General features: G+C 64.3%; 48 protein-coding genes and 2 pseudogenes. 26 read left to right on the top strand and 24 right to left on the bottom strand.

Annotation, left to right across the window (positions count from 1 at the left end):
- Positions 1-3,200: hybrid sensor histidine kinase/response regulator (locus tag JaAD80_RS09370; RefSeq protein WP_146012327.1), on the top strand; the 3,200-nt coding region annotated here is incomplete at its 5' end.
- A gap of 101 nt (positions 3,201-3,301) precedes the next feature.
- On the opposite strand, the pseudogene JaAD80_RS31970 reads toward JaAD80_RS09370, so the two are convergent.
- Positions 3,302-4,767, bottom strand: a pseudogene (locus JaAD80_RS31970) (deoxyribodipyrimidine photo-lyase).
- Between the two features lie 453 nt (positions 4,768-5,220).
- On the opposite strand from JaAD80_RS31970, the gene JaAD80_RS09360 reads away from it, so the two are divergent.
- The 6 genes from JaAD80_RS09360 (at position 5,221) to JaAD80_RS09335 (ending at position 9,954) form a co-directional block, all read left to right on the top strand.
- Complete coding sequence (locus tag JaAD80_RS09360) at positions 5,221-5,823, top strand: YqgE/AlgH family protein (protein WP_102293929.1); 603 nt, start codon at positions 5,221-5,223, stop codon at positions 5,821-5,823.
- Positions 5,824-5,834: 11 nt separating this feature from the next.
- Positions 5,835-6,218, top strand: coding sequence for a Holliday junction resolvase RuvX (ruvX, locus tag JaAD80_RS09355; RefSeq protein WP_077409280.1), 384 nt, complete (start codon positions 5,835-5,837; stop codon positions 6,216-6,218).
- 39 nt (positions 6,219-6,257) lie between these two features.
- Positions 6,258-6,782: a bifunctional pyr operon transcriptional regulator/uracil phosphoribosyltransferase PyrR gene (gene pyrR / locus JaAD80_RS09350; RefSeq protein WP_102293928.1), complete on the top strand. Its 525-nt coding sequence runs from the start codon at positions 6,258-6,260 to the stop codon at positions 6,780-6,782.
- Positions 6,775-7,740: an aspartate carbamoyltransferase catalytic subunit gene (locus JaAD80_RS09345; protein ID WP_102293927.1), complete on the top strand. Its 966-nt coding sequence runs from the start codon at positions 6,775-6,777 to the stop codon at positions 7,738-7,740. The genes pyrR and JaAD80_RS09345 overlap by 8 nt, the downstream gene beginning before the upstream one ends.
- A gap of 25 nt (positions 7,741-7,765) precedes the next feature.
- On the top strand, positions 7,766-9,067 hold the full coding sequence (locus JaAD80_RS09340) for a dihydroorotase (protein WP_102293926.1): 1,302 nt from the start codon (positions 7,766-7,768) through the stop codon (positions 9,065-9,067).
- Positions 9,068-9,207: 140 nt separating this feature from the next.
- Positions 9,208-9,954 carry a 1-acyl-sn-glycerol-3-phosphate acyltransferase gene (locus JaAD80_RS09335; RefSeq protein WP_102293925.1) on the top strand — a complete coding sequence of 249 codons (747 nt, stop codon included), beginning with the start codon at positions 9,208-9,210 and terminating at the stop codon, positions 9,952-9,954.
- On the opposite strand, the gene JaAD80_RS09330 is transcribed toward JaAD80_RS09335, so the two are convergent.
- The 7 genes from JaAD80_RS09330 to JaAD80_RS09300 form a co-directional block, all read right to left on the bottom strand.
- Complete coding sequence (locus JaAD80_RS09330; RefSeq protein ID WP_102293924.1) at positions 9,951-10,715, bottom strand: ABC transporter permease; 765 nt, start codon at positions 10,713-10,715, stop codon at positions 9,951-9,953. The two genes, JaAD80_RS09335 and JaAD80_RS09330, sit on opposite strands and share 4 nt — an antisense overlap.
- Before the next feature lie 2 nt (positions 10,716-10,717).
- Entirely contained in the window at positions 10,718-11,962 is a 1,245-nt protein-coding gene (locus JaAD80_RS09325; protein ID WP_102293923.1) for an ABC transporter substrate-binding protein, read from the bottom strand.
- A gap of 17 nt (positions 11,963-11,979) precedes the next feature.
- A complete protein-coding gene (locus JaAD80_RS09320) occupies positions 11,980-12,774 on the bottom strand; it encodes an ABC transporter ATP-binding protein (protein WP_102293922.1) in 795 nt (264 codons plus the stop codon).
- Positions 12,771-13,856: an acyl-CoA dehydrogenase family protein gene (locus JaAD80_RS09315; RefSeq protein ID WP_102293921.1), complete on the bottom strand. Its 1,086-nt coding sequence runs from the start codon at positions 13,854-13,856 to the stop codon at positions 12,771-12,773. The genes JaAD80_RS09320 and JaAD80_RS09315 overlap by 4 nt, the downstream gene beginning before the upstream one ends.
- A 1-nt stretch (position 13,857) precedes the next feature.
- Positions 13,858-14,412: a carboxymuconolactone decarboxylase family protein gene (locus JaAD80_RS09310; RefSeq protein ID WP_102293920.1), complete on the bottom strand. Its 555-nt coding sequence runs from the start codon at positions 14,410-14,412 to the stop codon at positions 13,858-13,860.
- A 129-nt stretch (positions 14,413-14,541) separates the two neighbouring features.
- Positions 14,542-15,462, bottom strand: coding sequence for an AraC family transcriptional regulator (locus tag JaAD80_RS09305; RefSeq protein WP_102293919.1), 921 nt, complete (start codon positions 15,460-15,462; stop codon positions 14,542-14,544).
- 92 nt (positions 15,463-15,554) lie between these two features.
- A complete protein-coding gene (locus tag JaAD80_RS09300) occupies positions 15,555-16,394 on the bottom strand; it encodes a symmetrical bis(5'-nucleosyl)-tetraphosphatase (RefSeq protein ID WP_102293918.1) in 840 nt (279 codons plus the stop codon).
- 443 nt (positions 16,395-16,837) lie between these two features.
- Between JaAD80_RS09300 and JaAD80_RS09295 the strand changes: the two genes are divergently transcribed.
- The 4 genes from JaAD80_RS09295 to waaA all read left to right on the top strand — a co-directional run bounded on the left by JaAD80_RS09295 (position 16,838) and on the right by waaA (position 20,929).
- Positions 16,838-17,146, top strand: a complete 309-nt coding sequence (locus JaAD80_RS09295; protein ID WP_102293931.1) for an H-NS family nucleoid-associated regulatory protein — start codon at positions 16,838-16,840, stop codon at positions 17,144-17,146.
- 80 nt (positions 17,147-17,226) lie between these two features.
- On the top strand, positions 17,227-18,609 hold the full coding sequence (locus JaAD80_RS09290) for a phosphomannomutase/phosphoglucomutase (protein WP_102293917.1): 1,383 nt from the start codon (positions 17,227-17,229) through the stop codon (positions 18,607-18,609).
- Positions 18,610-18,613: 4 nt separating this feature from the next.
- Positions 18,614-19,636 (top strand): lipopolysaccharide heptosyltransferase I, encoded by a 1,023-nt coding sequence (gene waaC / locus JaAD80_RS09285; RefSeq protein ID WP_102293916.1) that lies wholly within the window; start codon positions 18,614-18,616, stop codon positions 19,634-19,636.
- Positions 19,637-19,654: 18 nt separating this feature from the next.
- A complete protein-coding gene (gene waaA, locus JaAD80_RS09280; protein WP_102293915.1) occupies positions 19,655-20,929 on the top strand; it encodes a lipid IV(A) 3-deoxy-D-manno-octulosonic acid transferase in 1,275 nt (424 codons plus the stop codon).
- A 101-nt stretch (positions 20,930-21,030) separates the two neighbouring features.
- On the opposite strand, the gene JaAD80_RS09275 is transcribed toward waaA, so the two are convergent.
- From JaAD80_RS09275 to miaB, 11 genes are all read right to left on the bottom strand, one after another.
- A complete protein-coding gene (locus JaAD80_RS09275; protein WP_102293914.1) occupies positions 21,031-21,966 on the bottom strand; it encodes a M48 family metallopeptidase in 936 nt (311 codons plus the stop codon).
- Between the two features lie 44 nt (positions 21,967-22,010).
- Positions 22,011-22,751, bottom strand: a complete 741-nt coding sequence (locus JaAD80_RS09270; protein ID WP_100874414.1) for a 1-acyl-sn-glycerol-3-phosphate acyltransferase — start codon at positions 22,749-22,751, stop codon at positions 22,011-22,013.
- A 16-nt stretch (positions 22,752-22,767) separates the two neighbouring features.
- Positions 22,768-23,355, bottom strand: coding sequence for a D-glycero-beta-D-manno-heptose 1,7-bisphosphate 7-phosphatase (gene gmhB / locus JaAD80_RS09265; RefSeq protein WP_102293913.1), 588 nt, complete (start codon positions 23,353-23,355; stop codon positions 22,768-22,770).
- A complete protein-coding gene (gene glyS / locus JaAD80_RS09260) occupies positions 23,355-25,457 on the bottom strand; it encodes a glycine--tRNA ligase subunit beta (RefSeq protein ID WP_102293912.1) in 2,103 nt (700 codons plus the stop codon). Before glyS ends, gmhB begins: the two co-directional genes overlap by 1 nt.
- Positions 25,458-25,494: 37 nt before the next feature.
- On the bottom strand, positions 25,495-26,409 hold the full coding sequence (glyQ, locus tag JaAD80_RS09255) for a glycine--tRNA ligase subunit alpha (protein WP_102293911.1): 915 nt from the start codon (positions 26,407-26,409) through the stop codon (positions 25,495-25,497).
- Between the two features lie 148 nt (positions 26,410-26,557).
- Positions 26,558-28,075, bottom strand: a complete 1,518-nt coding sequence (gene lnt, locus JaAD80_RS09250; protein ID WP_102293910.1) for an apolipoprotein N-acyltransferase — start codon at positions 28,073-28,075, stop codon at positions 26,558-26,560.
- Positions 28,076-28,151: 76 nt separating this feature from the next.
- Entirely contained in the window at positions 28,152-29,030 is an 879-nt protein-coding gene (locus tag JaAD80_RS09245) for an HlyC/CorC family transporter (protein WP_071075558.1), read from the bottom strand.
- Positions 29,031-29,147: 117 nt separating this feature from the next.
- Entirely contained in the window at positions 29,148-29,567 is a 420-nt protein-coding gene (locus JaAD80_RS09240) for a DUF4259 domain-containing protein (RefSeq protein ID WP_102293909.1), read from the bottom strand.
- Positions 29,568-29,750: 183 nt separating this feature from the next.
- Complete coding sequence (ybeY, locus tag JaAD80_RS09235) at positions 29,751-30,221, bottom strand: rRNA maturation RNase YbeY (protein ID WP_102293908.1); 471 nt, start codon at positions 30,219-30,221, stop codon at positions 29,751-29,753.
- Positions 30,205-31,269, bottom strand: coding sequence for a PhoH family protein (locus JaAD80_RS09230; RefSeq protein ID WP_102293907.1), 1,065 nt, complete (start codon positions 31,267-31,269; stop codon positions 30,205-30,207). Before JaAD80_RS09230 ends, ybeY begins: the two co-directional genes overlap by 17 nt.
- Positions 31,266-32,633 carry a tRNA (N6-isopentenyl adenosine(37)-C2)-methylthiotransferase MiaB gene (miaB, locus tag JaAD80_RS09225; protein WP_102293906.1) on the bottom strand — a complete coding sequence of 456 codons (1,368 nt, stop codon included), beginning with the start codon at positions 32,631-32,633 and terminating at the stop codon, positions 31,266-31,268. Before miaB ends, JaAD80_RS09230 begins: the two co-directional genes overlap by 4 nt.
- Positions 32,634-33,295: 662 nt before the next feature.
- Between miaB and JaAD80_RS09220 the strand changes: the two genes are divergently transcribed.
- Positions 33,296-33,622 (top strand): hypothetical protein, encoded by a 327-nt coding sequence (locus JaAD80_RS09220; RefSeq protein ID WP_034746769.1) that lies wholly within the window; start codon positions 33,296-33,298, stop codon positions 33,620-33,622.
- Between the two features lie 174 nt (positions 33,623-33,796).
- Here the strand turns inward: JaAD80_RS09220 and JaAD80_RS09215 are convergent, their stop codons facing one another.
- Both JaAD80_RS09215 and JaAD80_RS09210 read right to left on the bottom strand, forming a co-directional pair.
- Positions 33,797-34,642: an HDOD domain-containing protein gene (locus JaAD80_RS09215; protein ID WP_102293905.1), complete on the bottom strand. Its 846-nt coding sequence runs from the start codon at positions 34,640-34,642 to the stop codon at positions 33,797-33,799.
- The gene (locus tag JaAD80_RS09210; protein WP_258002890.1) at positions 34,639-34,977 is read right to left on the bottom strand and encodes a hypothetical protein; all 339 of its coding nucleotides are present in this window, start codon (positions 34,975-34,977) and stop codon (positions 34,639-34,641) included. Before JaAD80_RS09210 ends, JaAD80_RS09215 begins: the two co-directional genes overlap by 4 nt.
- 205 nt (positions 34,978-35,182) lie before the next feature.
- On the opposite strand from JaAD80_RS09210, the gene JaAD80_RS09205 reads away from it, so the two are divergent.
- The 4 genes from JaAD80_RS09205 to JaAD80_RS09190 are packed head-to-tail and all read left to right on the top strand — an operon-like array spanning position 35,183 to position 37,929.
- Positions 35,183-36,748 (top strand): sensor histidine kinase, encoded by a 1,566-nt coding sequence (locus tag JaAD80_RS09205; protein WP_102293903.1) that lies wholly within the window; start codon positions 35,183-35,185, stop codon positions 36,746-36,748.
- Positions 36,749-36,762: 14 nt separating this feature from the next.
- Positions 36,763-37,332 (top strand): DUF1697 domain-containing protein, encoded by a 570-nt coding sequence (locus JaAD80_RS09200; RefSeq protein WP_102293902.1) that lies wholly within the window; start codon positions 36,763-36,765, stop codon positions 37,330-37,332.
- A 19-nt stretch (positions 37,333-37,351) separates the two neighbouring features.
- Entirely contained in the window at positions 37,352-37,753 is a 402-nt protein-coding gene (locus tag JaAD80_RS09195) for a DUF3224 domain-containing protein (RefSeq protein WP_102293901.1), read from the top strand.
- Positions 37,750-37,929: a hypothetical protein gene (locus tag JaAD80_RS09190; protein WP_034746783.1), complete on the top strand. Its 180-nt coding sequence runs from the start codon at positions 37,750-37,752 to the stop codon at positions 37,927-37,929. Before JaAD80_RS09195 ends, JaAD80_RS09190 begins: the two co-directional genes overlap by 4 nt.
- A gap of 69 nt (positions 37,930-37,998) precedes the next feature.
- On the opposite strand, the gene JaAD80_RS09185 is transcribed toward JaAD80_RS09190, so the two are convergent.
- Positions 37,999-38,406 (bottom strand): PEP-CTERM sorting domain-containing protein, encoded by a 408-nt coding sequence (locus JaAD80_RS09185; RefSeq protein ID WP_146012326.1) that lies wholly within the window; start codon positions 38,404-38,406, stop codon positions 37,999-38,001.
- Positions 38,407-38,740: 334 nt separating this feature from the next.
- On the opposite strand from JaAD80_RS09185, the gene JaAD80_RS09180 reads away from it, so the two are divergent.
- From JaAD80_RS09180 to JaAD80_RS09165, 4 genes are read left to right on the top strand one after another with little or no spacing between them, the layout of a single operon-like run.
- The gene (locus JaAD80_RS09180; protein WP_102293899.1) at positions 38,741-39,094 is read left to right on the top strand and encodes a helix-turn-helix transcriptional regulator; all 354 of its coding nucleotides are present in this window, start codon (positions 38,741-38,743) and stop codon (positions 39,092-39,094) included.
- 8 nt (positions 39,095-39,102) lie between these two features.
- Positions 39,103-39,528, top strand: coding sequence for a YeeE/YedE family protein (locus tag JaAD80_RS09175; protein WP_102293898.1), 426 nt, complete (start codon positions 39,103-39,105; stop codon positions 39,526-39,528).
- Positions 39,525-39,968, top strand: coding sequence for a YeeE/YedE family protein (locus JaAD80_RS09170; RefSeq protein ID WP_102293897.1), 444 nt, complete (start codon positions 39,525-39,527; stop codon positions 39,966-39,968). Before JaAD80_RS09175 ends, JaAD80_RS09170 begins: the two co-directional genes overlap by 4 nt.
- A gap of 45 nt (positions 39,969-40,013) precedes the next feature.
- On the top strand, positions 40,014-40,931 hold the full coding sequence (locus tag JaAD80_RS09165) for a ChaN family lipoprotein (protein ID WP_102293896.1): 918 nt from the start codon (positions 40,014-40,016) through the stop codon (positions 40,929-40,931).
- Here the strand turns inward: JaAD80_RS09165 and JaAD80_RS09160 are convergent, their stop codons facing one another.
- The gene (locus JaAD80_RS09160) at positions 40,932-41,783 is read right to left on the bottom strand and encodes an IclR family transcriptional regulator C-terminal domain-containing protein (protein WP_102293895.1); all 852 of its coding nucleotides are present in this window, start codon (positions 41,781-41,783) and stop codon (positions 40,932-40,934) included. It lies immediately after the preceding gene.
- A gap of 162 nt (positions 41,784-41,945) precedes the next feature.
- On the opposite strand from JaAD80_RS09160, the gene JaAD80_RS09155 reads away from it, so the two are divergent.
- From JaAD80_RS09155 to JaAD80_RS09130, 6 genes are all read left to right on the top strand, one after another.
- The gene (locus tag JaAD80_RS09155) at positions 41,946-42,644 is read left to right on the top strand and encodes a 3-oxoacid CoA-transferase subunit A (RefSeq protein ID WP_102293894.1); all 699 of its coding nucleotides are present in this window, start codon (positions 41,946-41,948) and stop codon (positions 42,642-42,644) included.
- A gap of 10 nt (positions 42,645-42,654) precedes the next feature.
- Positions 42,655-43,311 (top strand): 3-oxoacid CoA-transferase subunit B, encoded by a 657-nt coding sequence (locus JaAD80_RS09150; RefSeq protein WP_102293893.1) that lies wholly within the window; start codon positions 42,655-42,657, stop codon positions 43,309-43,311.
- 233 nt (positions 43,312-43,544) lie between these two features.
- Entirely contained in the window at positions 43,545-44,747 is a 1,203-nt protein-coding gene (gene pcaF / locus JaAD80_RS09145; RefSeq protein WP_102293930.1) for a 3-oxoadipyl-CoA thiolase, read from the top strand.
- Between the two features lie 247 nt (positions 44,748-44,994).
- Positions 44,995-46,290 (top strand): MFS family transporter, encoded by a 1,296-nt coding sequence (locus JaAD80_RS09140; protein ID WP_102293892.1) that lies wholly within the window; start codon positions 44,995-44,997, stop codon positions 46,288-46,290.
- 76 nt (positions 46,291-46,366) lie between these two features.
- Positions 46,367-47,062 (top strand): fumarylacetoacetate hydrolase family protein, encoded by a 696-nt coding sequence (locus JaAD80_RS09135; RefSeq protein WP_102293891.1) that lies wholly within the window; start codon positions 46,367-46,369, stop codon positions 47,060-47,062.
- An 84-nt stretch (positions 47,063-47,146) separates the two neighbouring features.
- Positions 47,147-47,491 (top strand): thioredoxin family protein, encoded by a 345-nt coding sequence (locus tag JaAD80_RS09130; RefSeq protein WP_374755235.1) that lies wholly within the window; start codon positions 47,147-47,149, stop codon positions 47,489-47,491.
- Between the two features lie 153 nt (positions 47,492-47,644).
- On the opposite strand, the pseudogene JaAD80_RS09125 reads toward JaAD80_RS09130, so the two are convergent.
- Positions 47,645-47,880, bottom strand: a pseudogene (locus JaAD80_RS09125) (IS481 family transposase); the annotation flags it as partial.

The following is a 47,880-nucleotide window of genomic DNA, read 5'->3' as shown; positions in this document are numbered from 1 at the left end:
TGGAGGGCGGCGCGGGGCGCGAGCGCGAGGCCGGCATGCTGCTGGCGGCGGCCGAACGCGTGCGCGAAGGCGGACCGTTCGAGCTGCGCAAGCCGCGCCCGGCCGTGCCGCCAGTCAGCAACGGCAATGTGATCGGCTTTCCTTCCGCCACGGCGCCCGCCGCGCACGAGGCGCCCGACGATCACCTCAAGCACGTGGGCGAGTTGCGCATCAGTCTGCCCCTGTACAACATTTACCTGGCCGAGACGGATGAACTGCTGCGCGTGCTCACGCGCGACTTCGGCGAGTGGCGCCACGAGCAGCGCGCCGTCAGCGGCGAGGCACTGCAAGCCGTGCATACCCTGGCGGGGACGTCGGGCACGGTGGGCTTCCAGTCGCTGCGCGACCTGGCGCACGCGCTGGAGACAACCATAGAAACCGTGGTGCCGCCACTGGCCGGCTTGAGCGATGCCCAGCACGATGTGCTGGAACACGCCACGCAGCGCATCGGGCAAATGCTGCAGGCGTTCGCGCTGGGCGACCTGGCGCCCGCGCAGCCGGACATGATCGAGTCGCTCAATACGCTGTGGCGCGCCCTGACGGCACTGCCGGGCGAGAGCGGGGAAGCGCAACTCGACGCCCTGTTCGCCGCCACCTACGCCAGCATTGTCGGCACGCCGGTGGCGCCTGCCGAAGCGCTGGCGGAAGAGCCGGCTGAAGATCCGGTCGACGCGGTGCCGAGCGAATCGGCAGAGCAATTGGCGGCGGTGCCGATGCCGCAGCTCGAAACCCTGTTCGCGGCCACGTATGCCAGCATCGTCGCCGACGCGCTGCAGCCGGACCTTCCTGCCGCCGCTGCGGAAGCGCCAGTGCCGGACCTGGGCGCCAGCGATGACCTGTTCGACGCCGGCTTCGAGCACGCGCCGCTGCTGGAGCACGCGCTGCCGGAAGCGCTGGTGCCGGCCATCATGCCGGCCGACGCGGCCGCGCTGCTGGCGGCCAGCGCCGGCATCAGCGATGAACTCGATCTGGATCTGCTGTCCGTTTTCCTGGAGGAGGGCGCCGACCTGCTGCCGCAGATCGGCGAAGCGCTGCGCAGCTGGCAGCAGCAGCCGCACGACAGCGGCCAGGCGCAGATGCTGCTGCGCACCCTGCATACGGTGAAGGGCAGCGCGCGCATGGCCGGCGCCATGCGCCTGGGCCAGCATGCGCATGAAATCGAGACGCATATCGAGAATATGCTGCATGCGGGCACCGCCACGCCGCAGGCGTTCGAGGAATTGCTGGCCCATTACGACCATGCGCTGCACCTGTTCGAGCAGTTGCAGCAGCCCCTGCTGCCCTTGCCGGGCATGGAAGACACGCCTGCCGCCGAGCCGAAGGCGGCGCTGGTGCGCGTGCGTGCCGATATCCTCGACCGCCTGGTGAACCAGGCGGGGGAGGTGTCGATCACGCGCTCGAAAATGGAAAACGAGGTGGGCGTGCTGGGCGCTTCGCTGGGCGAGTTTTCCGACAATCTGCAGCGCCTGCGGCGCCAGTTGCGCGAAGTGGAAATGCAGGCCGAATCGCAGATCGCCTCGCGCATGGCCGTGGGCAGCGAACGCGATTTCGATCCGCTCGAATTCGACCGTTTTACGCGCCTGCAGGAACTCACGCGCATGATGGCCGAAAGCGTCAACGACGTGGCGTCCTTCCATGAAAACCTCAGCCACAGCGTGAATGCCGTCGGCGACGACCTGGTGCTGCAGGCGCGCCTGACGCGCGAACTGCAGCGCGACCTGATGCAGATCCGCATGGTGCCGTTTGCCAGCATTGCCGAACGCCTGTTCCGCGTGGCGCGGCAAAGCGCCAAGGAAGTCGACAAGCGCGTCAACCTGGATATTCGCGGCGGTGGCGTGGAAATCGACCGCAGCGTACTGGAACGCATGGCGGCGCCATTCGAACACTTGCTGCGCAATGCCATCGTGCACGGCATCGAACCGCGCGCGGCGCGCCTGGCGGCAAGCAAGAGCGAAACGGGCGAGCTGCTGGTGCAGGTCAGCCAGCAGGGCAATGAGGTGGCGATCGCCTTTTCCGACGACGGCGCGGGCCTGGACCTGGAACGCATCCGCAGCAAGGCGCACAGCGCCGGCCTGCTGTCGCCGGACGCGCCATTGAGCGATGCGCAGGCGGCCGAGCTGATTTTCGCGCCGGGCTTTTCCACCGCCGACAGCCTGACGGAACTGGCGGGCAGGGGCTTCGGCATGGATATCGTGCGCTCCGAGGCGCTGGCCCTGGGCGGGCGCGTGGAAACGCTGACGCAGGCGGGCCAGGGCATGCGTTTCACCATTCATTTGCCGCTGACCCTGGCCGTCACGCAAGTGGTGCTGCTGGCGGCGAACGGCAAGACCTATGCCTTGCCCTCGGTGCTGGTGGAGCAGGTGCTGCACCTGAAAGGCGAGCAGCTGGAGCAGGCGCAGGCGGCCGGGCATATCGAGTCGCACGGCCACGCCCTGGCGCTGCACCATTTGTCGTCCATGCTGGGCGAGGCGCCGGCGGCGCAAGCGGTACAGCGCCATGCGCCCGTACTGCTGCTGAGGAATGGCAATGACCGTCTGGCGCTGCAAGTGGACGATGTGCTGGGCAACCGCGAGGTGGTGGTCAAGCACGTGGGCCCGCAGCTGGCGCGCATGCCCGGCATCGCCGGCGCCACCGTGCTGGGCACGGGCGACATCGTGCTGATCCTCAATCCGGTGGCGCTGGCGCAGCACCTCGAACACCATCCGGAACTGCTGTCGCAATACGCGCTGGCGTCGGGAGAGCAGCGCGCCGCTTCCAGCACGCTGGCCGCGCCGCGCGCCTGCGTCATGGTGGTCGACGATTCACTGACCGTGCGGCGCGTGATGCAGCGCCTGTTCGAGCGCGAAGGCTACCTGGTGCTGCTGGCCAAGGACGGCGTCGAGGCGCTGGAGCAGTTGCATGCGCTGGAGCCAGCGGCCATGCCGGCCTTGCTGCTGGTCGATGTGGAAATGCCGCGCATGGATGGTTTTGACTTGACGCGCAACGTGCGCAGGGACGACAAGACGCGTGCCATCCCCGTCATCATGATCACCTCGCGCAGCGCCGACAAGCACCGCACGCATGCGTTCGAGCTGGGCGTGAACGCGTATTTCGGCAAGCCGTTCCAGGAGGAGGAATTGCTGGCGGAAGTGGGGCGTCTGCTGGGCGCTGGCGTGGCGTAACCGACGCCGACGCCGACGCCAACAATGTTGTCGGATTACGCGCGGCTTTGCCCCGCTAATCCCACCTACGTTATTGTGCGACGGGGCCACCGGCTACCCGATTACCCCACCACCTTCACCACCGCATAGCGCTCCAGCGTTTCCTTGCGCGCCTCGTCGTGCTGCACCAGCGGTTCAGGATAGTCGCGCCCCAGCACAATGTTTTTCTGTTCCAGCAGCATGCGCGGCACCAGCCAGGGCGCGTGGATTTCCTTGTCGCCCAGCGCCTTCAGCTGCGGCAGGTAGCGGCGGATGAAGCGCCCGTTCGCATCGAATTTTTCCGACTGCGTGATGGGGTTGAAGATGCGGAAATACGGCTGCGCGTCGCAGCCAGAGGACGATGCCCATTGCCAGCCGCCGTTGTTCGACGCCAGGTCAAAGTCGTTCAGGTGCAGCGCGAAATACGCTTCGCCACGGCGCCAGTCGATGCCCAGATCCTTGATCAGGAAGCAGGCCGTGACCATGCGCAGGCGGTTGTGCATGTAGCCGGTCTGGTTCAGCTGCGCCATCGCCGCGTCCACCAGCGGATAGCCGGTGCGCCCTTCGCACCAGGCGGCAAAGGCGGCGTCCGCCTCGGGTCCCGTTTCCCAGGCGATGGCGTCGTAGGCGGGCTTGAAGGCGCCGCCTTCCACGTGCGGGTTCTGGTACAAAATCATGGCGTAGAAGTCGCGCCAGATCAGTTCCGCCAGCCACACGGGCGCGCCGTCGCCGCCGCCGCCTCGGTCCATCAGGTCGACGATGGTGCGCACCAGGTAGCGCAGCGAGACGGTGCCGAAGCGCAGGTGCATGGACAGGTACGATGGCCCTTTCAGCGCGGGAAAGTCGCGCGCCACGTCGTAGCGGGCCGCGCGCGGCAGGAAATCCTCGAACAGTTTGCTGGCGCCCGACATGCCGGTCGGAATCGCCAGTTCGGCCAGGTTGCTGGGCTCGAAACCCAGTTCCTCCAGGGACGGCAACGCCGCCGGCGTGCCAGCGCGCGGCGGCGCCAGGCGGGGCCGCGTGCGGCTCGACGTCGAACGGCGCCAGGCAGCCTAGGTTCGGCGCGCATTTTCTTGAGCCATGCATTCTTGTATGGCGTGTAGACGGTGTAGGGTTTCTGCGAGAGGGTCAGCACTTCGTCTTTTTCAAAGATCACCTGATCCTTGAAACTGAACCACAGGCGCGCGTCCTGCGTCAGCGCGGCGGCCACCGTGGCGTCGCGGGCGATGGCTTGCGGTTCGTAGTCGTGGTTGGCAAAGACGGCGTCGGCCTGCAGTTCGGCCGCCAGGCGGGGAATGGCCTCGGCCGCATCGGCGTGCAGCACGATCAGGTCGCCGCCCAGTGCGCGCAGTTCGGCCGCCAGTTCGGCCACGCTGGCGTGGATGAAGTCGACGCGGCGGTCACGCCGCGGCAAGGTGGCCAGGATGGCGCTGTCATAGATAAATACACAATGCACGGCCTGGCTCTGGCGCAGGGCGTGGTGCAGCGCGGCATGATCAAAGGCGCGCAGGTCGCGCCGGAACCATACCAGGGAAGTCTTGATGCTCATTATTTTCGCGTGTTCCGGGTCAAAGATCAGCTATTTTTTGCCGTTCAGGGGGTGTTATGGCCGCTCGCGTCGCGCCTTTGGCGTCGCTGTGGCGGCAATTCAGTGTAAACTAGCAGCTACGTTCGCAGTGCTCATTATGTGCAACAGCGGTGCGACAGCGATTTTGGAATCGATTTTACAATTGATTCCAAAATGGGGCTGTCTGGGAGTGCAATTGCAGTGACATGTGATATTTCGCAATATGCAAGACCGGCATGCGCAGCGAATGTGTGATTGAATTTATAACATAACAAGAATGACGCCTGGCACACAACGGCCCTCCGCCCAAGATTCGCGGCGGGCGCTGGCAGGCGTACGACAGCGGGGTAAGCGAGACTTGCCAGCAAGCCCACAGAGAGAGCATCGCGTATGAAGAAGAGTAAAATCGACCAGACTCTACCAGGACATCGATTGATGCAGGGCGTCGGCGAACCGGCTGCGACCGGTTCCTCCACCCTGAATCTGGCCAACCATTTCCTGATTGCGATGCCGGCGATGCAAGATCCGATCTTCGGCGGTACGGTCGTGTATGTCTGCGAACACAATGAAAACGGCGTGCTGGGCGTCGTCATCAACAAACCCACCGACATGACCATGGAAGTGCTGTTCGAACGCATCGACCTGAAACTGGCGGCCGGCAGCGACACGCCCATCGTCAACGAGCCCATCATGTTTGGCGGCCCGGTGCAGGACGACCGCGGCTTCGTGCTGCATACGCCGGGCGCGCGCTATTCCTCGTCGCTGACGGTGACCGACGAGATCGCCTTTACCACCTCGATCGACGTGCTCGAAGCCGTCGCCAAGGGCGATGGCCCGGAACGCCTGCTGGTCTCGATCGGCTACTCGGGCTGGAGCCCGGGCCAGCTGGAAGAAGAAATCGGCCGCAACGGCTGGCTGACGGTCGGCGCCTCGGCCGACATCCTGTTCGATTTCCCCATCGAACAGCGCTACGTGGCGGCCATCAAATTGCTGGGCATCGACCCCCTGATGCTGGCAAGCGAGGCTGGCCACGCATGAGCGGGGACGCCATCGACACCATCCTCGCCTTCGATTTCGGCCTGAAACGCATCGGCGTGGCCATCGGCAATACCATGATTTGCCAGGCCAAGCCGCTCAGCGTGATCACGGCCACGGCGAACGAGCCGAAGTTTGCCGCCATCGACAGCCTGATCAGGGAGTGGGGCGCCAGCCGCATCGTGGTGGGCTTGCCCAGCCACCCCGATGGCACGGAACATGAAATGAGCGCGCGCTGCCGCCGCTTCGCCAACCAGGTCCACGGCCGCTTCAACCTGCCCGTGGAACTGGTCGACGAACGTTATTCCTCGGCCGTCATCGCCGCCAGGCGCGGTGAAGTCATCGACGACCGCGCCGCCGCCATCATCCTGCAGCAGTATTTTGACGCGAATTATTAATCTGAATTTTGACTCCATTCCTGAATGATTAAGAACTCTATGCCGCATCCTACGAATCCATCCCAACTCGACGCCGAGGCCCTGTACGCAGACTTGCTGCAACAGGTGCAAGGCGGCCTGGCGGGCATTCCCAACGTGGCCATCGTCGGCATCCACTCGGGCGGCGCCTGGCTGGCCGAACGCCTGGCGCGCGACCTGAACCTGCTGGACCGCCTGGGCGTGCTCGATGTCTCGTTCTACCGCGACGACTTCGCCGAGAAGGGCCTGCATGCGGACGTCAAGCCGACGAAGATCGCCTTCGACGTGGCCGGCGCCACCATCCTGCTGGTCGACGACGTGCTGTACACGGGCCGCACCACGCGCGCGGCCATCAACGAACTGTTCGACTATGGCCGTCCGGCGAAGATCATGCTGGCCGCCCTGGTCGACCGCGGCGAGCGCCAGCTGCCGGTGGCCGCCGATTTCGTCGCCGCCTACACTGCCGTGCCGGCGGGCCAGGCCCTGGTCCTGAAGCAAGCCGACGATGGAAAATTCACGCTCACCATAGATACCCACCATGCTTAATCCGCAACTGAATAAACACGGCGAACTGCAACATCTGCTGACGATCGAAGGCTTGCCGAAGTCTATCGTCAACCACATCCTCGACACGGCTTCCTCGTTCGTCGGCATTTCCGCGCGCGACGTGAAGAAGGTGCCGCTGATGCGCGGCAAAAGCGTTTTCAACCTGTTCTTTGAAAACTCCACGCGCACGCGCACCACCTTTGAAATCGCATCAAAAAGACTGTCGGCCGATGTCATCAACCTGAACATCCAGGCCTCGTCGGCCAGCAAGGGCGAGTCCCTGCTCGACACCATCGACAACCTGTCGGCCATGCATGCCGACATGTTCGTCGTGCGCCACGCGCAGTCGGGCGCGCCCTACCTGATCGCCAAGCACCTGATCGATACGAAGCAGCCGCACGTCCACGTCGTCAACGCGGGCGACGGGCGCCACGCGCACCCGACCCAGGGCTTGCTCGACATGTACACGATCCGCCACTACAAGAAGGATTTCACCAACCTGACGGTGGCCATCGTGGGCGATATCCTGCACAGCCGCGTGGCGCGTTCCGACATCCACGCGCTGACCACCCTGGGCGTGCCGGAAGTGCGCGCCATCGGCCCGCACACCCTGCTGCCGGGCGGCCTGGAACAGATGGGCGTGCGCACCTTCACCAACATGGATGAAGGCTTGAAGGGCGTCGACGTGATCATCATGCTGCGCCTGCAAAACGAGCGCATGAGCGGCGCGCTGCTGCCGTCGGCGCAGGAATATTTCAAGAGCTATGGCTTGACGCCCGAACGCCTGGCACTGGCCAAGCCGGACGCCATCGTCATGCATCCGGGCCCGATGAACCGCGGCGTGGAAATCGATTCGGCCGTGGCCGACGGTGCGCAGGCGGTCATCCTGCCGCAGGTGACGTTCGGTATCGCCGTGCGCATGGCGGTGATGAGTATTTTGGCTGGTAATCAGGGCTGATGGCCCAAGGACGAGTATAGCGAGCATGACGACACTACATATCAAGAACGGCCACCTGATCGACCCTGCCAACGGCATCGATGGCTTGCAAGACCTGTTCATCGCCGACGGCAAGGTGCTGGCCGTGGGCAGCGCCCCCGCCGGTTTCACCGCCGACACGACGTTCGACGCGGCCGGCCTGGTGGTTTCCCCCGGCCTGGTCGACCTGTCAGCGCGCCTGCGCGAGCCGGGCTACGAATACAAGGCGACCCTGGAATCGGAATTGCAGGCGGCCCTGCAAGGCGGCGTCACGAGCCTGATCTGCCCGCCTGACACCGACCCCGTGCTCGACGAGCCGGGCCTGGTGGAAATGCTGAAATACCGCGCCAAGACGCAGAACAAGGCGCATGTGCACCCGCTGGGCGCGCTGACCATGGGCTTGAAAGGCCAGTCGCTGACGGAAATGGCGGAACTGACGGAAGCGGGCTGCATCGGCTTCGCGCAGGCGGAAGAGCCGATCGAAGACACCACCGTGCTGCTGCGCGCCATGCAGTATGCGAACACTTTCGGCTACACCGTCTGGCTGCGCCCGCAAGACCCGCATATCGGCCGTGGCGGCATCGCCCACAGCGGCCCGCTGGCCTCGCGCCTGGGCCTGTCCGGCGTGCCGGTGATGTCCGAAACCATCGCGCTGCACACGATCTTTGAACTGATGCGCGCCAGCCGCGCGCGCGTGCACCTGTGCCGCATCTCGTCGGCGGCAGGCCTGGAACTGATCCGCGCCGCCAAGGCCGAAGGCTTGCCCGTCACCTGCGACGTGGGCGCGCACCATGTGCATTTGACGGATGCCGACATCGGCTTCTTCGACCCGAATGCGCGCGTGACGCCGCCGTTCCGCAGCCAGCGCGACCGCGATGCGATCCGCGCCGGCCTGCTCGACGGTACGGTGGACGCCATGTGTTCGGATCACACGCCCGTCGACGATGATGAAAAACTGCTGCCGTTCGGCGAAGCGTCGCCCGGCGCCACGGGCCTGGAACTGCTGCTGTCGCTGGCCCTGAAATGGGCCGACGACTACGCCTTGAACCAGCCGCAAGCGGGCGCCCGTCCGCTGGCGCGTGCCGTGGCCAAGGTCACGTCCGACGCGGCCCGCGTGGCCGGCATCCCGGCCGGCAGCCTGGCCGTGGGCGAAGCGGCCGACATCTGCGTCTTCGATCCCGCCGCGCGCTGGACCGTGTCGTCGGCCTCGCTGGCCAGCCAGGGCAAGCACACGCCTTTCCTCGGCTATGAGCTGAGCGGCATCGTCAAGGCGACCATCGTGGCCGGACAGGTGGCGTTTCAGCGCTGATTTTTTTGTACTGGAGTGAAACTCCAGCATACTGCCGGGGTCAGTCCTTTCAGGAGCGGAATTCGCCCCATTGGGGCGGATTCCCCCGCCGGGTCTGACCCCAGAATTTGCTGTGGGTTTGCTTCTTTATCTGGTGTCATTTGAAACTTCTGCTTACCTACCGCCTCGCGCGCATCGCCATCCACCTGAGCTGCGGCATGGCCAAGAGCGCGGTGCTGTTCCCCTGGCTGGACCTGGAGGGGCGCAACCGGCGCATCCGCCGCTGGTCCACGCAACTGCTCGATATCTGCGGCGTGCAGGTGCAGCAGCCGGCCTGCAGCGTGCCGGCCCTCGACCATGCGATGGTGGTGGCGAACCACGTCTCGTGGCTCGACATCTTTGTCATCAATGCCGTCCACCCTTGCCGTTTCGTCGCCAAGGCGGAAATCCGCGCCTGGCCGATCCTCGGCTGGCTGGCGGGGCGCGCCGGCACCATCTTCATTTCACGCGGCAGCAAGCGCGACCTGCGTTTGATCTTCCAGGGCCTGGTGGACAAGTTGACGGCGGGCGAGCGCATCGCCTTCTTCCCCGAGGGCACGACCGCCGCGCAAGGGCAGATCCTGCCGTTTCACGCCAATCTGTTCGAAGCGGCCATCGACGCGCAAGTGCCGGTGCAGCCGTTCGCGCTCGTGTATGTGGATGACAAGGGGGCCTTGCACCATGCCGTCGATTTCATCGGCGAGATGAGCTTTGCGCAAAGCATGGTGGCGATCCTGAGCGGGCCGCCGATCACGGCGCGTCTGACCTGTCTGGCGCCAGTGGCGACGCACGGCGCGCACCGGCGCGAGCTGGCGGCGGCAACGCAGGCGGAGGTAGCCGCCGCGCTGCCGCTGGACAAGGCAGCCTAATTTTTGACGTGCAGCCAGCGCGCATGCGCGGCGCGGGCCAGGTAGTCGAGGATGAAGCCGAGTATGCCGATCAGCACGATGGCGGCCATCAGTTCCGAGTACGCCAGGCGGTCGCGCGTGTCGAGGATGAAGTAGCCCAGGCCGGCCGAGACGCCCAGCATTTCCGCTGGCACCAGCACGATCCAGATGATGCCGATGGCCAGGCGCACGCCCGTCAAAATGTCGGCCGTGATGCCCGGCAAAATCACCTTGAAGACAATCTCGCTGCGCGTGGCCGACAGGCTGCGCGCCAGCAGCAGCCAGTTCGGGTCGAGCCGCGCCACGCCGGCCGCCGTATTGAGCAAAATCGGCCAGACGGCCGCAAACGCCAGCAGGAAGTACACGGGCGCGTCGCCGACACCGAGCACCATCACGGCTATCGGCATCCACGACAGCGGCGAAATCATGCGCAGCAGCTGGAACAGCGGCATGGCGGCGCCGGAAAAGCTTTTCGACATGGCCACCAGCACGCCCAGCGGCACGCCGATGACGATGGCCAGCCCCAGGCCCACGGCCACCCGCTGCAGGCTCACTACCACATGCAGCCAGATATCCGCGCCGCCCAGCATTTCCTTGAACGCCAGCGCCGTGGGCAGGGGCGCGAAGGCGGTGGCGATCGGCGTGGATTTCTCCAGCGCCGTCACGCCCACGGACCACAACAGCAAGGCACTGGCCAGCCCCACCAGGGGCAGGCCGAACTTCGTAAACAGCTTGCTCGTCATCGTCAAACCGCCACAGTTTCGCTGCGCAGCAGGTTGGCCGGCAAGCCGAAGGCGGCCGGGCCGCCGACTGCCGTAATGGCCTTGCGCACGAAGCGGTCATCGACCAGGTCGCGCGCGGCGAATTTCGGATCGAGGTTGGCCAGGAAGCGCGTGTCGCCTTCCACCTTGGTGCGGCCGATGGCGCGCACCAGTTCTTCCGTGTACGAGGCGAATGGATACGGCTGGAAGTCGATGCGGCGCTGCTGCCAGTTCTTGTGCACGATCAGGCCCTGCTTTTCGTAGCCGGCGTAGTCGCTGGTGGCCAGCACCTTGGTCAGCACTTGCAGCGGATGCGGCGTGTAGCGGTGCTCGCCCACGTTCGACAGCAGCTTGGCCGTGTCGACCTGGTTCGAGCGCGTCCACAGCTGGGCCTTGACGATGGCGTTGGTGACCTTTTGCGCCCATTCCGGACGCGTGTTGATGTCACGCTCGGACAGGAAGGTGACGCAGCACGCATGGTTTTTCCACACATCGCCCGAGAAGCGCAGGATCTTGCCGATGCCGGCGTTTTCCGCCGCCGCATTGAACGGTTCGGCCACGATGTAGCCGGCGATCGACTTGCTGGCCAGGGCGGAGACCATTTCGGCCGGCGCCAGCACGATCAGGTTCACTTCATTCGGCTTGATGGCAGCGTTGCGCGCGCGCGTGACCGGGGTCAAGCCGTTGGCGGACAGGATCTGCTGCAGCAGGATGTTGTGGATCGAGTACCAGAACGGGATGGCGACCGTGCGCCCGCCCAGGTCGGAGACCTTGCTGATCTCGTTGGCCACCGTCAGCGCGGAACCGTTGACGTGGTTCCAGGCGACGACTTTCGCCGGGAATTTGGCGCCGTAGCGCACCCACAGGGTGGCCGGCGACAGCAAATGGATCACGTTGACCTGGCCGGCGACGAAGGCTTCGATGATCTGCGCCCAGCTGCGGAACAGCCGCGGCGTTTCCGCCTGCAAGCCTTCCGCTTCAAACAGCTTGCGCGCATGCGCGACCAGCAGCGGCGTGGCGTCGGTGATCGGTAAATAGCCGATTTTCACCGGCTGATCGTCGCCTTTCGGGCCTTGCTGGGCCATGGCGTCGCCGGCGAACAGCAGGGGCGAGGCGACGCTGGCCGTGGCCAGGGCCGACATGCGCAGGAAGTCGCGCCGCGTCAGGCCGCAGTCGCAATCGGACGAGGCGCAGATGTGCAGGGGTTTGTTTGGGTCTTCGAATGTCATGGGAGAGTTCCGGTCGATTAATTGGAAGCAAAGGCAGGCGCTTGGTCCTGCTTTTGCAGCGCCTGCAGGGCGTCGAGGATGTCCATCTTCAGGGCGATCACATCGGCGCTGTGGCCGATGCGCGGCTGCGCGATGGCAACGGGCCATTCGCGCACGATGTTGCCCGGCTTGCCGCCCATCAGCAAGATGCGGTCGGCCACGAGAATCGCTTCATCGATATCGTGCGTCACGAGCAGCACGGCCGTGTGCCAGCGGTGCACCACGTCCACCAGCAGCGACTGCATCTCGGCGCGCGTGATGGCGTCGAGCGCGGAAAACGGTTCATCGGCGAACAGCAGTTCCGGTTCGCGCGCCAGCGCACGGGCCAGCGCCACGCGCTGCGCCATGCCGCCCGACAGCGCGGACGGATACAGTTTTTCGCGTCCCTTCAGGCCCACCGCTTCAATGGCTTGCGCCACGCGCGCCTGGTGCGCGTCGCGCGTCAGCCTGGGCTGGTGCTTGAAGTCCAGGCCGAAGCCGGCATTGCCCGTGACGTTCAGCCAGGGCAGCAAACTGGCCTGCTGGAAGACGAGGGCGCTGCGCGGGTCCGGCTCGCGCATGGGCGCGTCAAGGAATTGAATATCGCCTGTCGATGGCGGCTGCAAGCCGGCCAGCACGCGCAGCAGGCTGGATTTGCCGCAGCCGCTGCCACCCAGAAGGCAGACGATTTCGCGCTTGCGCACGCCCAGCGAGACGTGCTGGAACACGGGCGCGGCACCCGGATAGGAAAAGCTCAGGTCCTGCGCCTGCAAGGCCCAATCTGCAACGCTCATGCCGACGCTCCCGCCGCCTTGGCCGCTTGCTGGCTGTCGAACAGCTGCAAGGCCGCCTGCAATTGCGTCAGGCTGGGGGTGACGATGGGGATGAACGACGATTCGCGCCAGCGGCGGGCAAAGCCCTGCTGCTCCGCGTTCAGGTAGGCGCGTCCGCCCATGGCTTGCAGTTCCAGCATCAGCGCCTGCTGCAGAATGTCCGCCAGTTGTATGCGCAGGCGGAACATGGCCGGCGCCTGCGTCTTGAAGCGGCCATCGTGCACGCCGTCCAGCAGGGTCGCGACTGCCGCTTCCAGGGTCACTTGCAGCGCTTCGATGCGCGGCGACAGCTGGTTGCGCGAGCCGGCGGAGATCTGCGCCGCTTTGGCCAGGCTGGCGCGCGCCAGGCCGATCGACAGGCCGCATTGCATGCCCAGGAAAGAAGGGCGCACCTGCGGCAGCCAGGCTGGCGCATTGTCGCTGATGATGTCCGCGGCGGGAATGTGTACCTGCGCCAGCTTGACGGAGGCGGTATTGCTGCCGCGCAGGGCGATCAGGTCCAGGTCATCGCTGCGCTGCACGCCTTGCGCGCCGCTATCGAAGGCCACGATGACGGGTGGCGCGCCATCGTCCGGTGCCACGGCAGCCGCCGCCACAAAGCCCGCCTTGCGCAAATTCGTCACCCAGGCCAGGCCGCCGTCGACCAGCAAGCCGTCGGCATGGCGCGCACCCGTGATTTGCAGCTGTTCGATGCCGGACAAGAATTTCATGGCGTTCGACAGGCCGCTGGCGCCGGCCTGCGTGCCGGCCAGCAGGCCGGGCAAGCGGCGCTCGGCCAGCGCCCGATTCTCACTTTGCAGCAGGAATTCGATGAAGCAGCGCTGGCCCCAGAAGACAAAGGCGGCCGTCACGGATTCCTCGGCTACTCTGGCAATGGCGTGGATGGCGTCGCGCACGTCGCCGCCAGCGCCGCCCTGTTCCTGCGGCACGCCGATGCGCAGCAACTGGTCGCCCGCCAGCGCGGGCAGCACGGTTTCAGCCAGCTGCGGCGATTGGTCCAGCTGGTCGGCATGCATGTGCAGCCAGTGATTGAGATGGCCCATGTCAGACGGCGCCGGGCAAATAGGGCGTCAATTGCGGATTGACGGGCGTGCCGGCCAGGCTGTTGGAAAAATTGCACAGGGTGGCCAGGCTGATGCCCAGCACCACTTCCAGCGCCTGCTGTTCGTTGTAGCCGGCGCCCAGGAAGGCTTGATATTCGGCGTCATTGACGGCGCCGCGCGTGGCGATGACGGCCGTGGCGAAAGCGGCGACGGCGTCCAGTTTGACGTCATTCGTCGGCTGGCCATGCTGCAGGGCGCGCACCGTGTCCGGCGTCTGGCCGGCTTTTTTCAGCGAGATGGCGCTATGGCCGGCAATGCAGAAATCGCAGCCGTGGATGCGCGCGGCCGTGATCTGTACCACTTCGCGTTCCATTAACGTCAGGCTGGCGCGCGCATTGATGCCCGAGACAGTCAAATAGGTTTCCAGGGCCAGCGGCGCGTTGGCCAGCACGCCGATCAGGTTGGGCAGGAAGCCATTGTTGGCGATGGCTTTTTCCACGAAGGGGCGGCTGTCGGCCGGCGCGGTATCGAGAGTATGCAGAGTCAGACGGGACATGGGGCACCTTGCTAAGTTAGTAAGTCACTCAGCCATTATATCGGCCATATCGTGCAGGCAACAGACGTGAGCGTCGCCCTTTTGTGCTCGTTCGTCTGCGATTCGGTATTCCTTGATCCCGGCAGGCGATTAGCTGGCCAGCTGGCGCAGGCGCTGGTCGCGGCGATAGGCGCCCGGCTGCTCGCCCGTGACGCGCTTGAAGGCGCGCGTAAAGGCGGCGTGCGAGCGGTAGCCCACCAGTTCGGCCGCCCGCTCCACGGACGCGCCGTCGTGCAGGCGCCGCGCGGCGATCTTCATGCGCAGCAGGAGCAGGAACTGCGCTGGCGAATGGCCGCTGGCGCTGGCGAAATGCTTGCAGAAGCTGGCGCGCGACATGCACGCCGCCTTGGCCATGTTCTCGATCGACCAGTCATCGGCGGGCGCATCGAGCATGCGTTCGAGCAGCGGTGAAAATGCGGGCTGGTGCAGCAGCGACAGCAGGCCGGCCGCCACCTGCTCGCCCTGCGCCACGTGGCGTATCAGGTAAAAGAACAGCAGTTCGACCAGCCGCGAGGTCAAAGGCGACGGCTGTTCCGGATCGCCGCCGGCCTCCGCCAGGATCAGGTCGAACAGTCCGGTGGCGGCGCTGAAGGCGGGCGCGTCGCCGCGTATCAGCAGATACGGCGGGAAGGAATCGACGATCAGCGCGGCGAGGGCGCCGCGAAATTGAAAGAAGCCGCAGGCCAGCGCCGTTGCCGGGCTGCCCGTGGCTGGCTGCAACGGCTGCATGGCTTGCGCGCTCACGGCCTGCAGCGGGTCGCTGTAAGGGCTGAGAAAATGCGGCAGGTCGCGCAGCAGGAAGACGCCATCGCGCGGACCGAGGGCGATCGGCGCCGCGCCATCGAGATGCAGATAGCAATGGCCGTCGAGCACCAGGTGAAAGCTGCCCAGTTCCCGGCCCGCCGTGGAGGCGCGCCAGCGGCCGCAGTACTGGCCTACGTGCAGTACGGCGGTGTCGAGCTGCAGGCTGCCCAGCAGCCAGCGCGCCAGCCTGTCGGTATCAGGATGCATGGAGTGGAAAAGGCAAAAGCTGCATCATACGGTCCGCGCGCGCCAGGGCCAACGACCGATTTCGACTAAGCATATGCCGGCACTGCGGCAGCTTACTGCTTGCCACTGTGCTGCTGGAACGTGGGGCAGTCCACCTGCAGCAGCGAGCGGTCTTCCAGGCAGACGGCGGACAGCTTGCCACCCCAGACGCAGCCGCTATCGAGGCCGATCAGCTGCGGGCGCAGTTGCAGTCCCAGCGCCGACCAGTGGCCGAAGACGACGGTGTCGCTGGCGCTGTGCCGGCCGGGCACCTCGAACCATGGCAGCAGGCCGGAGCCGGGCGGCGCGCTGCCGCTTTCCTTCATCTTGAAGTCCATCACGCCGTCGGCCGTGCAAAAGCGCAGCCGCGTCATGGCATTGATGATGCAGCGCAGGCGGTCGGCGCCCTGCAGCTCATCGCGCCAGGCGGCCGGCTCGTTGCCGTACATGGTGCGCAGGAACGCGACCCAGTCGTCGCTGCACAGCATGGCCGAGACCTCGCCGCTCAGGGCCAGTGCCTGCCGCGCGCTCCATTGCGGCAGCAGGCCCGCGTGCACGAGCAAATGGCCCTGGTGCTGCAGGGCCAGGGGGCGGCAGCGCAGCCAGGCGATGAGTTCTTCGCGGTCGGGCGCGTCGAGGATTTCGGTCAGAGTGTCCGATGCATGCTGCGGGCGGATGCCATTGGCCACGGCCAGCAAATGCAGGTCATGGTTGCCCAGCACGCTGTCAGCCAGGCCTTGCCGCGCCAGCGCGTGCACGTAGCGCAGGGTAGCCAGCGAGGCGGGGCCACGGTTGATCAGGTCGCCCGCGAACAGCAGGCGGTACGGACCGTTCGCCGTGGCCTGGATCTGTTCCACCAGTTCGACGGTTTGTGCATGGCAGCCTTGCAGATCGCCGATAAAGTAGGTTTTCATGTGTCCGGAGGTAAGAATGGAACTACGCGCTGACATTATAAGCATGCCTGCCGCCGGGCGCTGGATATGTACCTGGCGCCTGCCCGATTGCGCGTGCCGGCGTGAAAAGAAAATGCCGTTTACGCTTATCTATGCCCGCCGTGAGACGCATGGTATTTCCGCCTGTTGGATAATCATTTATTTAATTTTGGGATAAAGTCCTGCGTATTGAGCGCGCCAGGGCTTGCCGCTTTATACGCATATAGCGAGATCCGCAGCACGTTTATTTATTATCAAGCTTATCTGCCGTCATAATCTTCATTTAATCTTAATGTTGAGCGGCTAAATAATGCGCTAAATGTCAATGGCAGACGATCGATTATGCATGCAATGCGCAGATATTTTTGCAATGTAGTATATTTCACGGGATTTTATTATTTAAATGAATGTAAAGGATGTAAATGATGGATCTGTCGACGATGACGATGCTGGAATTGCGCAAGCTGGAAGATAATGTGAAGCAGGAATTGAATAGCCGCGAGCGCGAAGATTTGAACAAGGCACGCGAACAGATCATGGCGATCGCACAGCAGGCCGGCATTCCGCTGAAACAGCTGATACTCGATGGCTTGCATCCGCGCACGGGTAAAGTCGCGGTGCGTTACCGTCATCCGGACAATGCTACTGAGCAATGGACAGGACGTGGACGCCAGCCTCTGTGGGTCAAGCAGTGGGTGGAATCGGGCAAGTCGATCGATCTGCTGCGCGTATAATTCGGTATACTCTTGGCGCTGTAGCAAGCTTTCCGCTTGTTGCGCACCATGCCTTGTTCCCACTTTATACCGTCCACACCATGCTTCCACTGTCAAGATCGATCTTCAAGGCCTACGATATTCGCGGCATCATCGCTAAAACACTGGATGCCAGCGTGGCGCACAAGATCGGACAGGCATTTGGCAGGGCAGCGCTGGAGAAGGGCGAGCAGCGCGTCGTGATCGGCCGCGACGGCCGCCTGTCGGGCCCCGAATTGACGGCGGCGCTGGCACAGGGCCTGCAGGCCGCCGGCGTCGACGTGATCGATTTGGGCGTGGTGGCCACGCCGATGGTGTACTTCGGCACGAACGTGCTCGACACGCGTTCCGGCATCATGGTCACGGGTAGCCACAATCCGCCCGACTATAACGGCTTCAAGATGGTGCTGGCCGGTGAAGCGATTCACGGTGAAGCGATCCAGGCGCTGTACCACAGCATCGTCGCGCACGACGGCAGCGCCAGCGCCAACCCGGGCAGCTATGTCACGCACGATATCCGCGCCGCCTACCTGGAGCGCATCCTGGGCGACGTCAAGCTGGCGCGCCCGATCAAGATCGCCGTCGATTGCGGCAATGGCGTGGCCGGCGCCTTCGCGGGCGACCTGTTCCGCGGCATGGGCTGCGAGGTCATCGAATTGTTCTGCGAAGTCGATGGCAACTTCCCGAACCACCATCCCGATCCGGCGCATCCGGAAAACCTGCAGGACCTGATCCGCTGCCTGGCCGAGACGGACGCCGAAATCGGCATCGCCTTCGACGGCGACGGCGACCGCCTGGGCGTGGTGACCAAGGATGGCCAGATCATCTACCCTGACCGCCAGATGATGCTGTTCGCCGCCGACGTGCTGACCCGCCACCCTGGCGCGCAAATCCTGTACGACGTGAAATGCACGCGCCACCTGGCGCCGTGGATCAGCAAGCATGGCGGCGTGCCGCTGATGTACAAGACGGGCCACTCGCTGGTGAAAGCCAAACTGCGCGAAACGGGGGCGCCGCTGGGTGGCGAAATGAGCGGCCATATCTTCTTCAAGGACCGCTGGTACGGTTTCGATGACGGCCTGTATTCGGCCGCGCGCCTGCTGGAAATCCTCACGCATGAAGCCGATCCATCTGCCTTGCTCAATTCCCTGCCGCAGTCCGACAGCACGCCCGAACTTCACCTGGACCTGAAGGAAGGCGAGAACGTCGCGCTGATGGACATGCTGCGCCGCGACGCCGTTTTCCCCGGCAACGAACAGATCATCACCATCGACGGCCTGCGCGTGGAATACGCGGACGGCTTCGGCCTGGCCCGTGCTTCGAACACCACGCCGGTGATCGTCATGCGCTTCGAGGCGGAAACGCCGGCGGCGCTGGCGCGCATCCAGGCGCAGTTCAAGCGCGTGATCCTGGCTGCCAAGCCTGATGCCGCCCTGCCATTCTGACGCCATGACCGACCGACTGGCGGCGCAAGCGCCCTTGAACATTCTGCTGGTGCGCGTTTCCTCCTTGGGCGACGTGCTGCATAACCTGCCCATGGTGGCGGACATCGCCCGCCATTTTCCTGATGCGACCATCGACTGGGTGGTCGAGGAGGGTTATACCAGCCTGGTGCGCCTGAATCCGCGCGTGGGTACCATCTTCCCGTTCGCGCTGCGGCGCTGGCGCAAGAGCCTGGGCAAGAAAGAGACGCGCGCGGAAATCGCCGCCTTCTTCCGCCGCCTGCGCCAGACCCGCTACGATTATGTATTCGATACCCAGGGCTTGCTGAAGACGGGCATCATCATGGGCGCCGCGCGTCTGGCGCCGGGCGGGCAGAAAGTCGGCCTGGCCAATGGCAGCGAAGGCTCCGGCTACGAGGGCATCTCGCGCCTGTTCCATACCAAAAGCATTCCCCTCGATCCGCGCACGCATGCGGTAGCGCGTGGCCGCCTGGTGGCCGCCGCCGCACTGGGCTACACCGTCGATACGCCGGCCGATTTCGGCTTGCCGGAAGTATCAGGCAGCGAACCGCGCCCGGACTGGATGGGCGAAGAACCCTATTGCGTGTATTTCCACGGCACCGCGCGCGACGCCAAGAAATGGGCGCCGCAGAACTGGATCGCGCTGGGCCAGGCGCTGGCGCCCATGCCGATACTGCTGCCGTGGGGTTCGCCCAAGGAAAAGGCGGAAGCGGAACAACTGGCGGCCGGCCTGCCGAACGCGCGCGTGCTGCCGAAACTGTCGATGAGCGACGCTACCTTGCTGGCGCGCCACGCGGCGCTGGTGGTCGGCGTCGATACGGGCCTCACGCATATCGCCGCCGCATTCGTGCGTCCGACGGTTGAAATCTACGCCGATTCGCCGCTGTGGAAGACGGAAGGCAACTGGTCGCCGAAGATCATCAACCTTGGCGATAAAGGCGCGCCGCCCGGCGTGCCGGAAGTGCTGGCCGCGGCGCAGCGGCTGCTGGCCGACTATCCTCCCGCCTGACTTTCACATTCAATAATCATGCGACTTCTTTATACCCTCGCCTGGTGGCTGGCCTTGCCCCTGGTGCTGGCGCGCCTGTGGCTGCGCGGACGCCAGGAACCCGGCTACCGCCAGCACTGGGGCGAGCGCCTGGGCTTTTACGCCCGCCAGTCCAGGTCCCCGATGCCGACGCTGTGGCTGCACGCCGTCTCCGTTGGCGAGACGCGCGCGGCCGAACCACTGGTCGATGCGCTGCTGGCGCAATGGCCCGATTGCCGCATCGTCCTCACGCACATGACGCCGACTGGGCGCGCCACCGGCAAGGCGCTGTTCGCCAAACACGGCGCACGCCTGGTGCAAAGCTACCTGCCTTACGACACGGGTGCCATGCCGGCCAATTTCCTTCGCCATTTCGCGCCGCGGATCTGCATCCTGATGGAGACGGAAGTGTGGCCGAATCTGATCCACCAGTGCAATCGCTACAAAGTGCCCGTGGTGCTGGCCAATGCGCGCCTGTCGCAGCGTTCGCTGGGCAAGGCGCAGCGCCTGGGCAAGCTGATTGCCGATGCGGCGCGCGGCATCACCCTGGTGGCGGCGCAGACGCAGGACGACGCCGATCGCGTGCGCCAGCTGGGCGTGCGTGACGTGGTGGTCACTGGCAGCATCAAGTTCGACGTTGTCGTGCCCGGGGCGGCGCTGGCGACGGGCGCCTTGCTGCGCAGCGCGATAGGCTCCCGTCCTGTGCTGCTGTGCGCCAGCACGCGCGAAGGGGAAGAGCCGCTGATCCTCGACGCCTGGCTGCGCGCCAGCCTGCCGGCCAATGCCTTGCTGCTGATCGTGCCGCGCCATCCGCAACGTTTCGACGAGGTGGAAAAATTGATCGCGGCGCATGGCCTGGCCGTGCAGCGCAGGTCGGGCTTGGGCCAGGATAGCGTCGTGGCGGCGGCCACGCAAGTGCTGCTGGGCGATTCGATGGGCGAGATGTTTGCGTATTACGCGGCGTGCGATTGCGCTTTTGTGGGCGGCAGCCTGCTGCCGCTGGGCGGACAGAACCTGATCGAGCCGGCCGCCCTGGGCAAACCTGTGCTGATCGGCCCGCACACCTTCAATTTCGCGCTGGTGACGGAACAGGCAATTGCCGCCGGCGGCGCCGCGCTGGTAGCGGACGCCGATGCCCTGATGGCGCAGGGGGCGGCATTGCTGCAGGATCCTGCGGAGCTGGCGTCGATGGGCCAAAAGGCGCTGGCGTTTGCCAACCAGCACCGGGGCGCCACGCCGCGCACCGTCGCGGCCATCAAGCCTTTGCTGCCGTGATGGCGCGCGGCCAACAATGGCGTCGGATTACGCGCGCTGCGCTAATCCGATCTACGTGACTGTAGGTCGGATTAGCTCGTAGAGCGTAATCCGACAAGCGCCTACGTGAACAGCACAGGCAACTCCTGCGAGCGCTTTCTGAGCGCCTGCTTGGCGCCATCGTAATCGGGATAGATCGATTCCACGGTGGCCCAGAAACGGGGGCTGTGGTTCATTTCCAGCAGGTGCGACAGCTCATGCGCCACCACGTAGTCGACCAGCGGCAGGGCGAAGTGGATCAAACGCCAGTTCAGGCGGATCTTGCGCTCGATGGTGCAGCTGCCCCAGCGCGTGCCGGCTGACGACAGCGACAGCGAATCGTAGCGCACGCCCAGCTTGTCCGCATACAGGTCCAGCCGCGCCTCGAACAGCTGGCGCGCCTCGTGCTGGAACCAGGCCTTTACTTTTTCCTTCAGCTGCTGTTCCGTGCCCGCTGGCGTGACCCACACATGCAGTTCATTCGTCTCGCGCTGGAAGCTGGCGCGATGGCGCGGCGCCTGGTGCAATCGCAAGGTGATCTCGCCTCCGAGGTAGGGCAGCATGGCGCCGTCGACCCAGGCCACGGGCGGACGCTGCTGGCGCTGCACCTTGCGCTCGCCCCGCTCCAGCAGTTTCGAGACGATCCAGCCCTGCTTAGCGCGGATGGCGTTGTCGATTTCAGCCAGGGTGACGCGCTTGGGCGCCGTCACGCGCAAGCCGTTATCGTCGATCATGAAGCCGATGGAGCGGCGCGTGGAGCGGCGCAGGGCGAATTCGACCAGGTGGCTGCCCAGCTGCAGCTGGCGCAGCGGCGGGCCATCGGCGCTGCGTGGCGGTGAGGGAAGGACAGGGGGGGCGGGAGGCGTAACAGGCGCCGGTGGCGGCGCCAGGGGAACTACAGGCTTCGCCTCCACGGGCGGCGCTGGCGGTGCCGTGGGGCGCACCGCCGGGGGCGTGCTGGTCGAGACGTCATGCGCGAACAAATCCAGTTGCTGGTCGCCGACCTTGATGGTCTTCATCTGCTGGCGCAGGGTCGGCTCCTGGATGACCGCGCTGATGCCGTCTAGCCAGCGTTGTAGGCGTGAGGCGAAATGACGCGCATTTCTGATTCTATCCAATTTTCCACCTGTTGCATCATGCTGTCCGGGGTTTGCCCTTCCGGCGAAATCGGTTTGCCGATCGAGACGGTGATCAGTCCGGGGCGTTTGAGGAATGACTGCTTGGGCCAGCACTCGCCTGAATTATGCGCGATCGGCACCACCACGGCGCCGGTAGCGATGGCCAGGCGCGTGCCGCCGCTCTTGTACTTGCCCGCCTGGCCCACGGGAATGCGGGTACCTTCAGGGAACATGATAATCCATTGGCCATCGGCCAGTCGGCGCTTGCCATGCGCCACCACGCTCTTGAACGCATGCTTGCCCTGCTTGCGGTCGATGGGGATCATGCGCAGCAGCGCCATGGCCCAGCCGAAGAACGGGATGTACAGGATCTCCTTCTTGAACACATACACGAGCGGGCGTGGCAGGCTGGGAAGCAAAAAGATGGTTTCCCATGCCGACTGGTGTTTCGACAGCACGATGGCCGGCGCATCGGGGAAGTTCTCCGCGCCCTTGACTTCATAGCGGATGCCGCAAATGACCTTGGCACACCACAGGATAAACACGTTCCAGCGCGAGGTGACCCAATAGCGCTTGTTGTAGCTCAATGGCGCGGCAAAAAAGCACACGCAGGCCCAGACGATGGTGGCCACGATCATGATGGTCATGAACAGCAGGGATCGCAGGAACAGGGAAATATTACGCAATGCGGTTCTCCGAAGATTAAATACTCAATGCCACGCTGGGCGCCGGTACCGCCGGCGCCTTGAGCAGGTGGCTGACCACGGCGACCAGGTCGGGGAAGACCTGGGTGCCGGGCGGCAGGCCGCCCGTCTCGTTGGTCTTTTCGCCCTTGCCCGTCAGGACCAGGTAGGGCACGCAGCCGCTGATGAAGCCTGCCTGCAGGTCGCGCAGCGAATCGCCGACCGTGGGCACGCCTTTCAGGCTGGTGTTGTAGCGCTGCGAAATTTCATGGAACATGCCCGGTTTCGGCTTGCGGCAGTCGCAGTTATCCGCGCCCGCATGCGGGCAAAAGAAAATGGCATCGATGTCGGCGCCGACCTGCTGCGCCAAGGTATGCATCTTCTGGTGGATCGCGTTCAAGACCGTCATGTCGAAGTATTCGCGCGCGATGCCCGACTGGTTAGAGGCGATGACGACGCGATAACCAGCCTGATTCAGGCGGGCGATCGCTTCGAGCGAACCGGGAATCGGCAGCCATTCCGCAGGCGACTTGATGAAATCCGGCGAGTCATGATTGATGACGCCGTCGCGGTCAAGAATTATCAGTTTCAGCGCCGGAATACCCATTACGCCGCCAGCTTGGAAATATCGGCCACGCGGTTCATCATGCCGTGCAAGGACGACAGCAAGGCCAGGCGGTTGTTGCGCAAGGCGACATCCTCGGCCATCACCATCACGTCGTTGAAGAAGCCGTCGACATCGTCGCGCAGCTGCGCCAGGGTTTGCAGCGTGCTGGTGAAGTCGCCCTTGGCAAAGGCGGCGTCGACTTCCGGCTGCACGCGCGAGACGGCGGCGGCGAGTTTTTTCTCCGCCTCGTCCTGCAGCAGCGCCACGTTGACGCCGCCGGCGGCGACCTGGCTCACGGCTTCCTCGTTCTTTTTCAGGATATTCGTGATGCGCTTGTTGGCCGCGGCCAGCGATGCGCTTTCCGGCAGGGCGGCAAACGCCTGCACGGCTTCCAGGCGCTGCACGATGTCGTCCAGGCGGTCGGGATTCTGTGCCACGATGGCTTCGATTTCATTCGGCGAGAAACCGCGCTCGCGCAGGATGCCGCGCAGGCGGTCGAGCATGAAGGTGGTCACGTCCGCCACCGGGTCCTTGAAGCCGGGCACGGCTGCGAACTGCGCGGCGGCATCCGCCAGCAAGCCCTGGATCGACAGGGGCAAGCGTTTCTCCAGCAGCATGCGCAGCACGCCTAGCGCGTGGCGGCGCAGCGCGAACGGGTCCTTGTCGCCCGTCGGCGCCAGGCCGATGGCCCAGATGCCAACCAGGGTTTCGAGCTTGTCGGCCAGCGCCACAGCGGTGCCGGTGGCGGTCGATGGCAGGCTGTCGCCGGCAAAGCGCGGCTGGTAATGTTCGGAGGCGGCCAGCGCCACTTCTTCCGCTTCGCCGTCATGGCGCGCGTAATACGTGCCCATGATGCCTTGCAGTTCTGGGAATTCACCCACCATGTCGGTCAGCAGGTCGGCCTTGGCCAGCAGGGCGCCGCGTTCGGCCAGCGCCACGTCGTACTGCAGCTTGGCGGCGATGGCGCCGGCCAGCGACTTGACGCGCTCTGTGCGGGCAGCTTGCGTGCCCAGCTTGTTGTGGTAGACCACATTGGCCAGCAGCGGCAGGCGCGATGCCAGGGTTTTCTTCTTGTCTTGCTCGAAGAAGAACTTGGCGTCGGACAGGCGCGGGCGCACGACGCGCTCGTTGCCGCCGATGATGTGCTCTGGCGTGTCCGTCTCGATGTTCGAGACGATCAAAAAGCGCGAGCGCAGCTTGCCTTCGCTGTCCGTCAGCGCAAAGTATTTCTGGTTCGTCTGCATGGTCAGGATCAGGCACTCCTGCGGCACGGCCAGGAATTCTTCCTCGAAGTGGCATTCGTACACCACCGGCCATTCGACCAGGGCGGTCACTTCATCGAGCAGCGCTTCGGGCATCAGCACCTGGTCGGCACCGGCCTTGTCCAGCAACTGGGCGCGGATGCGTTCCTTGCGTTCCTCGTTGCTGGCGATGACGCTGGCGTTGAGGATCAGCGAGGGCGCATAGTTTTCCGCGTGCGCGATGGCGATCGGTTCGCCGTCCGTCAGGAAGCGGTGGCCCAGGGTGCTGCGGCCGGCCGTCAGTCCCAGCAGGGTCAAAGGCAGGATATTGATGCCGTGCAGGGCGATCAGGCTGTGGGCCGGGCGCACGAATTGCACGGTGGTGCCGTCCGGGCGCTGATAGCTCATCAGCTTTGGAATCGGCAGCTTGGCGCAAGATTCCGTCAATGCCGCCTGCGCGCCGACGGCCAGCTGGCTGCCCGGCGCCGTGTAGGTGTAGAAGAAGCTTTCGGCCTTGCCGTCGGCGGCGCGTTCCAGCTCGGCCACCGTCAGGTCGGGGAAGCCCAGCGCGGCCAGTTTCTTGGCCAGCGGCGGCGTGCCGTTGCCGTTCGCGTCCAGCGCCACGGAGACGGGCAGGACTTTTTCGCGGATCGATTTGTCGGGCGAGACTTCGCGCACGTTGGTGATGGAGACGGCCAGGCGGCGCGGCGAGGCGTAGCTGGTGGCGACGCTGTCGGCTTCGAGGAAGTCGCGCGCTTTCAGGCCGTTGACGATGCCGGCCGTGAAGGCGGCGCCCAGTTTGGCCAGCGCTTTCGGCGGCAGTTCTTCGGTCAGCAGTTCGATGAGCAGTGTTTGGTTCATGGTGTTCTTGTCAGGTACGGCGGTATGGAGGCTCGAATTAGGCGGCGGTTTGCTCTGCGGCGGGCAGCATCGGGAAGCCGAGGCGCTCGCGCGAGTCGTAATACGCTTGCGCCACCAGGCGCGACAGGGTGCGTACGCGGCCGATATAGGCGGCACGTTCCGTCACCGAGATGGCGCCGCGCGCATCCAACATATTGAAGCTGTGCGACGCCTTCATGATCTTCTCGTAGGCGGGCAGGGTCAGCTGCAGTTCGATCAGGCGCTTGGCTTCCGCCTCGTAGTTGCCGAACTGTTCGAACAGCAGGTCCGTATTCGCGTGCTCGAAGTTGTAGGTCGACTGCTCCACCTCGTTCTGGTGGAAGACGTCGCCGTAGGTCAGTTTCTTCGTGGTGCCGTTCTCTTCCCACTCGGTCCACACCAGGTCATACACGTTTTCCACGCCTTGCAGATACATGGCCAGGCGTTCGATGCCGTAGGTGATCTCGCCCAGCACGGGCTTGCAATCGAGGCCGCCCACTTGCTGGAAATAGGTGAACTGCGTCACTTCCATGCCGTTCAGCCAGACTTCCCAGCCCAGGCCCCAGGCGCCCAGGGTCGGGCTTTCCCAGTCGTCTTCGACGAAGCGCACGTCATTCTGTTTCAAGTCCAGGCCCAGCGCGGCCAGCGAACCCAGATACAGGTCGAGGATGTTTTCCGGCGCCGGCTTCAAGACCACCTGGTACTGGTAGTAGTGCTGCATGCGGTTCGGGTTTTCGCCATAGCGGCCATCTTTCGGACGGCGCGACGGCTGCACATACGCGGCGCGCCAGGGCTCCGGACCGATCGCGCGCAGGAAGGTGCCGGTGTGGAAGGTGCCGGCGCCGACTTCCATGTCGTAAGGCTGGAGCAGGGCGCAACCTTGCTTGTCCCAATAGGTTTGCAAGGTCAGGATAATTTGTTGAAATGTGAGCATCGTATGAGTTCGCCGCGCGGACAGGCTGCGCTTTGTTAAGGTTTGCTTGAAGCCCGGACGCATGCTTGGCAGCGCGTCCGGGCCGGGGTTTTGCTAATTTTAGCGGTTTTTACGGGCCCACTGTGACTCTTCGGGCAATATCGGCCGCTTATTGCTGCGCGGCGCGGCCACGGCGGGCGGCGCGCGACAGCAGGAAGGCCGTCAGCAGGGCCAGCGCGGCCAGGGCCAGCATCAGTTTGTTGCCATACAGAATGTATGGCGTCATGCCGCCCATGCCCTGCACCTTGGCCGCCAGGGTGGCTTGCTGTTCCGGCGGCAGCAGGCTTTGCACCACGCCCTTGCCGTCGATGATGGCGGTGGCGCCCGTGTTCGTCGAGCGCAGCATCGGGCGGCCCGTTTCCAGGCTGCGCATCTGCGAAATCTGCAGGTGCTGCGGGATGGCGATGGAATCGCCAAACCAGGCCAGGTTCGAGATATTCAGCAGCACCGATGCCGACTGCTTGCCATGGCGGTGGGCGCTGGCCAACTGGCCGGCGATTTCCTCGCCAAACAAGTCTTCATAGCAGATATTCGGCAGCACCAGCTGGTCGCGCACCTGGAGCGGCGCCTGCACCGCGGCGCCACGGCCCATGTCGCCCAGCGGGATGGCCATCATGGCGACAAACCAGTGCAGGCCGGGCGGCACGAATTCGCCGAACGGCACCAGGTGCTGCTTGCGGTACTGGTAGTACGGTCCCGGCGTGCTGCCGGGCGTGATGCCCACGGCCGCATTGTAGAAGCGCTGCTGTTCGTCGAGCACGGGCATGCCGACCAGGATCGTGCTGCCCGTCTGCTGCGCATACGTCGCCAGGTTATCCAGATAGCCGGGCGGCAGCTGGTGCGGCAGCACGGTGACGGCCGTTTCCGGCGTGGCGATCAAATCGGCCGGCGCGCTGGTGATGGCGCTCTGGTACATCTGCAGGGCGCCCAACACGAAGCCGGGATCGAATTTCTGCTGCTGCGGCACGTTCCCCTGCAGCAGGCGCACCGTGATCGGGCGTCCCACCGGGTGCGTCCAGGCCACGTACTGCAAGCCGATGCCGGCCGCGTACAGGGCGATCACGCCGCCCAGCGCAAACCAGCGCGTGCGATGTGTGAGCAGCAGCAGGGCGCCGGCCGACAGCGCCGCCAGCCAGCCCAGGCCATACGATCCGACGATGGGCGCATAGCCGGCCAGCGGGCTGGCATTGTGGGCGTAGCCGGTGGCCAGCCACGGGAAGCCCGTAAACAGCCAGCCGCGCGTCCATTCGAACAGCGTCCAGGTGGCGGGCAGCACCAGCAGGGTCATGGCAGGCAGCGAGAGTACCCAGCGCTGGCGCAGCCAGGCGGCCAGGCCCATGGCCAGGGCCACATAGATGGCCATCAGGAGGGCCAGCAAGGCCACGGCGATGGCGGCGAGCGGGGCGGCCATGTCGCCATAGCGGTGCATGGAGATGTACAGCCAGTGCGTGCCGGCCGCGCACCAGCCAAAGCCATAGGCCCAGCCGATCAGCGCGCCGCCCTTGACGCTGGACGAACGCAGCACCTGGTAGAACAGCACGCCCAGGCTGAGGATTTGCAGCGGCCAGTAGCCGAAAGGGGCGAACGCCAGCACCGCGACGGCGCCGGCGATGGCGGCAGTCAGCATGCGCGCCCACGTGCTGCGGGGCGGTCTGGCGGGGCGTGGGGCGGCGCGTCTGAAACGCATCTACAGCACGCGCATGTCAGAGTTCCAGTTCCGGCACGTTGGGCAGGCGCTCGACGAGCAGCACGTGCACCTGGCGCGCATCGGCGCGCAGTACCTCGAAACGCAGATTGCCCAGGTCGAAAATATCGCCCTTGTGCGCCATGCGGCCCAGGTACTTCGAAACCAGGCCGCCGATGGTGTCGACGTCGTCGTCCACCAGATGGCTGCCCACTTCTTCGTTGAACTGTTCGATCTCGGTCAGCGCCTTGACGCGCCAGCGGGGGCCGAACTGGCCTTCCTTGAGCGAGAGGATATTGTCCTCGGCTTCGTCGAAGTCGTATTCGTCCTCGATATCGCCGACGATCTGTTCCAGCACGTCTTCAATGGTGATCAGGCCGGCGACACCGCTGTATTCATCGACAACGATGGCCATGTGATTGTGGTTGGCGCGGAAATCGCGCAGCAGCACATTCAGGCGTTTCGATTCGGGGATGAAGATGGCGGGGCGCAGCATGTCGCGCACGTCGAAAGTTTCTTCGGCGTAATAACGCAGCAAGTCTTTCGCCAGCAGGATGCCGATAACCTTGTCGCGTTCGCCTTCGATCGCGGGGAAGCGCGAGTGGGCGGTGGACAGGACTTCCGGCATCCATTCCTCGATCGGCTTGCTGATGTCGATGACATCCATCTGCGAACGGGGAATCATGATGTCGCGCGCGCAAAGATCCGATACCTGGAACACGCCTTCGATCATCGACAGGGCGTCGGCGTCGATCAGCTTGCGTTCGTGCGCATCGTGTAGAACATCGAGCAATTCTGCACGGTTCTCTGGCTCGGGGGAAATGAGTGCGGTCAGGCGTTCAAACAGTGACCGGTGGGGCTTGACGTCAGTTCTGACGCCACTAGGGTGCTCGGGCATAGGAGGCGTGAGCCGTTGTTGCGAAGGCTTATAGGATACACCAAAAGTGGGGGCGCACCCGATTTCCCCGCTTTTGATGCAAATTTAATACGTTGAAGTGCGCCGTTGAACGATGTTTCAGCTGTCCTTGCCCAGCACGCGCGCGCGCAAGGCTGCCACATCGGCCTGCCAGTCGGCGAAATGCTCGCTGTCCTGCCACAGCTGGCGCAGTTCCGACGTTTCGGCCGTGATGCGCTCGAAGGCCAGGCGGGCTTTTTCCAGCAGCGGCGGCGTGACTTTCTTCTTGCAGGCGGCCACCCATTCGTCCACTTCGGCCGTGGCGGGGTCGTCTTCGCCCGGCTGGCCCTGCAGGCGCGCGATCACTTCCAGCGCAGCCAGCGCTTCGGCGGCGAACGGCGCTTCGAGTTCCGCCTCCGTGCTGTCGATGACGTTGTCGAGGGTGGTCTCGACCAGTTCCAGGGTTTTATATTCGTGCAGATCCTGCGCCCAATCCATGGCGTAGTCGTTGCCGAAGGCGTCGGTGGCCCAAGTGCCCATTGTGTGTCCTTGTTGCGATGTGTGGTTGATGGCGCTATTGTGACATGTGCGGTGTTGTCGGGTTACGGCGTGCCGCCTGACCCGACCTGCGACTCCGCTGACGTTGTTGGGTGTTGTTGGGTGTTGTCGGGTTACGCCCTGCGGGCTACCCAGACCTCCCCCGGCCTGCCCGGTCTGCGGGGTTTATTTTTGGTCCGCGTAGGGATCGCTGATACCGAGTTTCGCCAGGATTTCCGTCTCCAGGCCTTCCATCTCGGCCGCTTCCTCGTCGTCCATGTGGTCGTAGCCTTGCGCATGCAGCACGCCGTGCACGATCAGATGGGCCGTGTGTTCTTCCACGCTTTTCTTTTGTTCGGCCGCTTCCTTTTCCAGCACGTCCGTGCACAGGATGATGTCGGCGCGCGTCGGCTCGTCTTCCGCCAGCTCTTCGCCTTCGTTGTAGGCAAACGTCAGCACGTTGGTGGCGTAGTCCTTTTCGCGGTAGTCGCGGTTCAGGCTGCGGCCTTCTTCCGCGTCGACGAAGCGGATGGTGAATTCTGCGGGGGCGAACAGGGCCGCCTTGACCCAGCGGCGCACTTTCGGGCGCGTGATGACGGTTTCCAGGCGGGTGTCCGGGTATTGCACGGACAGCGATAATTTATTTTTTTCGGACATTTTTGGCGGCAGCTGGTTTCAATAAGGAGGGTAACTGGGCGGCGTCGGCATTGGCTGCCTGCGCCGTTTCGTACGCGTCGACGATGCGCGCCACCAGCGGATGGCGCACCACGTCGGTGCTGTTAAATTGCGTGAAGCCGATGCCGCGTACATCTTTCAATACGTGCACGGCGTCGATCAGGCCACTCGTCTGGCTCTTGTGCAGGTCGACCTGCGTGACGTCGCCTGTCACCACGGCCTTGCTGCCGAAGCCGATGCGCGTCAAGAACATCTTCATCTGTTCGACGGTGGTGTTTTGCGCCTCGTCGAGGATGACGAACGCGTGGTTCAGGGTGCGCCCGCGCATGTAGGCCAGCGGGGCGATCTCGATCACCTGCTTTTCAAACAGCTTCTGCGTGCGGTCAAAGCCGAGTAAATCGTACAGCGCGTCGTACAGGGGACGCAGGTACGGGTCGACCTTTTGCGCCAGATCGCCAGGCAGAAAACCCAGGCGCTCGCCCGCTTCGACGGCGGGGCGCGTCAAAATGATGCGCTTGACGGCGTCCCTTTCGAGCGCGTCGACGGCGCAGGCGACGGCCAGGTAGGTTTTGCCCGTGCCGGCAGGACCGACGCCGAAGCTGATGTCGTGTTCCAGGATGTCGCGCAAATAGGCGATCTGGTGCGGCGTGCGCCCGCGCAGGTCGGAGCGCCGGGTTTTCAACACCGGGCTGGCGATGTCCGGCTCGACGAAGGTGCTGGCCGGCGTATTGGCATGGTGTTCCGAGGCGGCGGACAGGCCCGCGCGCTGTTCCACCAGCGCCAACTGGACTTCTTCCAGCGGCACGACCTTGTTGGCGATGGCGTAGAACTGTTCGAGGATTTCCACGGCGCGTTCGGCATTGCTGCCGCCGACGATGAATTTCTCGCCGCGGCGGAAAATCGTCACATCGAGGGCGGCGGAAATCTGGCGCAGGTTCTCATCGAGCGGTCCGCACAAATGCGCCAGGCGCGTGTTGTCGAGCGGCTCGGGGATGAAGTAGTGCGGCTGTATCGGGGCTTTGGTTTTCAACTGGCTCTTTTCAATGCGGGGGCGCTGGCGACCAATTCGCCGCGCAGGGTGTAGGAATGGCTTTCGGTGATGCGCACCTCGACCAGCTGGCCGACCAGGTGCAGCGCGTCCGGGCCGGCGTCGAAATTGACCACGCGGTTGTTCTCGGTGCGGCCTTGCAGTTCACGATCAATGGTGTCCTTCTTCGAGCGGCCTTCGACGAGGATGGTCTGCACCGTGCCGACCATGGCCAGGCTGTATTTGCGCGTGTTGGCGTCGATGGCCGCCTGCAGCTGCTGCAAGCGCGCCAGTTTCACTTCATGCGGCGTGTCGTCTTCCAGGCTGGCGGCCGGCGTGCCGGGGCGCTTGCTGAAGATGAAGCTGTAGCTGTTGTCGAAGCCGACGTCGGCGATTAATTTCATCATGGCGTCAAAGTCCGCCTGCGTCTCGCCAGGAAAACCGACGATGAAGTCCGAGGAAATGGCCATGTTCGGGCGCACGGCGCGGATGCGGCGGATGATGGACTTGTATTCGAGGCCCGTGTAGCCGCGTTTCATGGCGCCCAGCACCTTGTCGGAACCATGCTGCGCCGGCAGATATAAATGGTCGACCAGTTGCGGGATCTTCGCGTAGGCGTCGATCAGGCGCTGCGTGAATTCCTTCGGGTGGCTGGTGACGAAGCGCATGCGTTCGATGCCGGGAATGTCGGCCACGTACTCGAGCAGCAGGGCGAAGTCGGCGATCTCTCCGCCTTCCATCGCGCCCCGGTAGGCGTTGACGTTCTGTCCCAGCAGGGTGATTTCCCTGACGCCCTGGGCGGCCAGTCCGGCCACTTCCGTCAGCACGTCCTCGAAGCGGCGCGAGACTTCCTCGCCGCGCGTGTAGGGCACCACGCAGTAGCTGCAGTATTTGCTGCAGCCTTCCATGATGGAGACAAACGCCGAGGCGCCCTCCACCTTGGCCGGCGGCAGATGGTCGAACTTTTCGATTTCCGGGAAGCTGATGTCCACTTGCGCATCGCCGCTGGCGCGCCGCAGTTCGATCATTTGCGGCAGGCGGTGCAGCGTCTGCGGGCCGAAGACCATGTCGACATACGGCGCGCGCTTGACGATGGCGTCGCCTTCCTGCGAGGCCACGCAGCCACCCACGCCGATCAGCAGGTGCGGCTTGGCCAGTTTCAGTTCGCGCAGGCGGCCCAGGTCGGAAAACACTTTTTCCTGCGCCTTTTCGCGCACGGAGCAGGTATTGAGCAGGATGACGTCGGCGTCTTCCGGCGAGTCGGTGCGCACCAGGCCATCGGAGGCGCCCAGCACATCGGCCATCTTGTCCGAATCGTACTCGTTCATCTGGCAGCCGAAGGTTTTAATGAATACTTTTTTCTGCATGGAGTCGGGCGCTTTAGCGGTAGTGGATGCTGGGTGGATGCTGCGATACCTGGCCGGCGGCGTCGGGCATCGTTTGCGCGTCATGCTGACGAAGCAGGCGCTGCGCACTCCGCGGCAGCTTGGCCGTGCAGGCCTGGCTGCCTGGTGACAGGCGCGCTGCAAGTTCAAGCCATAGTTTAGCGTAAATCGCCCGGGCGGGCCACGCCGTACTTACCTTGCCGACAAGGTTGCAGCGGGCTCATGCGGCGCAGGCTGGCAATGCTGAAAAGCATTTATTGCCGTGCGGCAGCATTGATTTGTAACAAGTTGCTGCAAAGCCTTGTGCGCGCCCGCTGACGTCCTAATGTGTTGAAATGGCATCGTTGCCAAGCCAACCAGCACCTTGATTGATATTTAACAATCAGGAAGGTTGCGCCAGGCGGGGATGCTGCCTGATTGGACTAGTATATTGCCTTATATGCAATGCATTTCAGTGGATTGCAATGCTTTTTACTCACGCGGCAAGCTGCGCACGTTGGCTGGACGTGGCTGTGCGAGTCCTGTGCAGGCAGCGCGATAGGAGGGAGAGGGGCTGACGGTTTTTGAAATACTTTTAAACACTCTAAGCCAGCCTTAAGTTCGTATCGGCATTATTTTCAACATTCACTAGACGAGGAAAAATCATGGCACATCATGCATTAGCATCGCAAGAGAGTTACAACCCTAACCACCTGCTGGATATTCTGCTGAGCAAGATGCAGCTGAAAAACGATGCAGCCCTGTCGCGCCTGCTCGAAGTGGCGCCACCCGTCATCAGCAAGATTCGCCACCACCGCTTGCCGGTCGGCGCGTCCCTGCTGATCCGCATGCACGAAGTGACGGGCATGAGCATCCGCGACCTGCGCGACCTGATGGGCGACCGTCGCACCAAGTATCGTTTGTCCGACGCCCAGGGCCGTCCAAAAGCGGAAGACCGCGGCGATGCGCAAGAATCGAATTACGCGCACTGATGTGGTGGTCTCGCGCTGACTGTGCCGCTTGCGTCATTGCTGGCGGTAACAGGCTGGCGTCGACCGGGCAGGATGGCAGTAAGGCAGTACCCATAACGGCTTTCGCCTTGCGGCGAGAGCCGTTTGCGTTTGCAGCTTTAAATGTAGAGTCCGCCTAAGAAGTTAGCTCAACAACTAGCTCAACAACGCCGAAGTGATTTCGTCGTAGCGCAGTTCCGTTTCGCGGAACAGCTGCAGATACGTCTCTTCGCCCAGGCCCAGCGCGTCCCACGCCACCGGCGAGACGAGCGGCACCATGTCATCGCCCGCCTGCGCCAGGTCGAGCGCGCAGACGATGGCATTGGCCACGTGGATCAGCGCGGCGAGAAAACCGGCGCCCGCAGCGTCCGGCTGCACATAGTTGCCGATGGCCAGACGCATGGTGTCGGAAAAATTCCAGTGTTCGGCCAGCGCCACGCCCGCCTGCACGTGGTCCACGCCCAGCACCGTTTGCTCCGCCTCGAGCAGGCTGCAGTCGTGCGCCGCCTGGTGGGCGATGGCTTGCGCGTACTGCGCGGGAAAGCTGCTGACCAGCACCAGGCGGCCGATGTTGTGCAGCAAGCCTGCCGTGAAGGCGTAATCCTGGTTGAAGCGTATCTGCCGCGCCAGTACCTTGGCGCAGCCGGCCGTGGCCACCGAATGGCGCCAGAAGGCCTTGTCGTCGAAGCCGGGACAGCGCCCTTCCGGGAAGGCGCCGGTGATGGCGGCCGAGGTGATCAGGCTGCGCGTGGTCTGGAAACCCAGATACGTGATCGCCTGCTGGATGGTGGTGGCCTTCACTTGCAGGCCGTATTGCGACGAGTTGGCCAGGCGCAAAGTTTTCGCCGTCAAGGCCTGGTCATACGAGACTTTTTTCGCCAGCACGGAAATATCCACGTCTTCCTGGTCGATGCTGTTGAGCAGTTCCATCACCACGGCGGGCAGCGAGGGCAGGTCGTCGAGGTGGGCGACGATGTCGGCTAGGGTCAGCAGGGCGCTCATGCCGCCTCTCCCGTGCCCAGGCGGTAGGCTGTCACGTAGCTGCGCAGCAAGGTGGTGGCGGCCTGCGCCGGGTCGTCGGGATCATGCTTGCGGAACAGGTAAGCGAGCCGTTCGCGGTCGGCCGCCTGCTGCGCCGCCACTTCCTCGGGCGACGGCGGCGGCGCCTGGATCGGCAGCATGTCGATGCCATGGCGCGGCATCAGGGCCAGCATGTTTTCCGTCAGCACCGCGCCTTGCGGCAACAGCACTTGTCCATGCGCATCGAGCAAGACATCCGACAGGACCATGCCAGGACGAACTTGTTCCAGGGGTAGATGTTGATGCATGACCGCCATGACGACTCCTTAGATGATTGCGGGATATTACCATTGCCATGTCGCAATGTCTCGACCTGCATCAAACCCTTGCTGACAGCGGGGCTGCTGTAAATCTTGCCAATAAGCATGTCATACCGTACATTTCATTCAGGCGAGTGTCCGCTGACAGCTGTGCGCCCGCGCCGCGGGCCGGCAACGGGCCTGGCACGGGGAGTGTTTATTGATGGTAAGTATCCAAGTCCGGCTGACTTTGCTTTTTGTCGTGATCGTCACTCTGGTGCTGGGCATTTCCGGCAGCTATACCCAATATACCCTGAGCAAGGAACTCGAATCGGGCAGCGCGCGCCTGCGCAGCGGCGTGCTCACGCGCTTGCAGACCAGCCTGCCTTCGGCCCTGTGGGACCTGGATAAATCCAAGGTCGACAGCATCGTGGCGGCCGAAATGCTGCCGCCGGAACTGGTCGGCATCCGTGTCTATGACGCCTCGGTGGGCCTGTTCGCTGGCGAGGTGCGCGATGCTTCCGGCACCCTGGTGCCGCTCGATACCGACGTGGCCATCGGCGGCACGCCCGTCGAGGCGCCGCTGGTATTCCGCGACGCCGTGGCCGCGGCCAGCGGCGGCAAGCCGGTGATCGTCGGCAAGGTCATCGTCAATTTCAGCCGCGAGCAGATCGACGCGGCCCTGCGCAGCGAAGTGCGGCGCAAGGTGGTGGAAGTGTTGCTGCTGGACATCATTCTCGTGGGCGCGCTGGCCTTGAGCCTGCGCATCGTCTTCGGTCCCCTGAAACAGTTGCGCGACGGCTTGTTCGACCTGGCCACGCGCGGCAGCGATGAGGTCGAAGAACTGCCGGAAAACCGGCGCGACGAGCTGGGCGACGTGATCCGCGGCTTCAACGCCGTGCAGCGCAAGCTCAAGTCCATCATCGAAGGCAGCCGCCAGGCCGAAGAGATGGCGCGCCGTTCGCAGCAGGAGACGGCGCAGGCCATGGACGAGCTGCGCCGCGCGCAGGAATCGCTGCTGCAGTCTGAACGGCTGGCTTCGCTGGGCAGCCTGGTGGCGGGCGTGGCGCATGAAATCAATACGCCGGTCGGCATCGCGCTGACCAGCGCCTCCGTGCTGAAGGAAGCCACGGACAGCATCAGCGCCGCGGTGGCCGGCGGCGGCGTCAAGAAGACCGATATCGTGCGCTACCTGGAGACGGCCGGCGAAAGCGCGCGCCTGATCATGAACAATGCCTACCGCGCCGCGCACCTGATTCACAGCTTCAAGCAGATCGCCGTCGACCAGGTCAGCGAGGCGCGCCGCCTGTTCGAGTTGCGCGACTACATCGGCGAGGTGATTTCCAGCCTGCAGCCGACCCTGAAGAAGACGCGCATCAGCATCGATATCGATTGCCCGCCAGACATCATCCTTGACAGCTATCCGGGCGCGCTGGCGCAGGTGCTGACCAACCTGGTGCTCAACTGCGTCGAGCACGCATTCGACGCGGATACGGCCGGCAGCATCCACATCGGCGTGCGCGGCGAGCCGGACTGGATAGACATGCAGGTGCGCGACAATGGCCGCGGCATCGCGCCCGACATGCTCGACCGCGTGTTCGACCCGTTTGTCACCACGCGCCGGGGACAGGGCGGCACGGGACTGGGCTTGAATATCGTGTTCAACTTGATTGCCAAGCAATTTGGCGGCACTATCACGGTCAGCAGCACCCTGGGGCAAGGCGCGACGTTCCTGCTGCGCCTGCCCAAGGTGACGCCGTTGCCGGAAGGCACAGCCGGCCAGGCTTAGGCAAGGAGAAACACATGGCAGATGGTCAAGATAATCAGCAGGTGGCATTCTTGCGCGGCATCAACGTGGGTCGCGCCAAGCGCGTGGCCATGGCCGACCTGCGCAAGCTGCTGGGCGACCTGGGTTTTACGCAGGTGCGCACGGTGCTCAACAGTGGCAACGTGGTGTTCGGCGCGGGCACCGTGGCACCGGCCGAGGCGGCGGCCCGCATCGAGGAAGCGCTGGTACTCAAGCTGGGCGTGGCGGCGCGCGTAACGGTGCTGTCGGCCAGCCAGTTCGACGAACTGATCGCGCAAAACACGCTGGCGCCGCCGGCCGATGCTTCCCGCCTGCTGGCGCTGGTGCTGAATAATCCGGCCGACGTCCAGCGCCTGGCGCCGCTGCTGCAGCAGCCTTGGCAGCCGGAAGCGCTGGCGCTGGGGCAGTGGGCCGCGTATGCGTGGTGCCCTGAAGGCGTGCTGGCCAGCAGGCTGGTGGCCGCGCTGGGCGTGCTGCTCGGCGATGGTGTCACGTCGCGCAACTGGGCGACCATGCAGAAATTACATGTCTTGCTGGGCGGGGCCGATGGCGCCGCCACGGCGTAACGAACACAGGAGAGCAAGGATGCCGTATATCACAGGGCAATTTGACGTCACCATCACGCCGGAAAACTTGTCGGACACGGCGGCCCAGTCCGGACTGGGGCGCATGTCGCTGAACAAGCGCTACCACGGCGCGCTCGATGCCAGCGCGCAAGGCGAGATGCTCAGCGTGCGCGCCAGCGTGCCGGGCTCGGCCGGCTACGTGGCGCTGGAGCGGGTCGAAGGCGCGCTGGACGGGCGCCACGGCAGTTTTTACCTGCAGCACAGCGGCAGCATGACGCGCGGCGCGCCCAGCTTGTCAGTGACGGTGGTGCCCGATACGGGTACGGGCCAGTTGCTGGGGCTGACGGGCAGCCTGGCCATCCGCATCGAGGAGGGCAGGCATTATTATGATTTTACGTATGACATTGCTGAGCCGCAATGAACTGGGATATCGTCAAGGGGGTCCTGATCGTGCTCGTCGCCATCAGCGTCGTGGTGACGGCCTTCGTGCTGATTTCCGCCTCGGGACCGGACAAGGCGGGCTGCATCGCGCGGGCCCTGAAGTCGGGCATTCCGGTAGGTAATATCGAACGGGTGTGCCGCCTGTTGGACAAATGATGGCAGCATAAAAAACATTCCGCACCAGGCGGAATGTTTTGCGGCGGCGCCTTGCCAATGCTGGCGCCGTCAGTTGTCGAATTTTTCCTGTTTTTCGCCGTGCAGGCTCAAGGCCACCAGGCCCAGTCCCACCAGCAGCATCGAGTACATGCTCGCTTCTGGCACGGGGGCTGGCACGTTGGCTTGCTGTGCGGGCGCGGCCGTCACGGGCCTGGGCGGCGCCAGCGCCACCTGGCGCGCGCCGATGGTGCTCCAGTGCGTTGCCGCGCTTGCGCTGCTGCTGGACAGCAGGCGTGCATACGGCAAGTCCGGCGTTTCCCAGCCGGGATGATTATTCAAGCTGATGCTTTCATCGATCGTCACGCGTTCAGCGGCTTCCTGCTGCTTGCCGGCCGTGGTGTCGCTGACTGCCGCCATGCTCCATGTACTGGCCGAGAGCGCCAGCAAGGCCACGCATAGCGGCTGATTGATTCCCATCTTGATCTCCCTGTTGTTCACCGCCTGGCGCCGCCGAAACCGGCTTGCGCATGGACGGACAATTCGCCTGTACGGGGGCGTATCATGGTTTTTCTGCTGACCTCTCATTACAGCACAGATCGTGACAATTTTGATACGCTTATTTCCTCTTTATTACGAATATTTGTCATTTTGATAGCGTAAACATGATCGCTGCCGCACACTTCGCATGGCCACGCTATCGCTGAAAAAACACTGTTGTTTTTTTGTGCGAATCGCCAGCAGGAAAACAATATATTGATTAGTATATTGTTTATCGCACGATGTTCAACACGACCGCCTGTGGGAGGGCACGATGGAAACGCCAGCAATACAAGAGACCGATTACAACCTCGACGCCATGCGCGGCGCGGCCTATAAAGCCAGTTCGCTGCTGAAAGCCATGGGCAATGCCGACCGCCTGATGCTGCTGTGCCAGCTGTCGCAGGGCGAACATTGTGTCAGCGACCTGGAGCAGAAAGTGGGCATCGGCCAGCCGACCCTGTCGCAGCAGCTGGGCGTGCTGCGCGAAGAGATGCTGGTGGCCACGCGCCGCGACGGCAAGCAGATTTACTACCGCGTCGCCAGCGCTCCCGTGCTGGCAGTGCTGCAAGTGCTGTACGCCCAGTTCTGCGCGCCGCGCCCGCTGTTCAACGACGAAGCGGACTGAACTCTGCCATGAACATAGCCTGGCAACACTTCACGCCATGGTCCGCACTGGCAGGCGGCATGCTGATCGGCCTGGCGGCGGCGCTCTTGATCCTGTTTAACGGCCGCATCGCCGGCATCAGCGGCATCGTTGGCGGGCTGCTGCGTCCACGCCAGGGCGACCTGGGCTGGCGCATCGCCTTCCTTGCCGGCCTCGTCGGCACCCCCTTGCTGTGGCAGCTGTGGCTGGCCCTGCCTGCGGTGCGTATCGATGCGGGCGCGCCCGCGCTGGTCGCCGCCGGCTTGCTGGTCGGCGTGGGCGTGCGCTACGGCGCCGGCTGCACCAGCGGCCACGGCGTATGCGGCCTGTCGCGCTGGTCGCCCCGCTCGCTGGCTGCCACCTGCGTCTTCATGGCGGCCGGTTTCCTCACCGTGTATCTGCTGCGCCACCTATGAGCAAGCTGATCCTTTCCCTGTTGAGCGGCCTCGTCTTTGGCCTGGGCCTCATCGTTTCCGGCATGAGCAATCCGGTCAAGGTGCTGGGTTTCCTCGACCTGGCCGGCGCATGGGACCCGTCGCTGGCGCTGGTGATGGGCGGCGCCATCGCCGTCGCCATGCCCGCCTTCTGGCTGGCGCGACGGCGCAGCACGGCGCTGCTGGGCGAGCCCATGCAATTGCCCGTGTCGCGGCGTATCGACCGGCGTTTGCTGCTGGGCAGCCTGGCCTTTGGCGCAGGCTGGGGCATCGCCGGTTTCTGTCCCGGCCCGGCCCTCGTTTCCCTGCTGGCGGGGCAGGGCAAGGCGTGGATTTTCGTCGCCGCCATGCTGGCCGGCATGGCCATCTTCGAATGGCTGGAATGGCAAAAGGCACGCCGCACAGCGATGGCATCCGCCTGAGACGGTACAATCTGGCGCATTGCCAACGAGAATGCCCCACCGACCATGAAGACCGTGATTCAAGTAGCAACGGCGCGCGCAACTGCACGCGCAACTGCAGGAACAACTGCGCCAGTCATTGCGCGCGCCGCCGCGCGCGCCGCCTTGCTGTGCGGCGTGCTGGCGCTGACCGCCTGTGGCAGCTGGCTGAAGAAAACGCCGCCACCGCCGCCCGCGCCCGTGGCCGACAGCTTGCCCAATCCGCAAGTGCTGCTGCTGGGCGAAGTGCATGACAATGCGCAAGGCCACCGGCTGCGCATGGCGGAACTGCAGCGCCGCGTGGCCGCCGGCTGGCGCCCCGTGATTGTCATGGAGCAGTTTGACCGCGAGAACCAGGATTTGCTGACGCGCGCCGCGCGCGACTGCGCCGACCCCGACTGCATCATCCGCGTGATGGAACAGCCGCGCTGGGACTGGAGCTTGTACCGGCCCGTGCTGGACCTGGCCATCAGCTACCAGCTGCCCCTGGTGGCCGCCGGCCTGTCGCCCGCCGACGCTTCGCGTATCGTGCGCGATGGCATCAAATGGTCGATGCCGCCGGCCATGGCCGCGACATACCTGGCCGCGCCCGTGCCGAACGACATCCTGGAAGGGCAAAGGAAGGAAGTGCAGGCGGCGCGCTGCAACATGCTGCCCGACATGATGATCGGCGGCGTCGTCAACGCGCAAGTGGCGCGCGACATCTGGATGGCCAAGCTGATCCGCGACCAGGCGCCGCGTGCCGTGGTGCTGTTGGCCGGCAACGACCACGTGCGCAAGGATCTCGGCGTGCCGCGCTGGCTGAAGCTGGCCGACCCGCAGCTGAGCGTGCGCAGCATCGGCTACATCGAACAGGGCGGCAAAGCCTATCCGGGCGAATTCGACCTGACGCAAAGCATGCCGGCGCAGGCGCGTGCCGACGCCTGCGCCAAGTTCAAGAAATAATCACTGCTGCACCCGCACCAGGGCGCTGACCCGGCTTGCCGTCTCCAACAGTTTCGGCAAGCTGTGCTCGAGCAGCTGCGCCACCGACGGCCCCGCCGTCTGGCCGCTGACATTGATGGCCGCCACCACCTTGCCGGCCCGGTCGAACACAGGCGCGGCCAGGGCCACCAGGCCCTGTTCCAGCTCTTCCTGTACCAGGCTCCAGCCCTGGCGGCGCACTTGCGCAATTTCTTCCATCAGTGCATCGATATCGACTTTGGTGGCCGGCGTCAGCTTGAGCAGCGCCATCTGCGACAGGCGCGCGCGCAGCGCATCCGGTTCAAGCCCTGACAGCAGCACCCGGCCCATCGAGGTGCAATATGCGGGCAGGCGGCTGCCAATGCCCAGGTTGATCGACATGGTGCGGTGCGCGGAAAGGCGCACCACATACACGATGTCGTCGCCGTCGAGCACGGTGGCCGAGCACGACTGGCGCAAGGTCGCCATCAATTCTTCCAGCAGCGGCTGCGCCTGCGTCCACACGGGCAGCGACGACAGATAGGCGTAGCCCAGGTCCAGCACCTTGGGCGTCAGGCGGAACAGCCGCCCATCCGCTTCCACATAACCGAGATGCAGCAAGGTGTGCAGGATGCGCCGCGCGCCCGCGCGAGTCAGCTGCGCCCGCTCCGCCACTTCGCTCAGGGTTTGCCGCGGCGCCTCGGCGCCAAAGCTGCGCAGCACGGCCAAGCCGCGCGCAAACGATTGCACATAGCTGTCGCCGGGACGCGGCGCGCCATCGTGCGCGGCAGTGGCGGCATCGGCATCGGTGGCGTCGGCGTCGGCGGAAAGTGGGGCGGTGCGGCGTTCGGTCATGGGGTGTCCAATGGATCAAGGTGGCAATTATAGCCATGCGGGCGGGCAAAACGGCAAATTGACAAGCGGGGCAATCAGGCCTATTCTCCTGAATATGTTCTAAATACGAATATATGTTCGTATGTAGAACAAATCAACCGGATTTTTGTGGGAGACACACAGATGATCAATAAACTCCGCTCCAGCGTCAGTGATGCGCTGGCCGATATCCACGATGGCGCCACCGTCATGATTGGCGGCTTCGGCGGCGCGGGCCAGCCGGCCGAGCTGATCGACGGCCTGATCGCTCACGGCGCGCGCGACCTCGTCATCGTCAACAACAATGCGGGCAATGGCGACACGGGCCTGGCCGCCCTGCTGCACAACGGGCAAGTACGCAAGATCATCTGCTCGTTCCCGCGCCAGGCCGATTCCCACGTCTTCGACGCCCTCTATCGCGCAGGCAAGCTGGAGCTGGAACTGGTGCCGCAGGGGAACCTGGCCGAGCGCATCCGCGCCGCCGGCGCCGGCATCGGCGGCTTTTTCACGCCCACCGGCTACGGCACGGAATTGGCCAAGGGCAAGGAAACGCGCGAGATCGACGGCCGCATGTATGTGTTCGAGTCGCCCATCCATGCCGACTTCGCCCTCATCAAGGCGGAACAGGGTGACCGCTGGGGCAACCTGACGTACCGCAAGACGGCGCGCAATTTCGGCCCGATCATGGCCATGGCCGCGAAAGTCAGCATTGCATCCGTGCATGAAGTTGCCGAACTGGGCAGCATCGATCCGGAACACGTCATCACGCCGGGCCTGTTCGTGCAGCGCATCGTGCAAGTGCCGCGCACGGCCACCGGCCCCGCCGGCTTCAAAGCTGCCTGAGGAGTATCAAATGAACAAATGGAATCGAGACCAGATGGCGGCGCGCGTGGCGGCCGACATCCATGAAGGCAGCGTCGTCAACCTGGGCATCGGCTTGCCGACCCTGGTGGCAAACCACTTGCCGGCCGGCGCGGATATCATCCTGCACAGCGAAAACGGGGTGATCGGCATGGGACCGGCACGGGCGCCGGGCGAGGAAGACTACGACCTGATCAACGCGGGCAAGCAGCCCGTTACCCTGCTGGCCGGCGGCAGCTATTTTCACCATGCCGACAGCTTCGCCATGATGCGCGGCGGCCACCTGGACATCTGCGTGCTGGGCGCCTTTCAAGTATCAAGCACGGGCGACCTGGCCAACTGGCACACGGGCGCACCCGACGCCATTCCCGCCGTGGGCGGGGCCATGGACCTGGCCATCGGCGCGAAAAAAACCTGGGTCATGATGGAATGGCTGACCAAGGGCGGTGAGAGCAAGCTGGTGCAGGAATGCACCTATCCGCTGACGGGTATCGGCTGCGTCAGCCGCATCTACAGCGACCTGGCCGTGCTCGACCTGGGCCCTGCCGGCGCCACCGTCGTCGAACTGGTCGACGGCTTGAGTTTCGAACAGCTGCAAGCGTTGACGCCCGTGCCGCTGACGGACGGACGCCAGCACAGCGCAGATTGACGCAGGCTGGCGCAGGTCTGCGCAGATCGGCGTAGGTCGGCGTAGGTCTGCGTAGGTCGGCGTAGGTCGGCTTAGCGCAAAGCGCGTAAGCCGACACCACCACCAGCGCCACCCCACCGCCACCGCCACCCCAACGCCACCGCCACCCCACCGCCACCGCCACCACCCAACACCACCCCTATCGGCTTGCCCGTCAGGCCGACCAACATAAATATTTCTTGGAGGAAATCAACATGACCGCAGCCTTTATCTGTGACGCCCAGCGCACCCCGTTTGGCCGCTACGGCGGCGCACTCTCCGGCGTGCGCGCCGACGACCTGGGCGCCGTGCCCATCCGCGCCTTGATGGCACGCAATCCTGACGTCGACTGGAATGCCGTCACCGACGTGCTGTACGGCTGCGCCAACCAGGCGGGCGAGGATAACCGCAACGTGGCGCGCATGGCCGCCTTGCTGGCCGGCCTGCCCGACAGCGTGCCGGGCGCCACCCTGAACCGCCTGTGCGGCTCGGGCCTGGACGCCATCGGCAGCGCCGCGCGTTTCATCAAGAGCGGCGAGGCGGGCTTGCTGATCGCCGGCGGCGTGGAAAGCATGAGCCGCGCGCCGTTTGTCATGGGCAAGGCCGGCAGCGCCTTTGCGCGCGGCATGAAAATGGAAGACACGACCATCGGCTGGCGCTTCATCAATCCCCTGATGAAGGCGCAATACGGCGTTGATTCGATGCCGGAAACGGCGGAAAACGTGGCATCGGACTTCGGCATCAGCCGTGCCGACCAGGATGCGTTTGCCCTGGCCAGCCAGGTGAAGGCCCTGGCGGCGCAGCAGGGGGGCGTGTTCGACAGCGAAATCTGTCCCGTCAGTATCGCGCAAAAGAAAGGCGATCCCATCATCGTCAGCCGCGACGAGCATCCGCGTGCCACCACCCTGGACACCCTGGCACAACTCAAACCGGTGGTGCGCGCCGATGGCAGCATCACGGCCGGCAACGCGTCCGGCGTCAACGATGGCGCGGCAGCCCTGCTGCTGGCCGACGCGGCGAACGCGGCGCGCTTCGGCCTGACGCCGCGCGCCCGCGTTGTTGCCATGGCCACCGCAGGCGTCGCACCGCGCATCATGGGCATCGGCCCGGCGCCCGCCACGCTGAAAGTGCTGGCCATGACGGGCTTGACCCTGGCCGACTTCGACGTCATCGAACTCAACGAGGCGTTTGCCGCGCAAGGCCTGGCCGTGCTGCGCCAGCTGGGCTTGCCCGACGACGATGCGCGCGTCAACCCGAACGGCGGCGCCATCGCCCTGGGCCACCCGCTGGGCGCGTCCGGCGCGCGCCTGGCCATGACGGCCGTCAACCAGTTGCACCGCACGGGCGGGCGCTATGCGCTCTGTACCATGTGCATCGGCGTGGGCCAGGGTATTGCGCTGGTGCTGGAACGGGTCTGATCCTGCACCCCCGGGCAGGCGCCATGCACTGTACTGACACAAGATGCGACATCGGCGTGGGCCAGGGCATTGCGCTGGTGCTGGAACGGGGCTGACCGGCAGTGCCTGAGGGCGAAAAAAGTTGCCGCTTATACGTATTAACCCGTATGTCGGACGGCTTTTTGACCCGGATCAAGGGCGTATGATGCAAAACCAGCCAGGGCAACCGGGCTGGCGTTGGCTTTTTCACACGAACAAGAAGACTGATATGACATCCCACGATACTCCGCATGACGTTGCGCAGCTGACTTCCCAGCAGCGCATCAAGGCCATCATTGGCGCTTCCTCCGGTAACCTGGTCGAATGGTTCGACTTCTACATTTACTCGTTCTGCGCGCTGTATTTCTCGCACGCCTTCTTCCCTTCCGGCAATCCCACTACGCAGCTGCTGCAGACGGCCGGCATCTTTGCCGCCGGCTTCCTCATGCGTCCCGTGGGCGGCTGGCTGTTTGGCCGCATCGCCGACAAATATGGCCGCCGCCAGTCGATGATGATTTCCGTGCTGATGATGTGCGGCGGTTCGCTGATGATCGCCGTCATGCCGACCTACGACACCATCGGCGCCTTCGCGCCGTTCCTGCTGCTGGTGGCGCGCCTGTTCCAGGGCCTGTCCGTGGGCGGCGAATACGGCACCAGCGCCACCTACATGAGCGAAGTGTCGGAATCGGGCAAGCGCGGTTTCTTTGCCTCGTTCCAGTATGTGACCCTGATCGGCGGCCAGCTGCTGGCGCTGCTGGTACTGGTGATCCTGCAGCAATTGCTGACCCTGGAAGAGCTGCGTGCCTGGGGCTGGCGCATTCCCTTCGTCTGCGGCGCCCTGGCGGCCCTCGTGTCGCTGAACCTGCGTAAATCGCTGACGGAAACAACCACCGCCAGCGAGCGCAAGGACAAGGACGCGGGCAGCCTGCGCGGCTTGCTCAAGCACAAGCGCGCGTTCATCACGGTGCTGGGCTTCACGGCCGGCGGCTCGCTGGTGTTCTACACGTTTACCACCTACATGCAGAAATACCTGGTCAACACGGCCGGCATGGATACCAAGACGGCCAGCGCCGTCATGACCTGCGCCCTGCTCGTCTACATGGTGCTGCAGCCCGTGTTCGGCGCCTTGTCCGACCGCATCGGCCGCCGCACCTCGATGCTGTTCTTCGGTGGCCTGGCCACCCTGTGCGTGCTGCCGATCATGCATGCGCTGAAAGACGTCAGCAGCCCGTACGCGGCGTTTGGCCTGATCATCATCGCCCTGGCCGTGATCAGCTTTTATACCTCGATCAGCGGCTTGATCAAGGCGGAAATGTTCCCCGTCGAAGTGCGCGCGCTGGGCGTGGGCCTGTCGTACGCGGTGGCCAACGCCGTCTTCGGCGGTTCGGCCGAATACGTGGCGCTGCAGTTCAAGGCCTGGCACGTGGAAGATTATTTCTACTGGTACGTCACCATCATGTGCCTGATTTCCTTCATCGTTGCCATCCGCATGCCGGACCCGAGCCGCTCGGGCCTGCTGAAATAACGTTGCCGTAAAATGGGGGACACTGCGGTGTCCCTTTTTCATCACCGCCTTTTTATCGTGCCGATCAGGAGTCCTCATGCCGTATGTTATTCCCGCACCGTTGCAAGCAAGCGTACCCGTCAGCGGTAGCGCCGACAGCTTCCCCGTCCACCGCATCTATTGCGTCGGCCGTAACTATGTCGACCATGCCAAGGAAATGGGCCACACGGGCCGCGAGGCGCCTTTCTTTTTCATGAAACCAAACGACGCCGTGCTGCCGGTGGCAAGCGGCACGACGGGCGAGCTGCCATATCCCGCGCAAACGCAGGATTTCCAGCACGAGATGGAACTCGTGGTGGCCATTGGCAAGGGCGGCAGCGATATCGGCGTCGATGACGCCTTGCACCACGTGTGGGGCTACGCCGTGGGCCTGGACATGACGCGCCGCGACCTGCAGGGCGACGCGAAAAAGCTGGGCCGTCCGTGGGATACGGGCAAGGCGTTTGAACACTCGGCCCCCATCGGCCCCATCACGCCGGCCGCGCAGGCGGGCGATGTCACACATGCGGCCATCACCCTGCACGTGAACGGCGAGCTGCGCCAAAGCAGCACGATCGACATGCTGATCTGGAACGTGGCCGAAACCATCGCCGACCTGTCCAGATATTTCACTTTGCAGCCAGGCGACCTGATCTACACGGGCACGCCGGCCGGCGTGGCGGCCGTGCAGCGTGGCGACGAACTGGTGGGCGCCATCGCTGGCCTGGAAACCCTGCGCGTCAAGGTCGTGTAAAAGCGGCCTGCCGCACGGCACGGCAAGCCCGCCTGGCGCAGAATCGCCTTGCGGGCTTTTTTTATATTGAGGAGACAGACAATGATGACCGATACCTATTCCGTGGCGCAACCCACGCGCGCCGAGATCGATGCCTTGACGGGCCCGGCCCTGCTGGAATTTGGCACCGGCTGGTGCGGCCATTGCCGCGCCACCCAGGCGCCGCTGGCCGCCGCCTTCGCGCAGCATCCCGGCGTGCCGCACCTGCGCGTCGAAGACGGCCCCGGCCGCGCCCTGGGGCGTTCGTTCAAGGTCAAACTGTGGCCGACCCTGGTTTTTCTGAAAGACGGCCAGGAAGTGGCGCGCCTCGTGCGCCCGCTCGACAGCGCGGAGATCGGCAAGGCGTTCAGCCTGCTTCACCCAGCGGCAGATGCCGGGGTCGGCCCCTGAGGGTCCGACCCCAGTCCTTGCTGTTGGGGTTTGTACTTCAAGGACATTTGCGCTGATTGCCGCATAACCCGGGGTCAGACCTGCCGGGTGTTTAGTCGGCAGACATGGGTAACACTTTGTCGGGAGACATAGGTTACACATCAGACTTCCATTTTACGGCGAATCACGCAGGTTGATTCGCCGTATTTCCTTGTGACAGAAGAACACCTCAAACACATCGTCAATCGTGGTTGGCTTGATGGCCACCAACTGTGTTCTCAGGCCCTCGCCGATAAAGTAGCGTCGGTTCTGAAAAGAAATTTCTCCCTTGTCGCTGACTTTGCGGACAGTATCACCCGATGGATACTCGATCGGTGGCAGCACGCTCGGGAAAGCCCTGCCGCTAGCGC

The organism is Janthinobacterium sp. AD80 (genome assembly GCF_002878455.1).
Classification (GTDB): domain Bacteria; phylum Pseudomonadota; class Gammaproteobacteria; order Burkholderiales; family Burkholderiaceae_D; genus Janthinobacterium.
This window is presented reverse-complemented; position numbering and strand designations above follow the sequence as displayed.

Coding starts and splice junctions, on each gene's coding strand:
- JaAD80_RS09360 (WP_102293929.1), top strand. CDS start 5,221: ATGCAGGGCGTCGGCGAACCGGCTGCGACCGGTTCCTCCACCCTGAAT.
- pyrR (WP_102293928.1), top strand. CDS start 6,258: ATGCCGCATCCTACGAATCCATCCCAACTCGACGCCGAGGCCCTGTAC.
- JaAD80_RS09345 (WP_102293927.1), top strand. CDS start 6,775: ATGCTTAATCCGCAACTGAATAAACACGGCGAACTGCAACATCTGCTG.
- JaAD80_RS09340 (WP_102293926.1), top strand. CDS start 7,766: ATGACGACACTACATATCAAGAACGGCCACCTGATCGACCCTGCCAAC.
- JaAD80_RS09330 (WP_102293924.1), bottom strand. CDS start 10,715: ATGACGAGCAAGCTGTTTACGAAGTTCGGCCTGCCCCTGGTGGGGCTG.
- JaAD80_RS09325 (WP_102293923.1), bottom strand. CDS start 11,962: ATGACATTCGAAGACCCAAACAAACCCCTGCACATCTGCGCCTCGTCC.
- JaAD80_RS09320 (WP_102293922.1), bottom strand. CDS start 12,774: ATGAGCGTTGCAGATTGGGCCTTGCAGGCGCAGGACCTGAGCTTTTCC.
- JaAD80_RS09315 (WP_102293921.1), bottom strand. CDS start 13,856: ATGGGCCATCTCAATCACTGGCTGCACATGCATGCCGACCAGCTGGAC.
- JaAD80_RS09310 (WP_102293920.1), bottom strand. CDS start 14,412: ATGTCCCGTCTGACTCTGCATACTCTCGATACCGCGCCGGCCGACAGC.
- JaAD80_RS09305 (WP_102293919.1), bottom strand. CDS start 15,462: ATGCATCCTGATACCGACAGGCTGGCGCGCTGGCTGCTGGGCAGCCTG.
- JaAD80_RS09300 (WP_102293918.1), bottom strand. CDS start 16,394: ATGAAAACCTACTTTATCGGCGATCTGCAAGGCTGCCATGCACAAACC.
- JaAD80_RS09295 (WP_102293931.1), top strand. CDS start 16,838: ATGGATCTGTCGACGATGACGATGCTGGAATTGCGCAAGCTGGAAGAT.
- JaAD80_RS09290 (WP_102293917.1), top strand. CDS start 17,227: ATGCTTCCACTGTCAAGATCGATCTTCAAGGCCTACGATATTCGCGGC.
- waaC (WP_102293916.1), top strand. CDS start 18,614: ATGACCGACCGACTGGCGGCGCAAGCGCCCTTGAACATTCTGCTGGTG.
- waaA (WP_102293915.1), top strand. CDS start 19,655: ATGCGACTTCTTTATACCCTCGCCTGGTGGCTGGCCTTGCCCCTGGTG.
- JaAD80_RS09275 (WP_102293914.1), bottom strand. CDS start 21,966: ATGAAGACCATCAAGGTCGGCGACCAGCAACTGGATTTGTTCGCGCAT.
- gmhB (WP_102293913.1), bottom strand. CDS start 23,355: ATGGGTATTCCGGCGCTGAAACTGATAATTCTTGACCGCGACGGCGTC.
- glyS (WP_102293912.1), bottom strand. CDS start 25,457: ATGAACCAAACACTGCTCATCGAACTGCTGACCGAAGAACTGCCGCCG.
- glyQ (WP_102293911.1), bottom strand. CDS start 26,409: ATGCTCACATTTCAACAAATTATCCTGACCTTGCAAACCTATTGGGAC.
- lnt (WP_102293910.1), bottom strand. CDS start 28,075: ATGCTGACTGCCGCCATCGCCGGCGCCGTCGCGGTGCTGGCGTTCGCC.
- JaAD80_RS09245 (WP_071075558.1), bottom strand. CDS start 29,030: ATGCCCGAGCACCCTAGTGGCGTCAGAACTGACGTCAAGCCCCACCGG.
- JaAD80_RS09240 (WP_102293909.1), bottom strand. CDS start 29,567: ATGGGCACTTGGGCCACCGACGCCTTCGGCAACGACTACGCCATGGAT.
- ybeY (WP_102293908.1), bottom strand. CDS start 30,221: ATGTCCGAAAAAAATAAATTATCGCTGTCCGTGCAATACCCGGACACC.
- miaB (WP_102293906.1), bottom strand. CDS start 32,633: ATGCAGAAAAAAGTATTCATTAAAACCTTCGGCTGCCAGATGAACGAG.
- JaAD80_RS09220 (WP_034746769.1), top strand. CDS start 33,296: ATGGCACATCATGCATTAGCATCGCAAGAGAGTTACAACCCTAACCAC.
- JaAD80_RS09215 (WP_102293905.1), bottom strand. CDS start 34,642: ATGAGCGCCCTGCTGACCCTAGCCGACATCGTCGCCCACCTCGACGAC.
- JaAD80_RS09210 (WP_258002890.1), bottom strand. CDS start 34,977: ATGGCGGTCATGCATCAACATCTACCCCTGGAACAAGTTCGTCCTGGC.
- JaAD80_RS09205 (WP_102293903.1), top strand. CDS start 35,183: ATGGTAAGTATCCAAGTCCGGCTGACTTTGCTTTTTGTCGTGATCGTC.
- JaAD80_RS09200 (WP_102293902.1), top strand. CDS start 36,763: ATGGCAGATGGTCAAGATAATCAGCAGGTGGCATTCTTGCGCGGCATC.
- JaAD80_RS09195 (WP_102293901.1), top strand. CDS start 37,352: ATGCCGTATATCACAGGGCAATTTGACGTCACCATCACGCCGGAAAAC.
- JaAD80_RS09190 (WP_034746783.1), top strand. CDS start 37,750: ATGAACTGGGATATCGTCAAGGGGGTCCTGATCGTGCTCGTCGCCATC.
- JaAD80_RS09185 (WP_146012326.1), bottom strand. CDS start 38,406: ATGGGAATCAATCAGCCGCTATGCGTGGCCTTGCTGGCGCTCTCGGCC.
- JaAD80_RS09180 (WP_102293899.1), top strand. CDS start 38,741: ATGGAAACGCCAGCAATACAAGAGACCGATTACAACCTCGACGCCATG.
- JaAD80_RS09175 (WP_102293898.1), top strand. CDS start 39,103: ATGAACATAGCCTGGCAACACTTCACGCCATGGTCCGCACTGGCAGGC.
- JaAD80_RS09170 (WP_102293897.1), top strand. CDS start 39,525: ATGAGCAAGCTGATCCTTTCCCTGTTGAGCGGCCTCGTCTTTGGCCTG.
- JaAD80_RS09165 (WP_102293896.1), top strand. CDS start 40,014: ATGAAGACCGTGATTCAAGTAGCAACGGCGCGCGCAACTGCACGCGCA.
- JaAD80_RS09160 (WP_102293895.1), bottom strand. CDS start 41,783: ATGACCGAACGCCGCACCGCCCCACTTTCCGCCGACGCCGACGCCACC.
- JaAD80_RS09155 (WP_102293894.1), top strand. CDS start 41,946: ATGATCAATAAACTCCGCTCCAGCGTCAGTGATGCGCTGGCCGATATC.
- JaAD80_RS09150 (WP_102293893.1), top strand. CDS start 42,655: ATGAACAAATGGAATCGAGACCAGATGGCGGCGCGCGTGGCGGCCGAC.
- pcaF (WP_102293930.1), top strand. CDS start 43,545: ATGACCGCAGCCTTTATCTGTGACGCCCAGCGCACCCCGTTTGGCCGC.
- JaAD80_RS09140 (WP_102293892.1), top strand. CDS start 44,995: ATGACATCCCACGATACTCCGCATGACGTTGCGCAGCTGACTTCCCAG.
- JaAD80_RS09135 (WP_102293891.1), top strand. CDS start 46,367: ATGCCGTATGTTATTCCCGCACCGTTGCAAGCAAGCGTACCCGTCAGC.
- JaAD80_RS09130 (WP_374755235.1), top strand. CDS start 47,147: ATGACCGATACCTATTCCGTGGCGCAACCCACGCGCGCCGAGATCGAT.